Source organism: Archangium sp. (genome assembly GCF_036277355.1).
GTDB lineage: Bacteria > Myxococcota > Myxococcia > Myxococcales > Myxococcaceae > Archangium.
In genome coordinates this window covers 1-57,671 of sequence record NZ_DASUNC010000071.1, presented here as the reverse complement: position 1 = coordinate 57,671, position 57,671 = coordinate 1, and the positions used below count along the sequence as shown (strand labels likewise).

Below are 57,671 nucleotides of genomic sequence, written 5' to 3'. Positions count from 1 at the left end.
GCGGGGGAGCGGCGTACGCGGGAGCCGTCGGCCTACTTGCCGCCTCCCGGTTGTTTCTGGCTCTTGTCGTAGTCAGCGACGAGCTTCCTGACGTTGGGAGCCATCTCGTGATTGGGCGCGAGCCGTAGGAACTCGCGGTAGTACTGCGCGCCTTCGTCCGGGCGGTTGCGCCGGGCCATCACCGTTCCGAGCGCGAGGTAGCACTGGGCATAGGTGGGATCGAGGTTGATGCACTTGCGGAGGACGGACTCGGCCTCGGGCAGCTGCGCCTTGCGCAACAGCATGTAGCCGTCGTCGAAGAGCTGCTTGGCCTGCTGCTCCGTGGTGGGGCCCGGAGGCGTGGGGCGCGGCGGCGTCTTGCCACCCGCGACCTGCGTCTTGCCCGGGGTGCCCCCCTTGGCGGCGGCGATGGCTGCCTCCACCTTCTCCTTCAGGGCGGCGTGCTCCTCGGCGAAGGCGAGCGTGCCCTCGGCGGCCTCCAGGAAGGGCAGGGCCTCCTGGTGGCGGCCCTCGTCGAAGGACTTCTGGGCCTGGTCGAGGTTCTGCTTGGACTCCTGCTCCGCCTTGGCCTGGTCGAGCAGCTCCTGGGCCTCGGTGGGGCGCTGGCCGTTGGCGTCCTGGATGGACTCGAGCGTCTTCACCGCCGCGTCGAAGTCCCGCGCGTCGATGGCGGCCCGGGCGCTCTTGAGCTGCTCGGCGAGCCCGGGGCCGTTCTCGGTGGGCGCCGGGGCCGGGTTCTGCGGCTGCGGGTTGGCCGGCTGCTGCGGCTCGGGCGGACGGGTGTCCACCGCGACGGGCGCGGGCGGGGTGACGGGAGTGGCCGGCTGCTGGCCGAACACGAACCAGGCGCCGCCGCCCACCGCGCCGAGCACCAGCACGCCCGCGAGGGCCAGCACGAGCCCCTTCTTCGAGCCCCGGGCGGTGCCATCGTGCGTCAGCCCGTCGGTGCTCTGGCCGGGGCCGATGAAGCGCAGCTTCACGTGGCCCAGCTCGATGAGGTCACCGTGCGCGAGCGAGGCCTGCGCGTAGCTCTCGCCGTTGACGGCCATGCCGTTGGCCGACTGCATGTCGATGATGCGCCACTCGCCGGAGTCCTCGCGGACGAGCTTGGCGTGCGTGCGCGACAGCGAGCGGTGGTCGATGGCGATGTCGTTGTCGTCGGTGCGGCCGATCCGCATCTCCGTGCGGATGCAGGCGAACTCCTGGCCCTTGAGCTCGGCGCTCACCACCAGCAGGTGCGGGGCCTCGTCGGCCTCCACCGCCGCCACCTTGCGGGGCCGGTTCATCTCCACCTGATCCATGCGGATCACCGCGGTGGAGTGGCGGCGCTGCTCGGCCGGGGACGGCGTGGGAGCGTCGTCGTGCTCCTCCTGCTGCTCCTCTTCCTCGTCCTGGTGGGCGGGAACGTCCAGCTCCGTCTTGGCCTGGGCGGCCTGGAGGGCCTTGGTCTGGGCTTCGTCCAGGGCGGCCTGGAGGGCCGAGGAAGGCATGCGGATGGTGGGCGCACCCACCTGGGAAGGAGGCGGGGCCGGAGGCTGCGCGGCGGCCTCTTTCTGGAGCGCCAGATCGTAGTCGCCGATCTGGATGAGGTCCCCGTCGGCGACCTGGGTCTGTCCCTGGATGCGCTCGCCGTTGATGCGCACCCCGTTATAGCTACCCAGATCTTCCACCAGCACGTGCCCGTTCTGGCGCACCAGGCGTGCGTGGCGGCGAGATACGTTTCGCTCCGTCAGGCGGATCGTATTCCCCTCCTGGCGGCCGATCGTAATTTCGTCGCGCACGAAGGGGACTACGGTCTTTCGCCCCTCGTCGTCTTCGATGATGAGCTTCAGCACGGGTCGGGTCCCCTTACAGCTATAGCAGAATGCCCATGGGTAGCTCAAGGAGGGCATCCTCCCCAAACGACAGGGCTTTTCCCGCAGGAAGGGGCCTGGGTGGGTCGGTTGTCTATCGGACAGATGGCCGCGAGCCGGGATCAGGCCTCCCGCATATAAGGAGGCGGAAGCGGGGGGATGAGGGGCCGGGCACCCGAGGGGCTGGCGGGAGGGGAGCAGGGGATTAGAGTCCGCGCCATGCGGAACAAGCTCGCCCCCCTCCTGTGCGCCGTGGCGGTGGCGCTCCTGCTGGCTCCCCCGGTGATGGCCGAGGACTCCGCGGCGGACATCGCCCGCCGGAGCCGGGAGCGGGGAGCCCTCAACCTGCTGGGCCTGCGCGCGGAGTTGAAGCTCACCACGGTGCTGAAGGACGGCCGGCGCAAGGAGCAGGTGCTCACCTCCACGGCGAAGCGGGTGGGGGGGCGCCTGCACTCGCTCGCGCGCTTCTCGCAGCCGGCGGGGGTGGCGGGCGTGGCGGTGCTCACCGTGGAGGGCGCCCCGGGCGAGCCGGCGGATATCTCCCTGTACCTGCCCAAGCTGAAGCGGGTGCGCAAGGTGGCCAAGGGGCAGCGGGGCCAGTCCTTCATGGAGACGGACTTCAACTACGCGGACCTGGGGGGCTCGGGCGGCGAGCGCGACGAGTCGCTCCGGTTGGTGGGGGAGACGAAGGTGCTGGATCGGCTCGCCCACGTGCTGCGCGGGAAGGCCGGGCCGGACTCCCCCTACGGCGAGGTGAGGCTCTACGTGGACAAGGAGACCGATGTGCCGGTGAAGGCCGAGTACTCGGACCGCGAGGGCAAGCCGCTCAAGGTGTACCGCGCCGTGCGGCTCAAGAAGTTCAAGGACCGGTTCGTCGCCGCGGAGGCGGTGATGGAGAACCTGCAGACGGGCTCGCGCACGACGCTCGAGGTGCTGAAGCTGGAAGAGGTGCAGCTCGGCGACGAGGCCTTCACCGAGCGGGCCCTGGAGCGCGGGTGAGACACGGGTTGCCCTCGCTGCTGGCCCTGGTGCCCGCGCTCGCACTGGCGGCCCCACAGCAAGCCGAGCCGCTGGAGGAGTTCTCCTCGGATGCGCCCGTGTCGCCCACGGTGACGGTGCGGGGGGACGTGCGGCTGCTGGGGGGCGTGGACACCGGCTTCGAGCCCGCCCGGGAGGACGGCCTCGGCGAGCACGTGGTGGATGGGTGGGGGAGGGCGTCGCTCGCCACGGACGTGAAGCTGAGCCCCGCGTTGCGGCTGGTGGTGGAGGGGCGGGCGTTGTGGCGCGGCGGGGCCCAGAAGGGCTTCGAGCGCGAGAAGTCCTCCTTCGAGCCCTTCCTGGGCGAGGCCTTCCTCGACGTGTACACCCGGTGGGTGGACGTGCGGGTGGGGCAGCAGACGCTGGCCTTCGGGGCCAACCCCTTCTTCGCGCCCTCGGACGTGCTCAACCCGCGCGAGCTGCGCCAGAGCTTCGTGCAGCTCGAGCCGGAGGACTTGAAGCTGCCCGTCTTCGCCGCGCGGGCGCTCGCCTCGGTGGGGCCGCTGTCCGTCACCGCTGTGTGGGTGCCCTTCTTCTTCGCGGACCGCTACGACGTGTTCGGCCAGGACGTGGCGCTGCTGCAGCCACCGCTGGGTGTGCCGGTGCCCGTCTCCGTGGATGCCTCCGTGGAGGACGGACTGCAGCCGCGCCTGCTGGAGACGCAGCGGCCGGGCCTGCCGGGCGACGTGGGCCTGCGCGTCACCGGTGACGTGAGCCGGGTGAAGCTGGGGGGCTCGTGGGTATGGGCCAACGAGAAGCAGCCCCAGGTGACGCTCGACCCCGAGCTGGAGACGCTGCTGCGCTCCCGGGAGCGCGGCGAGCCGGTGGATGCGGCGCTGCTGCTCTCCTTGCAGGACCGATTGAGCGCGGGCGAGTCGCTCGCCACCGGCCGGTATGCGCGCCAGCACGTGCTGGCCGCCGAGGCGAGCACGCTGGTGGGGCCCACGCAGCTCGATGTGGACGTGGGCTTCAGTCCCTCGCGGACGTTCTACGGCGACCGGCTGCGGCCACTGCGCAAGCCCGCGGTGTCTTGGGTGGTGGGCGCGTCACAGGCGGAGGAGTCGGACCTCGTCTACTCCGTCACCTATACCGGGCTCGCGGTGCCGAACGTGGGTGCGCAGGAGGTGCTCTTCCTGCTGGAGCCGGGCACGGCGCGTGGACGGGAGCGCACGGCCTTCTTCCACCTGCTGGTGGCGGACGTCGGGTATTCGCTGCTGGAGGGACGGCTGCAGGTGGGGATGCGTGGGGCCTTCGAGCCCATCCAGCGCTCCTTTCTCGTGGCGCCACGGGTGGGCTGGCGCGTGAGCGAGCATGTGCACGTGGGGCTCGCGGCCGAGGTGTACGGGGGTCCGTCCTTCAGTGCATTCGGCTACTTCAACCGCAACGACCAGGTGCTCGCCTCGGTGCGGCTGGCGCTGTAGTGGACCTTACCGTGCGCTCCAGACCCTCACGGTAAGCCCCAATCCAGCGGACCACTCGTCCACCCGGGCGACCCCCGCATCCGCGTGTGCATGCGCCGCGGAGAGCCGCAGCCACACCGGCTGATCATTCACGGCGATGAGGAGCCGCTCCAGGCCCACCTCCTCGCGCGTCCGGAAGCGCATCCCGCCATCGAGGCCCACCGTCCACCCGGCGAGTGCCGTGATGCGCGCCGTCCACCACCCGTCCTCCGTCTCATAACCCGCGTCGAGCAACAGCGTGGTGAACGGAGACAACTCATGCTCCATGCCCGCGCGCGAGCTGCGCAGCATGTGACTCGCCGCCGGCCCCACGCCGAGCCACACCCGCGCCGTGCTCGCACGCACCGGATCCAGCAACAGCGCGGCGCGCCCCGTCTCCAACGTCCAGCCCGGCCCCTCCCAGACGCGCCGCTCGTAGTGCCCCAGCCGCATCGCCAGGGTGAGGTCGAACGGGAAGGGGATGCGCACCGGGCGCGCGGTGGGCACGAGGATGAAGCCCTCCTCCAGGTGGCGGCGGAGGTTGCCCTCGTAGAGCGTGGCCGTCAGTCCCAGGCGCGCGGTGCCGCTCCGGGCCCGGGTGACGAACAGCCGGTGCGTGTTGAGCCAGGGCGTGCCCTTGCTGCGGCTCGTCCGCTCGGTGCGCAACAGGATGCCGGCATGGAGCTCGGGCGTGACCGCGCCCCCCTGCACGGCGGGCCCGGCTCCGAGGAGCAGCCCGTTGCCCGGGTCGAAGCAGATGGGAAAACGGTCCCCGGCCTCGTCCGCGCGTGCACAGTCCTCTCCCTGCCCGGAGGCACTGGCGAGCAGCAGCGCGAGCGTGAGCGCGAGCATCCCGGCCGTTCCTCAGCGAGAGGCCGCCAGGGGCGCGGAGCGGCGGGCGGGCGCCCACAGCGAGAAGCGCAGGCCCGTGTTCGCGGACCACTCCCAGACGGGACGCTCGTCCACGAGGTCCGTGCGCCACTGGCCCCGCCCCTCGAGCACCAGGCTCAAGGGCTGGTCGTTGATGGCCAGGAGGATGAGCTCGTAGCCGGCACGCACCCTCAGCCGCTCCGGGTGGTGCGTCCGTCCCTCCACCTGCTGGTCCAGGAGGAGCTTCTCCACCTCGGCGCCAAAGGTGAGGTGGTGGAAGCCGTTCGGGTCGAGCGTGAGGTTCCCCTCGGCCACGGCGCCGGGGACGAGCGTGAAGAAGCCGTGGGTGCGGTCGTACTCCAGCGAGGGGCCGGCCCGCACGCGCACGTACGAGGCCAGGTCCCTCGAGTGCCACAGGTCCAGCGTCAGGTGCCCGGAGATGAAGGTGTAGAAGACGTGGTCGACGCCACCGCGGCGGAGCAGCTCCAGGCGCAGCACCTCCAGCCATCCGCCCATGTCGAAGGTGAAGTCCCAGCGGCGCGGCTTGCCGAGGAAGGTGGTCACCCGGATGGGCGGCTTGTCTTGCCGGACGTTGGTGTCGTAGCGCAGCAGCGTGGCATCCAGCGACGACTGCTCCCCCAGCACCAGCTCGGTGTCCAGTACGGTGAAGCGGCGCATCATCCGCTCGCCGTCGGGGACCTCGGTGATGATGCCGAAGTCCACCCGGCCCCGGGACAGGGCGCGCGGCTCGCCCGTGCGCCACAGCGGCGCCCACGCGCCTCCCAACCACACGCGCCGGTGCAGGTCGAAGTTGAACTGCATCACCCGGCCGCGCTCGTCGCGGTACCACCCGGGAGGCGCCTCGGCGATGGCGGGCACGAAGGTGTAGCCCTCGGCGAGCCGCTGGAGGAGGCCCGGGGCCAGCTCATGGCAGGGCGCCGTGCGCTCGAGGGGGCGGGCACTCTCCGTACCGTCCGCCTCCAGCTCGTTCGCGGGCGCGGCGAGGCAGCGCCGGGTGGACTCGTCGCACTGCAGCCGGTAGCGGCCCGAGGGCACCTGGGGCGAGGGCCCGATCGAGGCACACGAGATGGCCTTCCCATGGACCAGGGAGGGCAGAGGAGACTCCGGAGGAGCGAACCTCATGGTCTGTCCCGGGGGGGCTGTCTCCGAGGGAGCCTCGGGGCCTCCGGACTGCGAGAGCAGGAGGGCGAGGAGCACGGCCGTCATCATGGGCAGGCCTCCGAGGGGGTGGATTCAAGCCGCATGCCCCCGCCTGGGGACCGGCCTGGCAAGAGGTGGGGCGCGACGGAGTGCACGATATCAGGCTCTGGCGGAGGTCGACCGGGGCGGGAGGGGGGGATATAAGGCCGCGACCCACGCCCGGAGCGTGGGCCCATGCGGACGGAGGCGTCTTTCCCCGTGTCGAGCAACGGAGAGCAGCAGCAGGAGCCGCGGACCTTCACCGAGGCCATCCTCGGCAAGGGCATCCACCAGGAGTCGTGGGCGAAGCGCTGGATGGCGCTGGAGCCGACGCTGCGCGTGGCGTTGGCGACAGCCGCCTTCGCGGCGCTGCTCTTCATCCCCTACCTGGGGGCGGTGGGCCTGTGGGACCCCTGGGAGACGCACTACGGCGAGGTGGGCCGCGAGATGGTCCAGCGCCGGGACTACGTGTACCCCTTCTGGGAGAACGCGTGGTTCTTCTCCAAGCCGCCGCTCACCATGTGGATGCAGGCGCTGGGCATGCAGGTGGTGGGCACGATGCGCACCGAGGGCGCCCTGGGCCTCTACACCGAGTGGGGCATGCGGATGCCCTTCGCCCTGCTGAGCATCGCCGCGGTGTCGCTGCTGTCGCTGGCCGTGGCGCGGGTGGTGAACCGGCGCGCGGGCCTGGCCACCGGCTTCGTGCTGGCCACCATGCCGCTCTACTTCCTGCTCACCCGGCAGACGGTGACGGACACGCCCTTCGTCACCACGCTGGTGTGCGCCATGGCGTGCGCGATGATCGGCCAGCTGGACGACGACATCACGAAGCACCGCGCCGCGTGGTGGTACGCCTTCTACGTCTTCGCGGGCCTGTCCACCCTGGCCAAGGGCCTGCTGGGCGTGGGCCTGCCGGCCGTCATCCTCGTGCTCTACGCCCTCTTCGCCGTCATCCCCTATGACGCGGCGAGCCTCAACGCGCACCTGCGCTGGCTGCTGGAGGCCCCCTTCCGCGCCGAGGTGCGCGAGGGCAAGCGCCCCATGCCGGTGCTGTGGGCGCAGATGTACAAGATGAAGCTGGGCACCGGCATCCTCGTGTTCTGCGCGGTGGCCGTGCCCTGGTACCTCGTGCTGTGCCTCTTCGACGGCGTGGACGACGAGGGCAAGCTCTTCTGGTACCGCTTCTTCATCCACGACCACCTCAACCGCCTGAGCGCGGGCGTGCACACCACCACGCCCGGCGGCACCTTCATCTACTTCATCGAGCAGGGCGGCTTCGGCATGTTCCCCTGGGTGGCGCTGGTGCCCGGTGCCTTCGCGCTGGTGTCGCGGTTGCGGCCGCGCTCGCGCGACAAGGCGGACCAGCTGGCCCTCATGGCCGCGCTGTGGGTGGCCTTCTCCTTCACCCTGCTGGCCTCCTCGGCCACCAAGTTCCACCACTACGTCTTCCCGGTGCTCCCGGGCATGGCCGTCCTCATCGCCCTCTTCGTGGACCGGCTCTGGGAGGAGGGCATCTCCGCCCATGCGATGAGCCTCGTCTTCGGGCTCATCCTCTTCATCCTCGTGGGCCATGACCTGGCCAACAACCCGAAGAACTTCACCGACCTCTTCGTCTACAACTACGACCGGCCCTACCCCAACGAGCTCGTCACCCGGCCCATCGCCATGTTCGTCTCCCGCCCGCTGTGGATGGGCGACCTGCTGACGCTGGTGCTGCTCTCGGTGGGTGCCTGGCTCGCGGTGGGCGCGTTCTCCGACAAGGGCAAGTCCTCGGTGTACGAGCGCGGCGTGGCGCTGCTGTGCCTGGCGCTGGGGCTCGCCTTCCTCGTGCCCATGGCCCTGCGCGGCGCGGTGTCCGCCAGCCCCCTGATGGGCGGGGCCCTGTTCCTCGTGGGCGGCTGGGTGGCCTGGCAGGCGTACCGGGCCGGCGAGGAGTCCCGTACCGGGCTGTGGGTGCTCGCCGCGGCCCTGCTGCTGGGCGGCGCCCTGGGCCTCGTGCGCACCGTCCGCGTGCCGCCCGCGGGCGACTCGCTCCTCAAGTCCCTGTCCGAGCCCGTCAACGTGAAGATGGCCATGGGCTTCGTCTTCACGGTGGCCGGGGGCCTGGCGGTGGTGGCGGCGATGCAGCGCGCGCGGGTGATGCTGTACGGCACCTTCTGGGCGCTCGCGGCCGGCTTCGCCCTCTGGTTCAACTGGGGCCACTGGGTGGACCTGTCCCACCACTGGACGCAGCGCGACCTGTTCTGGCGCTACTACGCCCAGCGCAAGCCGGACGAGCCCATCACCGCCTTCCTGATGAACTGGCGCGGCGAGACGTTCTACTCGCGCAACCAGGTGAAGCAGATCCGCGAGGCGCCCAAGCTCAAGCCCTTCGTGGACCAGCCCGGCCGCGAGTGGGCCCTGGTGGAGCACAACCGCCTCCCCCTGCTCAAGCAGGCCGCGGGCGCCGACAAGACCGTCACCGTCATCGACCGTGACATCAACAACAAGTTCATCCTGGTGACCATCGATTGAGCGGCATCTCCGTCCAGGGACTGGCCAAGCGCTTTGGCTCTCGCACCGCCGTGGAGGGGCTGGACTTCGACGTCCGCCCCGGCGAGGTGTTCGGTCTGCTCGGGCCCAACGGCGCCGGGAAGACGACCACGGTGCGCATGCTCACCGGCCTCCTCCAGCCCTCGGAGGGGGAGGCCCGCGTCTGGGGGCACTCGGTGCGCACGGACGGCGAGGCCCTGCGGCGCGTGGTGGGCCTGCTCACCGAGCAGCCCGGGCTCTATGAGCGGCTGAGCGCGCGCGACAACCTGCGCTTCTTCATGAAGCTGCACGAGCTGGACGAGCGCCAGGTGTGGCCTCGGGCCCAATCGTACCTGGAGCGCTTCGGGCTGGCGGGCCGCGAGAACGACCCCTGCGGCGGCTTCTCCAAGGGCATGCGGCAGAAGCTGGCCATCGTGCGCACGCTGGTGCACGACCCCAAGGTCATCTTCCTGGACGAGCCCACGAGCGGCCTGGACCCCGAGTCGGCGCGCACCGTGCGCGACGCGGTGGCGGAGCTGGCGGCGGAGGGACGCACCATCGTCCTGTGCTCGCACAACCTGGCCGAGGTGGAGCGGTTGTGCACGCGGGTGGCGGTGGTGAAGGGGCGGCTGCTGGCCATGGCCCCGGTGAACGAGCTGCGGCGCACGGGCAGCGCGCTGGAGGTGAAGGTGGAGGGCGAGGCCGAGCGCTACGTCCAGGCCCTGTCCGCGCTGCCCTTCGCGCCCAACGTGCTCGCCGAGGGCGCGCGGCTGCGGGTGATGCTGGCGGACGAGGCGCAGGCCCCGGACGTGGTGGCATGCCTGGTGGGCTCGGGAGCCCGCGTGCACAGCGCGGTGCCGGCCCAGCGTCCGCTCGAGGAGGTCTACCTGGAGCTCATTCGCGAGGGGAAGGTGTGAGCATGGCGTTCCGTTCCCGCCGCGCACTGGCCGTCTTCTGGAAGGACTTCCTGGATCTGCGCAGGAACCCGGTGCTGTTGCTGGGCATGGCGGCGCTGCCCCTGGTGCTGGTCGTGGTTCCGATGATCGTCGTCTGGACGTACGTGCGCGATCCGCACGACGGCAACCTCCGGGTGCTCGCCCTCTACTACGATCCGACGCTGCCCCTGAACGCCAACGCGGGGCGCTTCCTGGTGGAGCGCACGCTGCTGGACTGGTTCGGCATGTTCCTGGTGATGCCGGTGTTCGTCCCCATCCTCATCTCCTCGCAGAGCGTGGCGGGGGAGAAGGAGCGGCGCACCCTGGAGCCGCTGCTGGCCTCGCCGGTGACGGCGATGGAGCTGGTGGCGGGCAAGAGCCTGGCCTCGCTGGTGCCGGCGCTGCTGATCACCTGGACGGCCTTCGCGCTGCTGTGCGTGGGCGTGGACGTGGTGGCGTGGCCGCTGGGCCAGGGGCCGATGCTGCCCAACACCCTGTGGCTCTTCGGCGTCCTCGTGCTGGCGCCGCTCTTCGCCTTCTTCGGCAACGGCGTGGCGGTGCTCATCTCCGCGCGCGTCGCCGAGGCCCGCACCGCCCAGCAGCTCTCCGCGCTCATCGTGCTCCCGCTCGTGGGGCTGGTGGCCGGCCAGGTGGCGGGTTTCTTGAATGCCGGGCTGGTGTACTACGCGGTGCAGGGCGCGGTGGTGCTGCTGCTCGACGTGGCCCTGCTGTGGGCGAGTGTCCGCCTGCTGGACCGGGAGCGGCTGATCAGCCGGTGGGGGTAGCCGGGCGGACGGGGGAATGCCGGGTTGACTGGCCAAGGGTGCGGAACCTCTGGCATGTTCCCTGGACAGGCCGGGGGTGGTGCGATCGGCGGGCATGCAATGGGCCCGGTCGCTATGCGTTTAGCAGGGGTAGGCGGCGTGGCTCCCGGTAGTCGACGCGGTCTCTGGAGGCGACGAAAGCACGATGGGATTCTTCGGTACGATCAAGGACGAGGCGAAGCGGAACTTCATCGCGCGCGCCGACGAGGCGAAGGGCGAGATTGTCTACAAGTATCCGGAGAAGAACATCCGGATGCTCACCCAGCTCACCGTCGATGCGGACGAGGTCGCCCTCTTCGTCAAGGACGGGAAGGTGGAGGGCAAGCTGGGGCCGGGGCGGCACCAGCTGGACACCAGCAACATCCCGTTCCTGTCGCGCTTCGTGGAGGGCTTCACCGGCGGCAACCTGTTCATCGCCGAGGTCTTCTTCGTCTCCACGCGCGAGTTCACGGGCGTGAAGTTCGGAGGCCCCATCGGTGACGTGCGCGACCCGGAGACGGGGCTGGGCATCGGCACCATGGTGTACGGCGACTTCTCCGTCCGGGTGACGGAGCCGGAGAAGCTCGTGGTGGGCCTGGTGGGCATGGGCCGCACCAGCAACGCGGAGTTCCTGGGCTGGTTCAAGAACCAGGTGCTCAAGGTGACGCGGGACCGCATCGCCGAGCTGCTGGTGAAGAAGCGCTGGCCGCTGCTGGACGTGACGAGCGGCGCGTACACCGAGGAGATCGAGACCGAGGTGATCGCCGGCCTGAAGCCGCACGTGGACACGTACGGCATGACCGTGGTGCGGATGGGGAACTTCCACGTCAGCATCAAGGAGGAGGACGAGGCGACGCTGAAGAAGCTGTCGAAGGACGTGGCGTACTCGCGGCTGGCGGGCGGCTTCCAGCAGTACGCGCAGGGCCAGGCGATGCTGGGCGCGGCCGAGGGCATGGCCAAGGGCGGCGACGGCAGCGGCGCTGGCGCGGGGCTGCAGGGCATGGGCATGGGCATGGGCTTCGGCATGGCCCAGATGTTCACGAACCAGCAGCAGCAGAATCAGCAGCAGCACCAGCAGCAGCCGCAGCAGCCGGCTCCCGCGGCGGCACCCGCGGACACGCGCACCCCGGCGCAGCGGCTGAAGGAGCTGAAGGAGCTGAAGGACGCGGGCGTGCTGTCGGATGAGGAGTACAACGCCAAGCGCGCGGAGCTGATGAAGCTGCTGTAGCCGTCCGCCTCGAGGTGCCCCAACTGCCCCCATTTCCCCTCTCCCCCCGGGAGAGGGACGGGGTGAGGGTATCTGGGCTCCCGAGTTGTCCCCCGAGGCCTCCGTCCGTGATTCCGGGCGGGGGCCTTCGTGTTCCTACCGCCGGGTCTTGTGTCCGTGTCCCGGGCGGAGTCCGTCCTTCTTCCTGGGGGCCGAGGCCTTGCCGGGCTTCGAGGCGCGGGCCTGGCGGGACTCGGCCTTGCGGACCTTCGAGGCCTTCGACTTCGAGGCACGGGCCTGAAGGGGCTTCTTCGCCGGGCACGTGGCCGCCGAGGTGGGCGGGGGCGCGGGGGCGGGAGTCACGGGCGTGGCCGGAGGGGGCTCGGCGGCCGGAGCCTGCTCGGGGGCCGCCGGGGTGTTCTCGGGAGTGGCCGGGGCGGTGGGCTCGGGGGCGGTGGGGCCCGCGGGGGCCTCGGACGGAGCGACACTCTCATCCCGGGCATCCAGCTTGATGGGGACGCCCAGGGTGGTGCCCAGCCGCAGCAGCAGCACGTCCGGGGCGATGCCGTTCTCCCCCATGCTGTCGGCCACCTCGCGCGCGGAGAGCGCGTTGCCGTGCGCCCACAGCCCCTGGAGGAACTTCCCGGCATCCGGCTCGTGCCACCAGGACGGGCCGAAGCGCGCCTTGAGCTGGCCCTGCAACTGGCCCGCGAGGAACCACGCGCGGAAGTGGTCCGCCGACTGGAAGAAGTCCTCCTGCTCCACGAGGTAGCGCGCCACGTCGTCCTTCGTCGCGGGCATCTCGTCCACGCGCTCGAGCATGGCCTTGTACAGCTCGCGGGCGTCCACGCCCTCCTCCTGCCGGTGCAGCGCGAGCTGGTACAGCAGCCGGCCCGCGGCGCGGCGGATGAGGAACAGCTTGTGGGCGCTCGTGGCCGCCAGGTACGTGGCCCGGTCCTTCCCCGTCAGCCCCGCGTGCTCCTCCAGCCACACCGGGTCCTCCGTCAGGTCCTCGAAGAGGGCCGCGTACGCCTCGGTGACGGTGGGGTTGCCCAGCTTGGCCAGCTCGAAGCGCGGCTCCTTCGTGTACGCGTAGTGCAGCGTGTGGCCGAACTCGTGCAACAGCCGCGACTGCTCCAGCGCCCCGTCCACGGGCCGCACCGACAGCCGCACGTCCCCGGGCACCTCGATGCCCAGCGACAACGGGCGCGGATTCTTGCGCTTCACGCCCTCGCGCGCGTCGATGCGCACGTTCTTCATGCCGCCCAGGTCGATGCCCATCCCCGACAGCGTGCCGTGCGCGCGCAGCAGCAGCTCGGTCTTGGGGAAGAAGCCATCCACCTCGCGCGGGCGGAACAGCCGCGGCAGGTCCGCCCGGGTGAGGTTCGTGAAGGGCATCCCCAGCTCGCGCTGGGCCAGCCGCTCCATCACGTCCTTGTAGGGCGCCTCGGTGGCCTGCAGCACCTCCTCGGCCAGCAGGGCCAGCCGGCCCAGGTCCGCTTGCCGCAGCTCCCCGCCAAAGGCCTCGTACGAGGGGTAGCCCAGCTCGCGCACCAGCTCCTCCGTGCGCTGCTCGCGCCGCTGGATGAGCGGGTTGAGCCGCTCCAGGGCCGGCGTGGCCGCGGTGTAGAGGGCCTTGCGCCTGGGCGCGCTGCGCTCGTTGGCGAGCAACCGCTCCAGCTCGCTCCAGCGCACCTCGCGGCCGTCCACCTGGAAGGTCAACGACGCCTCCAGGTTGGCGATGGCGTCGTTCACCTCGGCGAGCTGCTGCGACAGGTACTCGCCCGCGAAGTGCGACTGGAGCGCCGTGAGGGCGCGCAGCTCGCGCGGCTCCGTGGTGCGCTGGCGCAGCCGGTCGATCTTCCGGATGTTGTCGAGGCTGAACAGCGTCTCCCTGCCCACGTACGTGGAGGCGACGTCGGCGCGGGCCCCCTCGGACCAGTAGCTCCACACGAGCAGGTCCTGCGCCTTGAGCAGGTCCGCCGCGTCGGAGGCGAGCCGCGCCACCTCGGCGGCGAGCTGCTGCTCCTCGGTGAGAGGGGGAGGCGCCTTGGGCGTGGTGACGCACCCACCGAGGGTGCTGAGGCTGAGGGTCAGGAGGAGTGCGGGAAGCCTTGGGCGCATGGGACGCGCAATGTAACTTCCGCCGCGCTCATGCCCAATCCAGTCCAGTGGCGCTCGGCCGCCGGCCGGCAGGCGCTCTACGGAGCCCTCCGCCGTTTCTTCACCCAGCTCGGCTACCTCGAGGTGGAGACCCCCCTCCTCATCCCCGCCCCGGGGATGGAGCCCCACATCACCGCCTTCGAGGCGCCCTTCGTCCCCGAGACGGACGTGGGCCAGCGCCGCACCCTCTACCTGCACACCAGCCCCGAGTACGCCATGAAGCGCCTGCTCGCCGATGGCGCGGGTCCCATCTTCCAGATTTGCAAGGTATTCAGAAACGGAGAGGTGTCTCGGACCCACAACCCCGAGTTCACCCTGCTGGAGTTCTACCGGCCCCGGGCGGACTACCACGCCATCATGGCGGACCTGGAGGGGGCGCTGGCGGAGGCGGACCAGGCGGTGGGGGGCGATGGCTTCTTCCGCCGCACGCCCTACGAGCGGCTGTCCGTGAGGGACGCGGTGCTCCGGGAGACGGGCGTGGACCTGCGGGCCTGCGCGGATGGGCCCTCGCTGAAGCGGGCGGCGGAGGCGGCGGGGGTTCGCACGGGAGATGCCACCAGCTTCGACGATGTCTTCTTCCACCTGTTCCTGCAGAAGGTGGAGGGGAAGCTGGGGTGGGAGCGGCCGACCTACCTGACGGAGTACCCGGCCTCCATGGCCTCGCTGGCGCGGCTCAAGCCGGGGGACCCGGCGGTGGCCGAGCGTACGGAGCTGTACGCCCGGGGGCTGGAGCTGGCCAACGGCTTCTCCGAGCTGACGGACGCGGTGGAGCAGCGCGCCCGCCTGGTCGAGGAACAGGAGTTCCGGCGCAATGCGGGCCGGGCCGTGTATCCACTGGACGAGCGGTTCCTTGACGCGGTAGGCCACATGCCGCCCTCGGCGGGCATCGCCGTGGGGCTGGACCGTATCCTGATGCTGTTGCTGGGCGTGGAGTCCATCTCGGATGTCCTCCTGTTCCCGGCCCATGAGTTCGTTTGAGAAGTGACATGGCCAACAAGAAGCCGCAGACCCACAGTTTCCAGGCCCATCCCTGGCACGGCATTTCCCCGGGTGACGAGTCTCCCGAGACCGTCACCGCGTACATCGAGATGGTGCCCACCGACACGGTGAAGTACGAGCTCGACAAGGAGACGGGCATCCTGCGGCTGGACCGGCCGCAGCAGTTCTCCAGCCAGTGCCCCACGCTCTACGGCTTCATTCCGCAGACGTACTGCGACGAGCTGGTGGCGAAGCGCTGCGCCGAGCGCACCGGGAACAAGGGCATCAAGGGCGATGGAGACCCGCTCGACATCTGCGTGCTGACGGAGAAGGTGATTCCGAGCGGCGCGCTGCTGGTGCACGCCGTGCCGGTGGGCGGCTTCCGCATGGTCGACGGCAACGAGGCGGACGACAAGATCATCGCCGTGCTGGAGTCGGACCTGGTGTACGGGGCACTGCAGCACGTGGCGCAGCTGCCGACCGCGCTCGTCGAGCGGCTCAAGCACTACTTCCTCACGTACAAGCAGATTCCCAGCCAGGCCAAGCGCGCGGTGGAGATCGTCGAGATGTACGATCGCAGCGAGGCGCACGAGGTCATCATGCGCAGCATGAAGGACTACCAGCGCGTGTACGGCCAGGCCACGCCCGCGCGCAAGCCGCGCGGCCGCAAGGGGTAGCCCCTGGATGCGCTCCTGCCCACGTAGGGGCTTGGCTCCGCCGTATTACCCCGGCAGGACGTTGAACGCCAGAGCGTGAACAGTTCCTGAGATCACTGCTGTTAGGTGTGCTGCGAGTCTAACCGGTCGAGCAACGATGACGGATCAGCAGATCAACAACTACGCGCGTCGGCTGCTCGTCGAACTCTTCGTCCAGCTCGGAGAGAAGCACGCTTGGTTCCACGATGAGGAGTACCGGACCGTAGTGGACTTGGCAAACAAGCTTGAGGCGGAGATCGAGCGGGGCATCGCGCTCCTGGATGCGGGCAAGGAGTTGCCCGCGGACATGTGGCCCCTCGTAAAGCTCAGGGTCGTGGACCGATTCCTGAACGAGAACAGTGGGTTCCAACCCACAGGGGTGCTGGCTCAGGTGACATTGGACGGGAAACGGCGCTTCCAGGTCTACCGGCGTCCGGTGGGCCCACGCCGGTCTTCCGTCGAACGCCAGATCAGCGGGCACCTGCGCGCCTGGGTGAAGCACCACTGGGTCATCCCGGAGACGTTCCTGGACTATAGCGTCGAAATCGTCAGGCCTCCCCAGTTCCTCATCACGAAGCTCGAAGCCCTCCGGGGGCGCCGTGAGCCGTTGCGAGTGGCCATCTACCACTTCGAGGATGGCGTGGAGATCGTCTGGCACGAGCACCTGCTTCCCCATTGGCAGGCCGTTGACCTCAAGGCGCCGGAGACGCGATGGTCCCGGGTGGAGCGCCTGCTGGAGCGTGCCCTCCAGGCGCAGGTCCACGTTCTGGTCCTCCCCGAACTCACCATCACACCGGACCTGCGCCGCCGGATCCAAGGCTGGTTGAAGAAGAACCTCAGCCGCCACTCGCTCCTCCTGGTGCTGCCGGGCAGTTTCCACGAGCCCGACCCCGCCCAGCAGGGCAAGGCCTTCAACAGGACGCAGTTGCTGGACAGCGCCGGTCAGGTCGTGATGGAGCACACCAAGCTCACCCGATTCAGTCAGGGGGGGGCATTCGAGAGCATCCTCACCGGAAGCCGCATCAGGCTCCTGCCGCTACCCATCGGATTGATGGCCACCCCCATCTGCCTGGACTTCTGTCAGTCCGCCCACCCCATTCGCGAACTCTGGAAGGTACTCGGTCCGGAGTGGTTGCTCGTTCCAGCGTACGGCAACCAGTCGAGCGTGAACGCCCATCGCGCTGCGGCGAAGGATCTTCGGACTTCCCACGGAAGCCGGACGGTGCTCGCCAACCAGCATCGCCAGGGGGAGCAGTCGGCTCCTGGATTCATCGGGGATCCGTCCTCGGAGTCCCTGGCCCTGAGTCCCGAGGAGCAGACTGCGGAACAGGCGGACGCCTTTCAGGTAGAGAGCCTGTGGATCTGGTCCGACGAGACGTCGGGGGGAAACAAGAGTGGCCCGGGACTGGTAAACTAGAGTAAACAGGCTTATTGCCAGGAGTTTACTCATGCCGCTCGATCTTGAGGAGTGTGCCCCCGAAGATGTGGCGGTCTACTCCACGTTGCCCGAGTTGCTGGAAGCCGTCGAAGCCATCTCGCGCTGGAGCGACCGGAAGGCGGCGGTGTTGGACTACGTCTATTGCGAGCGGCTGCTGAAGCTGATCCGGACGAACGCACCGAGAGAACAGCTCGAGGAGTTCAACGAGCACCTAGTCCAGGTGGTGCATCCCCTGCGACAGGAGGATCTGGACGGCCTGAGCCTACGCTACTACCAGCGCTGGTCCCTGTTGCGTGAGCTCCTGGAGCGGCGCATCGAGTCGCTGCGCGGTGAGCTGCCTCAGCAGTTGCTGGCGCGGGAGCACGTGTCCTCCATACTGGAGTACCTCTCCCGGGCCCGTGGGCCCGTGAGCCAGCAGGACCTTATGCGGGAGCTGGATCTCCGAAAGGCCAACCTGTCGCGCATCCTGAGCCGACTGGAAGCCCACGAACTCATCGAGAAGCTTCCTGGCAAGGGGGGCAGCAATCTCATCAGTCTGGGATTCCGTGGCCGCGAGCTGGAGCTGGCATCGGCTACCGCCCCGCAGCCCCCAACGCCCACCGTCGAGAAGCCTGGGACGATGGCGCGCTTTTCTTCGCTCATGGCGGACGATGATTCGCCTTCTCCCCCGATGTGACGATGACGACCCACATCTCTACTTTCTATAGCTTCAAGGGTGGCGTTGGACGCTCTCTCTTGCTCGCCAATGTCGGCGTCAGTCTCGCGCGCAGCTCGCAAAAGGTCCTGCTCTGGGACCTCGACATGGAAGCACCGGGAATGCATTACATCTCGGGGTTGCGAGCGCAGAAGTTGCCGGCCCGCGGCTTCCTGGAGTGGCTCGTGGATTGGCAGCAGGCGGGCTCTCTGATTCCGGAGGGACACCTGCTTGAGTCCTTCCTGTCGCTGGCCTATGCCGTCCCCAACATCCCGGGATTGTTTGTCCTGCCTGCGTTCGGAGAACGCGGCAACTTCGCTCGTCTGTACCAACAGATTGACTGGCACGCCTTCACCGCTCGGAATCCAGAGCTCGGTCTGAAGCTGTTTCAACGCCTCCTGGATGCGCTCTCCGCGAAGTTTCAGTACGACCACGTTCTGCTGGACTCGCGCACGGGCATTACGGATCTGGGAGGGCTGCTCACCGCCGTGTTGCCCCATGCGACGGTATTGGTGGGCAACTACTCGGCGCAGAACACGGTGGGCCTGTTGAGTGTCTACCGCGCGCTCCAGAAGGCAGTGGACGACAAGCTTTCCGTGCGCACCCAGGGAGCACTCCAGCGCATCCTCGTCGCATCGCCCGTGCCCCTTGATGAGGATCCGAGCAGCCTCGCCCGCCGCCGTGCTGTCTGGGATGGTCAATTTGAACTGCCGCCCGACGAAACCCGCGTGGAGGTGCCCTTCGTGGCCCGGCTTCTCTTCAGCGAGGAACTACTCGTGGAGACGGAGCCCGACTCTCCCGTGGCGCGCGCCTACAAGCGAGTGGCTCAACAGCTTCTCGACCTGCGCAAGGCGCTTCTCCGGAAGCAGGAGTCTGCCGAGCTCGAGTCCGTGCTCTACCGCGACCTCTCTTCGAATCCTTCCTCGAACCGGCCAGGCCCCAGGCAAAAGGAAGTGCGTGGCCCCTCCTTCGAACAACGGGTCGAGCGGTTGCTACAGCTGTTGGGTTACTCGGTGAGCCGTGGCGAAACAACCGGCCTCATCGCCCAGCGAAAGAGCGGCTTCCAGCAAGAACGCTATCTCGTTGCATGCAAGGAGTCTCGTAGCTCCTTGAGTGCGGCTGCGGTGGCGGACCTCGCGGACTCTTTGCGAGCGGCAATCGAGCAGCTCCCTGGGACAAAGCCCATGTTGGTGGCGTCCGCGTTTTCGGAGGCTGCCCGCGATTACTTCCGGAATTGGCCGGGAGTGGCCTTGACCCTGAGCGAGCTGGAAGGGGAGCTGTTCGACTTCAAGCCCTACCTCACTCGTCTCCGGAGGAATTACGAGGAGAGCACCCTCGCGCGCGCCTATGTGGATTCGCGTTTCGTTCCGAGGTCTCACGAGCCCAAATCCATACCCGTACTGGAACGGGGCAAGGCATGGGCTCGCGGGAAGGGCTCGCGCCTCTGGGTCGTGCTGGGGGAGGCGGGGACAGGGAAGACCAGCTTCGTTCGGAGGCTTGCCTACGAGTTGGCGACTGCCGCCGAGCGTGACGCGGAAACGCCCATTCCTCTCTATATTCCGTTGAGGGAGTTGTCGGGTGCCCTGACACTGGAAATGCTGCTCCAGGAACACATGGCCACGGCTGTGGGCTGGCGCGGAGACCCCGCCGTCCTGCTCCACCTGCTCTCTCTGGGCCGTGTGGTCTTGTTGCTGGATGGTTTGGATGAGATGGGGAACGCGGCGGCCAACCTATCCGCGCTGGAGGATCAATTTCGCAATCTGGTCCGGCCAACGGCGCTCGAACCTGAACGGCGTCGCGGCAATCGGGTTCTGCTGACCGCCAGGACGGGTCTGTTCCGCGAGCCGCGGCCGGTCGGTTCCCGTTCTCCCGAGGTGGGGCAACCCCAGCTGACGTCGCTGGGCCAGGTCGCTCTGGCGTTCGGGGCGGAGGTTGACGAACTGGCGGGGTGGAATCAGGAGCAGCTCCTCCGGTTCCTCACGCGCTCCTTTGGTGATGAGCGGGCGGAGCAGTGGCGCATGCTCCTGAGCAGGTTGGAGGAAAAGGCGGAGCTGGTGATGTCCCGCCCGTTACTCGTGGAGATGCTGCTATATGCGGCTCCTGACCTTTCCGCCCAGAAGGGACCCTTGAGTCTGGGTTCCCTCTTCCAGCATTTCACCGACCGCTGGTTCAAGACAGAGTCCCTGCGGAGTCCCGATGCGGCAATGGTCCAGCCCCAGATCTTCGAGCACATCGCCCGAGAGCTGAGAGGACGTCCGCAGGGCAGGTTGCACTTGCGCCAGCTCGTCAGTCTGGTGAGAGAGTCGGATGAGCGGCTTTCTCTCGCGGAGTCCGAGCGCTTGAGCGCGGAGCTACGGAGTTCCCCATTCCTCACGCGAACGGAGCCCGCTGGTACCTACCAGTTCTCATTCAAGAGCTTCGAGGAGTTCTTCTTTGCCCGGTACCTGCTTCGTGCGGCACGGGGACGGACCCTGACGAGCGCGCTGGATACACCTCCACTGACGGCGGAGTGTGTCTCCTTTTTGGTCGACCTCAGCGCGATTGAGGGTGGACGGGACGAACTCCAGATGGCTCTGAGGGCAGTGCTCGATTCCCCTTATCGTTCGCGGGTCAGTGAAAATGCCCTCAGACTTGCCTATGAATGGTCCTGCAATACGGCAGGGCAGGCGGGTTCTCGGAGTCAGGAGGAGATGTCTCGAATTGTTCCTCCTGGGGTCCGGTTGCAGGGCGCGGACCTTCGCAATGCCCGGCTGGCCTTTGCTTGGCTCGAGGGTGCTCATCTCGAAGGGGCGCAACTGGATGGAGCTGATCTCACGGGCGCCAACTTCCGGCGGGTCGTTGGGACAGGGCTCAAGGCTCGCGGTAGTGTACTGGATGGGGCGGACTTCGCAGGCGCGGACCTGGAGGCGGCGGACTTCTCCGGGAGCAGTGCCGTTCAGCGGCCTCCTTTGTTTGAAAAGGCCATGCTCCGCGATGTACGTCTGCGAGGAACCGCATGGCAGATGCCCGATTTGCACGAGGCTTTTCTCAAGAGCACCGATCTGGGTCTTGCGCGGTGGAGTGCTCCGCGGATGGTGGAACAAGGACCCCAAGACGCTTCCCTGGTTCCGGTACTTCAAGGGAAAATCCGTTCCATCGCCATTTCACCTGATGGCTCGCTCCTCGTGATCAACTCCGGCCGAAACCCCTGTGTCGTGGATGCTACTTCTGGTCGTCCCTTGACGACGCTGGAGGGTAACGAGTCAGCGGTGAACTGGGTAGCCATTTCCCCTGACGGAGAGAGGGTCGCGGGGGGCTGTGCCGATGGCAAGGTGATCCTTTGGGAACTCGCATCTGGGAAACTGCTCCGGAGCACTCAGGCTCATGAGGATGAGATTATCGAGGTGATGTTCTCACCGGATGGCAGAATGCTTGCCACAGCTTCCGATGACGGTACCGCTCGCTTGTGGGACGCGCACGCCGACACACTGCTGAGAACCTTGGATGGTCATGGGAAGGCGGTGATGACAGTCGCATTCTCCCCTGACGGATTGCTGCTTGCTACTGGATCGGAAGATGCGGTGATCATCATCTGGGAAATTACACAGGGCACGCTTATTCGCACCCTGAGAGGGCATAGAAGTTCGGTCATCTGGTTGGCATTTAATCCGCGATCTTCGCAGCAACTGGCGAGCGGCTCCGAGGATGGGACGCTGCGCATCTGGAATGTGAGTGATGGAATCGAAACCACTCACTTCGACACTAATCAGGGCGCTGTCAACAGTATGGCGTTCAATGGTACGTACCTGGCTGCTGTCACGGCTCGGGACCGGTTGTTGGTTTGGAACAGCGAAACGAGCACTGTGGTGCGCAATATTGCCCTTCAATCGCAAGAGGGAGTTGTGACCTTTTTGCCAGGGAGTGTCTCGGGCATTGTCTTTGCGGCGAGCGGAACACTTTCCATCGAGCACCTCGATGGTTCCGGAGTGGGGGCGTTGAGAGTCTCCATTCCCTGGGTACTTGATACCGTGTTCATGCCGGATGGAAATGCGGTCATCGGGTGTGAGGATGGAACGATCTGGATCTGGGATACACGGACTGGAGAGTGTCGGCTCTCCGTTCAAACTGGCCATGACGATATGATCGGGCTGGCGGTATCCCCAGATGGAAAGCGGTTGGTGACCGCTGCGATTTATGGCGCTGTTCAGATGTGGAGCCTTGAGACAGGCGAGATGCTGGGTGTCATCTCGAATTTGGAGCGCCTCCTGTTCCTGTCATTCTCTCCAGATGGAAAGTACCTCGCAGGAGTAGGGCAGTATGCATTGGTCTGGGACTTGACCTCACCCCGGCCGCAAGTGGCTTTTGCATTGGAAGGACATGAAGGACTGGTTTTAGGAGGAGTTTTCTCCCCGGACGGGAAGTGGCTGGCCACTTTTGACGATGAGTCTGTGCGACTGTGGGATGGCAAAACCGGAGCGGCGGTACGACCCATGAAGGGTTTTTCGCACGAGCCGAGTTGTGTCTCCTTCTCTCCAGATGGAAGGTGGCTGGCGAGCGCAGGAGATAATGGTGAGATCCGTGTCTGGGACCTTCAGTCGCGCGGGTTGACCCATATGTTGAAGAGCCCCGATGAGACCATTTTCGACATATCGTTTTCCCCGGATGGAAGCCGGCTCCTGACAGGCTCAAGTGTCGGGTCGATTTGTGTCTGGGACCTCCGGGCGGGCGCTCTCCTCAAGCGACTAGATGCGCATCGAGAGGAGTTGGATCACGTGGCGTTCTCTCGGGACGGCCATCGCGCGATGACGACTTCATGGGACGGTGCTACACGGCTCTGGGATACGGAGACGTGGAACTCCCTGGCGGAACTTGTTCGTTTGCCGCAGGGCTGGGCCACGCTTGCTGGCCCGTATGCCGTTGTCTCGAACGGTGCGGACACGGACAGGGTTTCCGTACAGTCTGGAAATCGGTTTGCCCCTCTCACGCTGCTGCGGGACGTGTGTGTTCGGCCGGAAAAGGTTCGAGCTGCGTTGGCGGGACAGCCTCTCGAGCCGCTGCGCTTGGACCTCTCCCTTGCGGAGAGCACGCGAACGGGGCGGAACTGAGGGGTGATCCCTCAAGGCCGGACTGCTCAGCGCACCTCGAGCAGCCGCACGCGTTTGTAGAGCCGGCGGTCGAGCGGCATCCGAATGTCCGTGAGCTTCATCTCCGCGTCGAACTCGATGCTGAGGGTGGGCACCGGCGGGCTGATGGAGATGATGAGCTCGATCTGCCACAGGCTCACCAGTTGCGTGCGGCCCTGGAGGGCCTCGGGTGGCGGAACGGGGAGGCTCGCGGCGGCGGCACGGATGTCGGCCACCGCCTCCCGGTCTATCTGCATGTCATTGCTGGGCGTGATGAGTTCCACGCTGAGCAGCCGTCCCTCCGTGTCCTGCACCACGCGCACCGTGGCGCGGCGGGTGGCTCGGAACTGCTCCTTCATCTGCCGGCGCAGCGTGCGGCGCGCTTCGAGCGATGGATCTCCCCCAGGCGGTAGCCGGTCGTAGGCCTCCGGCGTGTCGGCGTCGAGCGCCGAGCCCGTGTTCGCGTAGGCCGCGGCCCTGTCCGACCAGACTCGCATCCACTCCGCGGAGTTGCCGCGCGTCTGGTCGAGGAATCCCTTGAGGCCCTTGGCGCTGACGGCGCGCTCGGCATCCCAGTTCTTCAGCAGCGATTTGCCCAGCTCGGAGAAGTAGGGGTGCACGAGCCCCCGGTCCACCTTCCCCCGGCGCACGCCCTCCATCACCATGTCGGCCACCTTCTCCTCCGGCGTGGCGGGAACGGGCACGCCCGCATCCGGTACGTCGACCCCTCGGTCCTGACTCCACGACAGCGAGGGCGAGGGCAGCAGCCGTGAGGCACCCAGGCGTGGACCCTCGGCTCGCGGCGCGTCCGCGCGAGGAATGTCACTCCCGGTAGGTGTCTCGGTGACGGTGGGAGGAGGCTCGGCCGGGGTGGGCGCAGGCTCGGCGGGTGGTTTCGGGGCTTGCGCGACGGCCGGTGGTGGACGGCGGGGCGGCCTCGGTGGTGGAGGGCTCGGTGGGGCGGGCTTCGGAGGCTCCGGAGGCGGGGCCACCTCCACCTCGACGAACTGGAGCGTCGCCGGAGCGGGCGGCAGGGGACGCGGCTCCGCGAGCGGGGAACGCCGGACCTCCATCCACAGCCACACCCCGGCGTGCAGGCCGAGGCTGAGGAGGAGCGCGAGCAACAGTCTGCGGCGGGAGTCCGGCATTCCTGGGCCGATTCAACCACCGCCGACCCCCATTTGGTTAGAGTGTGCGCCTTGGAGGCAACACCATGGGGCGCTCGCTGCTCGCGACGGACGGCTACAAGTTCAGCATGGCGGAGGCTGGCTGGCCGCTTCGCCGGGAGACTTTCTACTACTCGCACCGCAAGGGCGGACAGCAGGTGGTGCCGTTGGATCTCGAGTCCTATGTGCGCAACCTGCTCCCGGAGCCGACCGAGAGCGACTACTCCTACCTCGCCCGCAACAGCTACGAGATGGGTGCCGGTTTCAAGGCCGCCATCCAGCGCAAGGACAAGCTGGTCATCCGCGCCCTGCCCAAGGGGGCTCGCTTCTACTCGCGCGAGCCCGTGTTCACCGTGACGGGGACCTCGGCGCTGGTGTCGTGGCTGGAGCCGCTGCTCCTGCAACTCAACTTCCGCATCCAGATCGCCACCCAGGCGCTGGCCGACCGCGAGGCGCTGGCGAAGGCGCTCGCCGTCCTGTCGTGCGAGGAGGAGAAGCGCATCGCCCTGGAGACGTTGGACGCGGTGGGCGTGAAGCCGGTGCCCATCACCGTGGACTCCGAGGGCTATCACGCGCGCGTGGTGGCGGTGGTGCGCGAGCTGGTGCACGCGGTGCAGGACCCGAGCCGCATCTTCGAGGTGGGCCTGCGCGCGGCCACGTGCATGGAGCAGCATGAGATCGCCCTGCGCGCCTGCAAGGAGGCCGGGGTGATGCGCACCAGCAACGTGTATCTGGCGCGGAAGCTCGGGATGATTCCGGTGGGCACCATGGGCCACGAGCATGTGCAGCGCTACGGCTCGGACGAGGCTGCCTTCCGCGCCATCCGCGAGCGGCGCCCGGAGCGCTCCAGCTACCTGCTGGACACCTACGACACGGTGACCTCGGGCCTGCCCACGGCCTTCCGCCTCGTCCACGAGGATCCCAACGCGGGGGACTCCATCCGCTTCGACTCGGGTGACAAGAAGAAGCAGTACGTGTTCGCGGTGTCCCGGGCCAAGGAGGAGGGCATCAAGCCGGTGTTCATCCTCGAGGACGGGCTGGACGCGCAGGCCACGCGCGAGTTCGAGGAGCTGCGCACCCAGTATGGCTGGGAGTCCTCGAAGCAGTTCTACGGTTACGGCGGCTTCATCGTGGCGCGCACCATGGCGTGCCCGTACACGCGCGACCGGGTGGCGGCGGTGTACAAGCTGTCGCGCACGGGCCACGTGCCCACGATGAAGTTCGGCAACGAGCTGGCCGAGGGCAAGCAGAGCATCCCGGGTGTTCCGGTGGTGTTCCGGCGCCGGAGTGGCTCGGGGCCCATCGGCCTCATCGGACAGGAGGGCGAGCCCGTGCCCGAGGGCTACGAGCTGCTCTCCGGTGCCACGTCCGAGACCGCCGCCTCCATCCCCGCGCCCGGCGAGGGGGAGCAGCGCGTCGCGTACACGGCGGCCACGCAGAAGCTCGTGGAGGAGCTGCGCCACCGTCACTTCCCGCAGGGCCCCGCGCACCATTCTTGAGCTTCCCTGGAGAACGTCATGCCGTTGCCCCTTCCCGAGTTCCATGACGACAAGCGCGTGGGCTCGCTGTACCTGGAGCGTGCCGCCCTGGTGACCGACGAGGCCCGCCGCTACGCGCTCGCCCACCAGGTGAAGCCCGCGCGCGAGGACCGGCTGCGCATCGCCGCCTTCGGCATCGACGTGCAGGTGGCCTTCTGCCAGCCCGAGGCGAGCCTCTTCGTCCCGGGCGCGGTGGAGGACTCGCAGCGCACGCTGCGCTGGCTGTACGCGAACCTGGACCGCATCACCGGGCTGGTGTTCTCCCTGGACACCCACCGTGTCTTCCAGGTGTTCCACCCCGCGTGGTGGCAGGACGCCGAGGGCCGCAATCCCCCGCCGATGACGGTGATTACCTCGGCGGACATCCGCTCGGGGAAGTGGCGGCCCACGCGTTACTCGGAGGAGAGCCTCGCCTACTGCGAGCGCCTGGAGGCCACGGGCAAGTACGTGCTGACGGTGTGGCCGTACCACGCGCTGCTCGGCGGACTGAGCCACGCGCTGCTGCCCGCGATGATGGAGGCGAGCCTCTTCCACTCGGTGGCGCGCGACACGCAGACGCGCTTCGAGGTGAAGGGCGAGGAGCCGCTCACGGAGAACTACTCGGTGCTGTCTCCCGAGGTGACGGAGCTGCCCGGGCGCAAGGTGGGCGAGTTCAACCAGGACCTCTTCGACCACCTGCTGACCTACGACCGCGTGTACGTCTTCGGGCAGGCCAGGTCGCACTGCGTGCTGTCGACGCTGATGGACCTGCGGAAGCACATCGAGGCCACGGACCGCTCGAAGATGGGGCGCATCCACATCCTCGAGGACGCGATGAGCCCCGTGCCCGCGCCTCCGCTGGATCCCCTGCCTCCCGGGCTGGACTTCCCGCGCGTGGCCAACGAGGCGATGCGGGCCTTCCGCGAGGCCGGCATGAAGATTGTCCGGACCACCGACCTGCTGGACGTGTAAGGGGCGCTCCGAATGGGCCACGCTTCCATCGAGAACAAGACGCCGCTCGTGCTGGAGCCGCTGTTCCTCGCAGATGAGGAGATGCGCCCGCTGCTGACGTTGGTGGTGAAGGCCACCTACGTCATCGGCCGGGACGGGCTGACGCTGGCCGAGCAGCAGGTGCCGGTGAACGTGGCCGGCGAGTACTGGGGCGTGCCGGAAGAGTCCAGCTACCGCTACGAGCCCGAGTGCGCCTTCATCAAGCCGGCCACGGACGTGGTGTTGGTGGGCCATGCGCACGCGCCTGCACGGGGTACGACGGAGGTGCTGGCCGGGTTTCAAGTAGGGCCGGTGCGCAGGATGGTGCGGGTGGTGGGGGAGCGGGTGTGGTTCAAGAGCATGGGCAGCATCTCCATGACGAAGCCCCAACCTTTCGAGCGCATGCCCCTGCGCTACGAGCGGGCCTTCGGTGGATGGGACAAGACGGACCCGGACACGGCGAAGCACGGCTTCGAGCCGCGCAACCCGGTGGGAGTGGGCTTCCGCACCAGCGCCCAGCACTTCGAGGAGGGGCTGCGGCTGCCGAACCTGGAAGCCCCCGAGCAACCGTTGCAGCGCTTTGGCCAAGTGATTGCGCCCGCGGGTTTCGGCTTCGTGTCTCCGCATTGGCAGCCACGCGCTTCCCTCGCCGGTACCTACGACGAGGCCTGGAACCAGAAGCGCAAGCCGCTGCTACCGAAGGATTTCAACCGGCGCTACTTCAATGCCGCGTCACCGGGCTCGGTTGCTCCTGGCTTCCTGCAAGGCGGAGAGCCCGTCACGCTCGTCGATGTCTCCTCAATGGGTCGGCTCTCGTTCGCACTGCCGCGTGTGGTGCCGAAGGCCATCGTGGAACTCACGGGAAATGAGGATGTCCATCCGGCGTTGAACCTGGACACTGTCATCCTGGATATGGACGAGCACCGCGCTTTCCTGCTGTGGCGGGGAAGTGTCTCCCTACGGGATGGACCCCATGACGTGCGGAGCGTTGTGCTGACGGCGGAGGGGAGCCTTCCGTGAGCACGGAACTTGGCGAAGGTGCTACACTGGAGGACACTCCGTAGGTGATTGATGGGGGCGTTATGGCGAACACGGTTGGTGTGAACAAGATGTCCGTGGTGACGAAAGACAGTAAGGGCATCACGGTGGTCTTCCCAGATGTATGCAAGACGCCGAGTCCAGGAGGTCCCGTACCCATTCCTTATCCCAACATCGCGAAGTCCTCGGACACCGCCAAAGGTAGCAAGACTGTGCTGGTCGACGGCAATCCCGTTTGTTTGAAGGACTCCTGCTTCAGTACCAGTACTGGTGATGAAGCAGGTAATGCTGGTGGCGGCGTTGCTTCTAGCAAGACCAAAGGCAAAGCCGAGTTTGTCAACTACTCTGTCGATGTGAAGTTCGAGGGTAAGAATGTTGCGCGGGCGCTCGACCCGATGCTTCACAACGATAAGAATACTCCACCTTCGCCGCTCATTCAGGGACCAGTCGTCGCCATTGGGACGCCACCAGGGAAGCCGGTTTGTTTGAACTGTGAGAAAGAGTTTTAACCGGCAAAATAGCACAGTGGCCATTCCTGCTTGATGGGCTTGGTGCCTTCGTAAATGGGTTGTTGTTTTCGCGTGGGGTTGTGCGCCAAACCGTACTCAAGCCCAGGTCGGGGAACCTCATGAGATGGGACATTATCGAAGAGCACTTGGATGAGGCTGCGTTCCTCTGGGGACGGCGGGAGTCGAGTTGGTCCGCATCCGATTATGCTCTACCTGAGGTGGCTGAACTTGAGGCACGTCTTTGTGCCCATGTGGATGCGTTGGTGCTGGCGGGGACTCCAGCAGCACAGCGCGTGCTACGAAATGCCTTGTTGGATGAGGAGGCGCAGCGTGTCGCAGTGGCTGCGCTCGCGCTCTTGGGTCAGGGATCCAGTGGGCTATCCATGGTACTGGAGCATCTCCGGAAGGGAGGGCCTGCCCAACGGCTTGGAGTCGCCAGTGCCTTGTTTGCCTGCGAGGATAGTGGCTTGGTGCTACAGCTGTTGCCATGTCTGGGGGATGACGAGCCAGAACTGCGGGTACTCGTGCTTGGGTTGCTCGGACACTGGCGTACCTCCCCAGGCCCTGTTCTCCAGCAGTTCCTCGTTTCCAGTGAGCCGCAGGTACAGGCTGCTGCCTTCCAACTGGCGGCACAGGTACCGGCACCTATAGCCCTTGAGACCCTCAAGCATGGGCTGGCTTCCCGTGTTCCTGGTGTACGGAATGCCGCCATCCAAACGGGATTGGTCCTCGGTTACAAAGAGGCATGGGCTGCCTGTCTGGCTGTGGTTGGGGCTCGTGCTCCGGCCTCGCAGCTTCCCATGCTGCTGGTAGCCATGGGGGGCGGTGTCAAGGAGCAGGAGCTGCTTCTCGATGCGCTGTCCATACCCGCTTTGCGGCGCGATGCCCTGTGGGCGTTGGGGTTCAGCGGACGGGTACAGGCTGCGGACGCTTGTCTAACGATGATGCGTAACGAGGATTCTCTCCTCGCACGTCTGGCGGGTGAGGCCTTCAGCTCCATAACCGGGCTGGAACTCAAGAATGGATATGTCGCCAGGGAGTCACCTGAGGAGGAATCGCTGCCCCCGCTGGAGGAGGAAGATCTCGACGCCAATCTCACGCCTGTACCAGAGCAGGCGCTGCCTTTGCCCTCTCCCGATGCAGTGGAGCAGTGGTGGGCACATGCTCGTGGATCGTTCGAACTGAAGGGGCGTTACCTAAGAGGCCGGCCTTTCTCTTGGCGCATGTTGCTGGAGCAACTTGAGCATGGCCCCATGCGCAGGCGTCCGGTGCATGCCCTCGAACTGCTCATCCGGAGTCGGGGTGAGCATCGGATATCGCTCGGAGCTTTCGCTGAACTGCAGCAGCGCGAGTTGTCACGTGCACATAGACCAGAAGAGGTGATGTGCCCGTCTTTCGAACGCCTGCCCATGAGGCAGTGGACTCCTGCGCCAGCAAGTGTGCTGGGTGCTCATGTGGCCACCCGTGTGTCCTCCGCGCAGGGCAGGCGCTCGGTCTCGCTAGGCGCACGGGCGCTAGTTGTTCGCGGGCTGGGCATGGTCTCGCCGCTTGGTGAGGACGTGGTCATGAGTTGTGCGGCTAGCAGGGCGGGCATTCCGTGCATCGCAGCGCTCGATGCCCTTGATGTATGGGATCCGGACGGCGAGCGGATGCAGCCGGCCGCTGGTTGCTACATTCCGGGGCTCGCCGAGGGGTTCACGGGATTCGGGCGCCTAGCACGTTTGGGCGCTGCGGGTTTGAAGGATTTGCTGGGTCGCACCCAGGTACCCGACTGGAGGCGGACAGGCCTGTTCCTGGTCCTGCCCGATGGTCAGCACTTGTTGGACCACGAGGAGGCGCTGCGGAGGGATGCAGAGATCGAGGGCGTGGAACCGGAGTCGTTGCCCGGAGAACTTGTCAGCACGCTGCGGCGAAGCTGCGGGCAGAGTCTGCTGTTGACCCTGGCCAAGCATGTCGAACCCTCTCTCTCCCAAGCTCACCTGCGGCTCTTCTGGCAGGGCCGGGCTGGCTTCGCCTTGGCTTTGGAGGAGGCCAACGATGCGCTGGAGTGTGGCAAACTGGATCGTTGCATCATTGGAGGGATTGATAGCTTGGTGGATAGACCCGTGTTGGAGGCGCTCAAGCACCTCAATCGCTTGAAAGCGCCCAGCCAGCCGGTCGGAGTTGTCCCGGGCGAGTGTGCAGCTTTCGTGCTCGTGGACAAGGGTCGTGCGTCAGCCACGCGCGATGGGAATGTGCTCTGCATCATCGACGGGCTGAGTTTTTCCAGGGGAGAGGGAGAGCGGGGCGCCAGTTCGGTGTCCGAAGCCGGATGTGCGCTAGGGCAGACCCTCGCCTTAACGCTTGGGGGTGGCTCGGCGGAGGGGATTCAGGTGGCGCTCCTCTCTGGCTGTATCAATGGTGATGAGCGGACGGCCTACACGTGGGGCCACGCGCTCCCATGGCTGCGTGCCCGCGGCTTGTTGGACGCTCCATTCGAGTGGCACCCGGCGCTTTCCTTTGGAGAGATTGGAGCGGCGACTGGTCCGGCAGCCCTCTGCCTGGTTGCGCATGCTTTCGGACGGGGTGTTGCGCCTCACGGCAACGGCTTGGTTTGGCTGCTGGACGAATCTGGTGCACGGGGTTCGTTCCTGCTGCGACCGCCGGGAGGGTGAATGATTCAGGCCTTGTAATCCCTTGTGAGATACGTTGCCACGGGAGGATGTGATGTCTGATGAAGAACATCTCGATATCGAGAAACTACGACCCCGCAGAGGCTGGTTCCGGAAGGTAGAGGAGGGCATGCCGGAGCCCAAAAAATACGCTAAGTCTTGCAAGGCAGGGAAGGATGGCTATCTGGGGCCGCACTCTGGCGCACACCATTTGTTGCCTCAGACTTCGTTCTTCATGTCCATCGAGGGACATCCGAATAGAGAATATATCGAAAATGTGATGGAAGTTATTCCGTATCACATCAATCGCCAGTCGAACATGCTCGGGTTGCCCACCTTCTCTGTTTACGATTTGCACTACCAGAAGCAGCACACACTGGATGAGAATCAGCATTCCTCAGGTGTGGCCAAAGGCTATGTAGCCACTTTCAATAGCTACAAGGAGGAATGGCGCAAGCGCTGGCTACAGAAACTGACCTCTGGTTTGGCGAATATGAGCCCCGAACATCTGGCAATCCACTTGCCTGTGTCCTTCGGACACATCGAATACAACTATATGGTGGCTGATGAGTTGAGGCGTAGAGTCTGGCGGGTGCTGGATAGCGAGAAAGACAAGCACAAAATAAAGAAGGAGAGTTTCGACGCTATCCAGAGTGCTCTGACGGAACTCGAAAGCAAATTTCGCAAGCATCTGAAGGACAGAGCGACCAGTCTCCAGCAGTGGGACAAGCGCAACGACTCCGCCGAAACCGACTGGTACGAACCCTATACCATGGCAGACACCAACGATCCGCTGAGGGGCTGAGAAGTCAAGAGGATGAAAATGGGATATATGATTGGAATGCCCAAAGTAGGGCGAGGCGCGTGCCGCGTAGGGGTGCTGCTGGGGGTCGAGCGGACTTATGAATTGCTCGACGGGATATCTCGCGTGAACGGCTTCCCATTGGATGCACGCTTGCGTATGAGCGATGAGTTCCCCAGCGACATCAAGACAGAGGACTTTATCAAGAACATGGACGGTCTGCTGGTTGTTTCAGCACGGGCTCGAGAGATCTTGGAGGGGCAGTCGCTGAAGAATAACGAGTTCCTGCCCGTGAGCATCATCAACCACAAGGATAGGAAGGAGAAGGGACCGTTCTTCATACTTCATCAAGTTTTGCTCCAGGACTGTGTTGATTCAGGAAAGACCGTGGCGAAGGAGAACCCCATCAACCCTGAGCTTTTCATAAGTGTCAGCAAACTGGGTCTGGACGAGCAGCGGATTGATCCTGAGGTGGGTCTCTTTCGCATGAGGCGCATCCCAGACTACCCCGTCTTCAGGGACGACTTGGTAGGCAAGATCAAGGCCGCAGGTCTGACAGGGCTCAAGTTCATCCAGCCAGATGCTTTCTCGGATTGAGCCGAAAGGAGTGCTCGTGTCCCTAGAGGAATTGAAAGGAAGCATCGTGTTGTACTTGGACGGGCTTGCCAGGACTGCCGCACAGCAGCGCCAAGCCTCAGCCATCGGCAAGGTCTACTATGACTTGGCAAGGCATCACCGTGCCTTTGGCATCTGCGTCTTGCTGACAGACGTAAATGTGGATGGTTTCTTCCACGGGCTCATTCAGTCTGCGCTTACCTGGAAGTTCTTTTTGGAACGCTGCCAGTTGGAAGGGGTTAGTGACTCGTCTTACCGCCGCGTAAGCCTGAGCGCCCCCTTTCTCGATGCAGTAGCGGCTGGCCAGTGGAAACTAGCCAAGCAGATTGCAGCGCTTTCTGCCGATGCTTGGCGCCAAGGGGAGGAGTACGAGGACGACTTCGCGTATGCGCGCTTCCTGCACAGGTTGCTCGATTTTGAACAGGCTGAGCGAGCTGTGGCCCAGCATTTGTTGGATCAGTTCGAGCGTGCGCTTGAGGGCGGTTCAGATGTCCGCTTGGAGCTGGCCCGGGCTTTGTTGGACAAAAACCAGGATGCCTTTGAGTCCGCATTCGAAGGCTTGTTGGATGACCATGAGCACAAAATGAAGAGGATTGCGGATCCGCAGCGGGACTCGGTGCTGGCGCGTGAGTACACCTTCGAGCCAAATCGCCATATCATGGTCGAGGGACTGGCGATCCTGCAAGTGGCCGAGGTGCTGGGGCTGAAGTTGGAGTCCGAATACAAGTTCTGTCCGGGTTTCGTGCGGCGCACGCAGTACGCGCCGTTCGCCCCCCTGACCTTCCCGGGTGCAAAGCTAGAGGACTAAATGGCAACACTTGCTCCAATAAGGGCCGCGTCATACCTGCTCGCAATCCAATGTGCTCTTGTCTGTTGAGCTGTATCGAGCTACTCATAATGCGCTGGGGGGCCGATGAGGTGGGACTTGGAGGACAGACTCGTCCTTGCTCTTAATGACGACCCGCTTGCCGTCAACGTGGGTCGTTGAATCCGTTGCTATCGGGGCTGGAGCGCAGCGCGCTCTTCGTCTTGTTGTCGGGCAGCGAGGTGGGAACCGGATTCTGGCAGTTGTAGACGCTACGGGTGACGATGGGCCCGGTCGGGGTTGCCCTTGAGTGGTTCCACCGCCATCTCATGCCCGATTCGAGGGCATCACCGTGGCGCGGATGCGCTGACGAGCCGACCCCTTGCATCCCAGCGCACTACGCGCGACATGATGCTGTTGAAGAATCGTGCCGTCCCATTTCCGAGCTGGACCGTCAGCAGCGCCTCCTGATTCAGCTGGGTCTTCTCGTCTACGCCTCTCGTCGGGTGGTGGCGCCGGGAGGACGTCGAGTCGTGCTGGGGGAGGGTCTCCTTGGCGTCAACACCCACGACGGCTAGTTCTCTCACGGCATGGGGACCTACCTAGAATTCGAACTCAGCCTTGTTGGGCTGGAGCTCAGCGGTTGCAATCACGTGAGTCCCCCCATCCCGGGTATGCGGCAATCACTCCGGGTGTAATGCAGGGAACGTCCTGGGAGAGAATCCGAGGCTCAAGAATGTTCAAGCCGCTGCTCAGAGGCTGAACTCGGCGAAGGGCCGCCGGCACGCGGGCCCCACCGCGATCCACATCGTGCGGCGCGCCGGTGCCATCACCACCGTGGCCGCCGTCTCGCGCGGCATGGCCCCGGGGGCGGGCTGCGTGTCGTGCAGGCAGATGCGGCCCTCGGGCGTGCCGTGGTCCGTGAGCATCTGCTTCACCGTCTCGGGCGTGTGTTGGCCGTGTCCGGCGGCCACGAGCTTAGCGATGCGCTCCCGGCGCCCGAAGGTGCAGGGGACGTAGCGGTGGGTGACGTCCCGCTCCCGGAAGCGCTCGGACTGGTAGTGGTTGGCGTGGACGAGCACTCCTCGCTCCGGCCGCAGCAGGACGTGATCGTCGTACGTGCTCTCGATTCCCACCACGTGCCCCTGCGCGTCCGCCAGGTGGTAGTAGCCGAAGCCCCTCGCCGCCGTGACGAGCACCTCCAGCGCCGCGGACAGGCTCGGCTGGCGCATTGCCTTGGGGACGTACACGGACAGCGGCACCAGCGAGGCACAGGGCCGCGGCTCCACCAGCGTGAGGTTGGCGCAGTTGCCCACCCCGTCACTGTTGAGGTGGTAGTACGGCGAGCCGTCCAGGCACAGTGAGAGCTGCTCTCGTCCGTCCGCGTGGCGGATGCGGAGCAGGTCCATCCGCGCTCCCGGGTTCCAGTCGATTGTCTGTCCGAGCAGCGCCTGGCCATCCTTCGTGGCCTCGCCGGTGAGGGCCATGGACGTGCACATGCCGCCGATCTGCGCGTAATTGATCGCCAGTTCCAGCATGCAGTGCAGTGCGAAGGTCTCTCCGTAGGGGAGGCCAGTGCCCTCGGCCTGTCCCCGGATGAGCTCGAGCGCCTCCGGGTCGAAGGCGCGTACGTTGGTCTCCAGCTTCAGCGCCGTGCGCACCACGTCCTCCCGCGAGGCCGCGAGGGGGCTCATGGACAGGGTGAGGAAGAGGTTGTCCGCCGAGGCGCGCAGGCTCTCGCGGCATGCCTCTCCCCACTGTTGGCCTATCTGTCGCGGCGTCCCACGGCACTCGATGACCCGAAGCGTCTGCGTCGTCATGGGGCGCAAGGTACGCCGTGGGGCCGGGCCTCGCTTGAACGGATGCGACACGTGTTGCCTCGCTCGAAGACCCTCACCCCAGCCCTCTCCCAGAGGGAGAGGGAGTCCGGAAGTCGCTCGGCGTCCGGCCCGTCAGCTCCCGGAAGTCCCTCGTCATGTGCGCGTGGTCGGCGTAGCCGATCCGGTACGCCACCTCGGACAGCGAGCGGGTGGGGTGCTCACGCAGCTCGGACAGGGCCTCCTGGAGCCGCACGATGCGCGTGTATGTCCTCGGTGAGAAGCCCACGCGCTCCTTGAAGGCCCTCTGCAACGTGCGCGTGCTCAGGTGGAGCGCGTCCGCCAGGGCGCCCGGGCGCAGCGGCTCCGGCCGGGCGAGCAGGTGGCGCAGTGCCCGGTCGAAGCTGTCTCCGGGCGGGTAGGGCGTCCGGCTCAACAGCGGAGTGAGCGCCTCGCGCATCCGCTCCGGTGAGCCCGCGGCCAGCAGCCGTTCTCCGAGCGCGTCCACGGAGAGGCCCGCCACCTCGCGCAGCTCCACGGACTCGTTGACCAGCTCCGAGGGACTGGCATCCACGAGCCCGGGCATCGCCCCCGGGCGAAAGTGCACCACCAGGTAGCCATGGCCCGCGCGCGAGCGGACGTGGATGCTGCGCGTCAGTGGCCCGTAGAGCACGGCCCGGCAACGCTCGTCCGACAGCTCGAGGAGCAGGTCCACGTTGGCGTCGGGCACCACCTCGTGCACGTGGGTGACGGAGGCCTCCGGCGGCACCCACATCAGGAACTCCACCCGCTCCTCCAGCGAGGCGGGGGCGGGCATCCAATGCGTCCACGGAGACGGCGGCGTCGTGGCGGGCATAGCCGGAATATAGTCCCGGGCCCGGCCCATGACCTCCCTGGACAAGAAGACCCGAGGACGCACCTCACACGGGCGCCTGCGCGCACTCGACGAGTACCTGGTCCACCACGAGCGCGAGCTGCTCCTCCGGACCGAGGGCCCCTGGGCCCGGGCCGCCTTCGTGGACGTCGGTTTCGGCGAGCACCCGTGGACCACCCTCGAGAGCGCCGAGGTCTTCCGCGAGCTCCACCCGGGGCTTCCCGTCGTGGGCGTGGAGCTGGAGGACTCCCGCGTGGAGGCCGCCCAGGTCCATGCCGATGCGCTCACCGGCTTCCGGCAGGGTGGCTTCGAGCTGCCCCTGCACCCGGGAGAGAGCGTCCGCCTCATCCGCGCCATGAACCTGTTGCGCGGCTACCGCCCCGAGGATGTGCCCGGCATCCACCAGACGTTGGGTGGGGCGCTGCTCGAAGGAGGGCTGCTCGTCGAGGGCAGCACGGACACACCCGGGGCCGTGCTGGTGGCGCACCTGCTGCGGCGCATCCCCGAGGGGCTCGCGCGCGAGGCCCTGCTGTTCCACACCGACTTCAGCCGCGGCTTCGCGCCCGTGCTCTTCCGCGATTGGATGCCCCGGGACTTCCGCCGCCGGGTGAAGCCCGGAGAGCCCATCCACACCTTCTTCGCCGACTGGACGGCCGCGTGGCAGGACGCGCGCGAGGCGGGCCACACCGCGCCCCCCGACGCCTTCCGGCACTCCGTCCTCCGGCTGGTTTCTCGGGTTCAGGGAATTGTCACGGACGCATGGCTGCTCGAGCGCGGTTATCTGCTCTGGAAGCCACCGGGCGGCGTCTTCCCATGACTCCGAGCAGGGCCCATCGTCTCCGGCGCGAATGCCGGTAGAATTCCTGGTTGTCCGGCGAGGAAGTCCCTCTTAAATGCCCCCCACCGTGGCCTCGAATCGCTCCGTCCTCTGGTTGCTGCTCGCAGTCCTCTCCCTTTCCTCCGTGCGCGCGTGGGCCCAGGCCTATGACGGCGCACGCCGGGAGGAGGTGGACGCCGGTGTCCATACTCCGGTGCTGACGAAGGCACCCGAGCTCATTCAAACCGTGGAAGCCGTCTACCCCGCCGAGGCCGCCGCGGCCGGGAAGACGGCCGCCGTGGAGATGCTCGTCACCATCGACGAGAAGGGCCAGGTGTCCGACGCGCAGGTGGTGACGCCCGTGGGCGATGGCTTCGACGAGGCGGCGCTCGCGGCGGTGCGGCAGTTCCAGTTCTCACCGGCCGAGGTAGACGGAGCGCCGGCCCCCATTCAAATCCAGTACGTCTACAACTTCGTCCTCCAGCCGCCGAAGGTGGACGAGTCCGCTCCGCCGCCACCCCCGCCCGAGGCCACCCTCACCGGACAGCTCCTGGCGCGTGGCAGCCGCTCGCGCGTGGGCGGTGCCACCGTGCGCTGTGGAGACGACCCCGAGGCCCCCGAGGCGCTCTCGGACGAGGACGGCCGCTTCACCCTCAAGGTGACGCCCGGCACCTGTGACGTGCGCGTGGTGGCCAATGACTTCCACCTCTTCACCACCAAGGAGGAGCTCGCCCCCAACGAGACGACGGAGGTCATCTTCTACCTGATGCCCAAGGCCCCGGGTTACGAGACGGTGGTGCGCGGCGCGCGCGAGAAGAAGGAAGTGGTGCGCCGCACCCTCGAGCGTCAGGAGTTGCAGAAGGTGCCGGGCTCCTTCGGCGACCCCATCCGCGTGCTGCAGAACCTGCCCGGCGTGGCGCGGGCGCCCTTCATCTCCGGCCAGCTCATCGTGCGCGGCGCGGCGCCGGACCAGACGCTCACCTTCTTCGACGGCGTGGAGGTGCCGCTCCTCTACCACCTGGGCGGTGGACCCTCGGTGCTCAACGCCGAGTTCATCGACCGCGTGGACTTCTACCCGGGTGGCTTCGGGGCCCGCTACGGCCGGGCCGTGGGCGGCGCGGTGGACGTGGCCACGCGCAAGGGCTCCACCGATACGCTGCATGGCTCGGCGAAGGTGGACCTGCTGGACTCGGGCTTCTTCCTCGAGGCCCCCGTCACCGAGGGCATCTCCGTGGCCGGTGCCGCGCGCCGCTCGTACGTGGACGTGCTCCTGCCGGCGGTCCTCCCCGAGGATCCCCAGGGGGGCACCCTGCTCGTGCTGCCGCGTTACTGGGACTACCAGGTGCGCGTGGACTTCGGCGCGAAGCGGGGCAGCGAGCCCGGGACTGGCGGACGCCACTCCGGGTACATCATGGCCTTCGGCTCGGATGACCTGCTCAACGTGGTGGCCTCGGGCGGCGGACGCAACCGCGATATCACCGTGGACGCGCGCACGCTCTTCCACCGCATCAAGGGTGACTGGACGTACCGCAACGGCCGCTTCACCTCCGTCTTCACCCCCTACGCCGGCTACGACCTGGCCAGCTTCGGCTTCGGCGAGACGAAGCTGGATGCGAACGTCTGGTCGCTCGGCGCGCGCCAGGACCTGGCCCTGGAGGTGCTGCCCTGGCTCACCGCGCGCGGTGGCGCGGACGTGAAGTTCGAGCACCTGGTGGGCGAGGGGAAGGTTCCGTTCATCGGCGGCATCCAGTACCCGTCCTTCCCCGGCGCCGAGCCCAAGGTGGAGCTGCAGGACATCCGGCGCGTGGCCAACACCTTCGACGGCGCGCTCTACGCCGAGGTGGATCTGAAGGCCGGGCCCGTGACGGTGACGCCCGGTCTGCGCGCCTCGTATGCCCGCATCTACGGGCAGGATCGCTTCGCCTATGACCCTCGGCTCTGGGTGCGCGTGCAGCCCACGGAGAAGACGGCCTTCAAGGGCAGCCTCGGCCTCTACAGCCAGCCGCCGGAGGCCTTCAACCTGGAGCCGGCGCCGCTGGGCAACCCGGCCCTCACCCACGAGCGCTCCTTCCAGACGAGCGCGGGCGTGGAGCAGCAGCTCACCGACGCCATCAGCGTGGACGTCACCGGCTACTTCAACCGGCGCTATGACCTGGTCGTCTCCCCGGGCGATACGGTGCGCAACGAGGACGGCACGCTCACGCGCTACCAGTACTCCAACCGCGGCCTGGGGCGCGCCTACGGCATGGAGATCATGGTGCGGCACGCGGTGACGCGCGACTTCTTCGGCTGGCTGGCCTACACCCTCAACCGCTCCGAGCAGCGGCGCGTGGGCAGCAATGACTACCGCCTGACCACGTTCGATCAGACGCACATCCTCACCGCGGTGGCCAGCTACCGGTTGCCCCATGGCTTCGAACTGGGCGCGCGCATGCGCTACGTCACCGGCCGGCCCACCACGCCGCTGCAGCACACGTTCGACCGCTACGACGTGGACCGCAACAACTTCACCGGCACCTTCGGCCCGTCCAACTCCACCCGCTTCCAGCCCTTCCACCAGTTGGATCTCCGGCTGGACAAGAACTGGATCTTCCAGAGCTGGACGCTCAACGCCTACATCGACGTGCAGAACGTCTACAACGCCTCCAACGTGGAGGCGACCTTCTACGACTACCGCTACCGCGACCAGTTCGAGGTGCCCGGCATCCCGATCCTCCCGGTCGTCGGCGTCAAGGGGAGCTTCTGAGCCATGCGCCACCTGTCCGCCCTGCTGGGCCTGCTCCTGTGCGCCGCCTGTGTGGGGCCCGAGGACACTCCGTCGAACGTGAAGGACCTGCGCGTGCTCGCGATGCGGTTGGATCCGCCCGAGCTGCTCGCCGACACGTGCTCCACCGATCCCGCCGTGCTCGCCGACACGCTGGTGCGCCCGGTGCGGCTCACCGCGCTCATCCCGGACCCGGCCGGCGAGGGCCGCGAGCTGGACTACACCCTGTGGGCCTGCGCCTCGCAGGACGATGACACCTGCCGCGAGGACCGCGTGGAGCTGGCGCGCGGGGTGACGAAGGGCGGCGAGCTGGTGGTGGACCTGTTCCCGGGGCCGGGCACGTCTCGGCTGGGGGACGGCACCTTCCTGGTGCAGCGGGTGCTCGAGAAGGACCTCTACAACGGCCTGGGCGGCGTGCGGATGCCGCTGGTGCTGTGGGTGCGCGGCGGGAGCGAGCAGGTCTACGCGCAGAAGCTGATGGTGTACGGCTGCCGCTTCTTCCCGGAGATGCAGCCCAACGTGCAGCCGGAGCTGCCGGACCTGTTGCTGGAGGGCGAGCCGTGGGTTGCGGGCGTGCCGCGCGAGCTGTCCGGCCCGGGGCCCTTCGAGATGAACGTGCCGGATCTCACCGGCCGGGAGGAGGCGTACGTGGTGCCCTCCTTCGAGCTGAAGCCGTTGAACCTCCAGGAGGCGTGGGAGGTGGCGTGGCACACCACGCTGGGGAGCTTCTCGCCCAACCAGACGGGCGGGGCGGACTTCGGTGGCGGCGTGGCGCGGCACCGGGTGGAGTGGACGCCTGCGCGCAACGCGCAGGCCCAGGAGGTGCGCTTCTGGATGGTGGCGCGTGACGGGCGCGGCGGCATGTCCTGGGTGGAGCGCACGGTGAAGTACACGCCGTGAGCCGTGGTTCGTTCTACCGCCGCCGGGCGGCCCACCCCGTACCGGCGTGGCGCAGGGCCTCGGCATGGGAGGCTCCGGGCGGGGCGAGCGCGGACACCTCGACCACCTCGTCGAAGGGCCCACCGTCCGTGCCGGGCGCGACGGCTCCCGCGAACATCACAGTGTATTTGCCGAGTGCCCGTGCCTCCCTCGCCAGCGAGCCGGGACCCTTTCCGAGCGCCGTCTGCCGGTCGAAGCGGCCCTCTCCCGTGAGCACGGCCTGCGCGGCGGCGAGCCGCTCGGACAACCGGAGCGTCCGCGCCACCAGCTCGTACCCGGAGACGATCTTCCCTCCGGCCAGGGCCAGCAGCCCGTAACCGAAACCTCCCGCCGCCCCCGCGCCCGGCGTGCCAGCGAGTCCGGGGGCGACGACCTCGGCGAGCCGGGCCAGGGCCGACTCCAGCTCGGCGACCGCGGCCTCGTCCGCGCCCTTCTGCGGGCCGAAGAGGTGCGAGGCTCCGTCTGGCCCGAGCAGCGGCGCGGTGACATCCGTGGCCACCAGCAGCTCCACCGCCGCGAGCCGCGGGTGACGTCCGCTCGTGTCCACCCGGGCGAGCCGCTTCAACGCGGCCCCACCCGGAGGCAGGGGCGCCCCCTGTGCATCAAGGAACCGGAACCCGAGCGCCGTGAGTGCCCCCGTGCCCCCATCATTGGTGGCGCTGCCTCCGAGCCCGAGGATGAGCCGCTCACAACCCCGCTCCAGCGCCGCGCGCATCAGCTCGCCGGTGCCTTCGGTGGAGGCACGCCGGGGGTCTCGCTCACCGGGCGCGAGCAGGGACAGCCCGGAGGCCGCGGCCATCTCGATGACCGCCGTGCGCCCCGAGTCCAGCAGCCCATAGGTGGCTCGCACGGGAGCGCCGAGCGGCCCCGGGACGGTGCTCGTCACCCGTTCGCCACCCAGGCCCGCGAGCAGCGCGTCCACCGTGCCCGGCCCGCCGTCCGCGAGCGGCGCCACGTCCAGCTCCACGCCGGGCGCGCCCTGGCGCAATCCCTCGGCCAGGGCGGTGGCGGCCTCGGCGGCCGTGAGGGTTCCCTTGAACTCCTGCGGCGCGACGAGCCAGCGGGTCACGGCGTGGGTTCCGCCATGCGCTCCCCGGACTCGGCACTGCGCCACGGCATGGGGCTCATGATTCCTCCTCGCGGATGGCCTCCGCGTGCCACTCGAGAATGGGACGGGGTCCGGTCAACGATGGCAGCAGGCGCTGCGAGACGCGCTCCAGCCGCACCAGCAGGGCGGTCACCGTGTCCGCTGGCTGACGGGCGGGGCCCCGGATGCGCTCGCAGAAGAAGGTGCGGCAGCCGAACGGGCGCTCCGCGTACACGGTGCAGCGCTTGCCCGCGGCGTCCAGGTAGGGACAGCCGCCGTCCTCCCTCGGGGGCGGCAGCGGATGGTGGCGGGCCAGCATCAGCCACTCGGGGTACCACAGCCAGGGCTGCCGCTTCGTCGTGGAGAGCTGGCAGCACTCGCCGCTCGCCGGGCACGAGAAGGGCGCGTACGCCGCATCCGCTTGCCGGTAGATGGCGCGCAGCTCCTGCAGGGCCCGCGCCTCCTCGCGCGAGCCCGTGGCCGTGGGGGCCTCGTCCGTGTCGTCTTCCCAGTCGGTGTGTCGCATGACCTCGCGACGGGGATCATCCCACCGGGAGGGGCCGGCTCACAACACGCGCAGGACGAAGCACTTCAGGTAGCGCGTCTCGCGCAGGCTGAGCAGCACCGGGTGGTCCTTGCCCGCCCCGCGCTTCTCGATGATCTGCACCCGCCGCTTCGCGTCCGCCGCCGCCGAGGCGAGCATGTCCTCGAAGCCCTGCTCGTCGATGTGGTACGTGCAGCTGGCGGAGATGAGGTAGCCGCCCGGCCGCAGCAGCTGCATGGCGCGCAGGTTGATCTCCTTGTACCCGCGCAGGGCGCCCTCGATGGCGTCCTTGTTCTTCGCGAAGGAGGGCGGGTCCAGGACGATGGTGTCGAAGCGCCGGCCCTCGTCCACGGCGTCGCGGAGGAAGTCGAAGGCGTTGGCCACCACCACGTCCACGTTGGGCAGCTTGTTGGCGGCGGCGTTCTCGCGCAGCTGGGCGGCGGCCTGCTCGGAGATCTCCACGGCGGTGACCTTCTCGGCCCGGGTGGCGAGCTGGAGCGCGAAGCCCCCCACGTACGAGAAGCAGTCGAGCGCCTCGCCGAAGGCGTACTGCGAGGCCATGACGTGGTTCTCGCGCTGGTCCAGGAACGAGCCCGTCTTCTGGCCCTCGAGCAGGTCCGCGCGCACGCGCACCAGGCCCTCGTCATAGGGCACGGGCCCGGGCTGGGTGCCGTACAGCACGCCCTTCTCCTGGGGCAGGCCCTCCAGCGCGCGCACGCCCACGTCCGAGCGGTTGACGATGGCGCGCGGCTTGAACAGCTCCACGAGCAGGTCGGTGAGGAGCTGCTTGCGCTGCTCGGTGCCGGCGATGAGGAACTGCACGCTCAGATAGTCGCCGTAGCGGTCCACCACGAGGCCGGGGATCAAGTCGGCCTCACCGTGTATCACGCGGTAGGTGTTCTCCCCGGGCAGGGCGCGACGGCGCATCGCGTCAGCCTGGGCCAGGCGCTGGCGGAAGAAGTCGGTGTCCACCGGCACGTCCTCGTAGGAGAGCCAGCGCAGCGAAATCTTGGAGTGCTTCGAATAGAAGGCCTTGCCGAGGAACCAGCCGCGGGCGTCGACGACGCGCACCACCTCACCGCCCTGGAGGGCGGGGTCGCCGTTGAGGTCGGCGCGGTAGATCCACGGGTGGCCGGCCTGCCAGCGCTCGACCCCCCGGCGGACGAGCGAGACCTGGGGGAGACCGTCCTGGCCGATGTCCGGAGTGGTCCGGTCCTGGGCGGGCTTCTCCGGGCGCTGCGGGGGACGCTTGTTGCGGCCGGGGGGGCCACCGGGGCGGCGATCGTGACGGGGTCCTGGGGTTGGCTTGGGCATGGCTGGTGCGGCGTATACTCCAAACAGCGTGAGATACGACCTGCTCCTTCAATCCATGGTCCCGGGGACGCCTTTCGACAGCGCCCGGGTGGAGGCCCTCCTGGAAGCCCGGGGGGCGAAGGCCCGGCCGAGCGGTGGGCGGACCTGGCTGCTAGAACACGGCTCGGTGGAGGTGCACCCGCTGCGCGAGGGGGGCCAGTGGGTGGCCACCGAGGTGCGCATCCCGCTGGAGCACCGGACCGAGCTCATCCGCGAGGTGGTCTCCAAGGGGGCGGAGCTGGCGCGGGAGGCCGAGGTCCGGCTCTTCGATCCGCAGCTGGGACGCGAGCTCGGCGCCCACGACGAGGGCCTGGTGGCGGACCAGTACGAGCGGACGGCGCGCTACGCGGGGGAGATGCTGGGGTTGGCCTCGGCCATGCCCATCGACACGTCCACGGACGAGGGCTTCCAGCCGACGACGAAGTTCGTGCTCGGGGCGTTGGCCTTCTTCACGCTGCTGTACCTGGTGGTCAGCTGGATGAATGAGCAGCTCGGCGGCTGAAAAAGGCTGGATTTCGCGGCGGCGCTGACGCATGGCTGCGGCATGTTCCGCTCCTGGTCCGTCCGCATCTCGTTGTTGGCGGTGTTGCTGCTCGTCCTCGGGCCGTTGCTGGCCCTGGTGGGGCTCGTGCCTGGGATGAAGGCGCTGCTGCTGTTCGCGAGCGCGGCGCCGGTGGGCCTGGTGGGCATCGTGGCGGGGATCGTCTCCGCGGTGAGGGGGAGGGTGGCACCGGGGATGACGGCGGTGGCGCTCGGGACGCTGGCGCTGGTGTCGGTGCTGACGCCGGCCTTCGCGGGGGGAGGCAAGCCGCCCATCAACGACATCAGCACGGACCTCCAGGACGTGCCCGTCTTCACGCACGCGGGGACGCTGCCGGAGAACGCGGGGAGGAACCTGGAGTACCCCGAGGACTTCAAGGGCGTGGTGCGGGCGTATTACCCGGACCTGAAGTCGCTGAAGCAGGCCGAGCCGCCGGACGTGGTGTTCGCGCGAGCGGTGGAGCTGGCGCGGGCGCAGCCGGGGTGGACGGTGACGCACGTGGACGCCCAGGGACGCACGCTGGAGGGCTTCGCCGAGACGCGGCTGTTCCGTTTCCGGGACGACTTCGTGGTGCGGGTGCGGCCGGAGGAGGGAGGGGGCTCGCGGGTGGACATGCGCTCGAAGTCGAGGGTGGGGCGGGGCGACCTGGGAGCCAACGCCGCGCGCATCCATGCGTTCCTCCAGGCGCTGGCGGCCTCCGGGCGTTAGGCTGGGCAGGTGTTCAAGTACCTTCTCCTGGCGTTCACGGTCGTTCCCTTCATCGAGCTGTACCTGCTGCTGGCCATTGGCCGCGAGGTGGGCTTCTGGCCCACGGTAGGCGGGGTGCTGCTCACGGGGGTGGTGGGGGCCTGGCTGGCCAAGAAGGAGGGCTTGCGTGTGCTCCGCCGCTGGCAGGAGTCGCTCGCGCAGGGCCGCATGCCGGAGGAGGGCCTGGTCGGCGGAGTGCTGGTGCTGGTGGGTGGGGTGCTGCTGGTGTCGCCGGGGGTGCTCACCGACGTGGTGGGGCTCTTCCTGCTGTTCCCGCCGACGCGCCGGCTCGTGGCCGCGGTGGTACGCCGGAGACTCGAGCGCCGCATGGCGGAAGGCACGCTGCGCGTCACGACCTTCCAGTCGGAATCCTTCCCGGGAGCAAATCCCTTCGAGCCTCGAGTCTCACAGCCCCGGATCGACCGGAGACCGGGAGCTGAAACGGACGCGGAGTTCACCGAGGAGTGAATTTCCCCTCAGAGGACGCGCTGGTACTCGCGGACCCAGAACTTCATGACGCCCTCGCAGATGTCCTCGAGCCGCTGGCACTCGAGCTCGCGGGGCTTGTCCATCTCGAGATTCGCATCCAGCAGCAGCTCCTTCCGAGCGTTCCACAGCTGGAGCCGGACATGGGTGGCATCCGTGCGGGTGGCGCTGGCGTACAGCCGCAGGCGCTTGCCGCGGTGCTCGAAATCCAGCAGGAGCGGCTCCGGCTTGGAGGGCGAGAGGGAGTAGACGCCGGTGACCGCGGGAAGCTGGAGCAACAGCTGCACGGGGGGTTGGTGCTCGAGGGGAGCCTCCAGCGCGAGCGAGTGCTGGCCGGTGATGCGCACGGCCAGGAAGTCCAGGGTCTGGGGGTGCTGCTCGGAGACGGGGGTGACGGTGAGCAGCTTCCGCGAGCCCTCGATGCGAGCGATGACGGCCTCCCGGGTGCGGATGTCGCCGGAGCAGCGCTTCTCGCCGGCGCAGTCGACGGAGATGCGCCAGTCGGCGCGGGCATCGGGACAGTCCTTGGGGACCTCGAGCTGGGCCTGGGCCTTGGGAGGGAGGATGAGGCTCTGGGTGCTCGGGGAGCGGCAGACGAAGTCCACGTCCACGGCGAGCGCGGTCACCTGGACGGGAGGGGTCGCTGAGAGCAGCAGGGCGAGCACGGAGAGGGCGGCGAGCATGGCTCCGATCTATCCCACCCGGGGAGGCGCCACCATGCGCCAGCAGCGGTGGATCTCCTGGCGCTGGAAGTCCTCGGGGATGGAGCCGGGGGTGAGCTCCTCCACTCCCTCGTAGCCGCGGACGGCGGAGTCCTTCAGCTCGAAGCCCAGGAAGTTGGTGGAGAAGTAGAGGACGCCGCCGGGGTTGAGCAGCTCGCGGATGCCCTCCAGCAGGCGCACGTGGTCGCGCTGCACGTTGAACGAGCCCTGCATCTTCTTCGAGGTGGAGAATGAGGGCGGATCACACACCACCAGATCGAAGGTCTGCTCGGGGTCCTGGCGCTGGTCCTGCACCCAGGCCATGGCATCGGCGCGCAGCAGGGTGTGGCGCGGAGCCGACAGCCCGTTGAGCGCGAGGTTCTCCTCGGCCCAGTCCAGGTAGGTGTTGGACAAATCCACACTCAGGGTGCGCGAGGCTCCGCCCGCGGCGGCGTACACGGTGAAGGCGCCGGTGTAGCAGAAGAGGTTGAGGAAGCTCTTCCCCTTGGCCTCGTCGCGCACGCGGGCGCGCGTGAGCCGGTGGTCCATGAAGAGGCCGGTGTCGAGGTAGTCGCCGAGGTTCACCCAGAACTTCAGCCCCTGCTCCTCCACCACGAGGCGCTCGGTGCCCTCGCCGACCCGGCCGTACTGCGAGCGGCCCCAGGGCTGGGGCAGGTGCGTCTTCACGTGGACGCGCTCGGGGGGCACCTCGAGCACCGCCGTCACGGCGGCGAGCACCTCGGCCCGCTGCTCCTCCAGGCTCTTGAGGGCCCGGCGGCGGGGGTACTCCACCAGGTGCACATGGTCCGCGTAGAGGTCCACCGCGTAGGTGTACTCGGGGACGTCCCGGTCGTACACGCGGAAGGCGGTGAGCCCGCGGGCCTTGGCCCACTTGCGGAAGTGCTTCACGTTCTTGCGCAGGCGGTTCTCGAACATCCCCACCGCCGTTCCGCTGCCCTGCGTCATGACTGCCTGTCCTCTCCGGTACGACCGCGGCCCTCTCTTCTCCGAGTCCCCGCCGGGGAGCAAGTCTTCCGGACGGGCGGACGGGCCCGGGCCGACATTCCCGGGGGGAAGGGGAGTGTGATAGGCCCCCGGCCATGCGCTTCGACACCCTCGCGATTCATGCCGGCCAGGAGCCGGATCCCACGACGGGCGCCATCATGACGCCGGTCTACCTGACCTCCACCTACGTCCAGGCGGGCCCCGGGGAGCACAAGGGCTTCGAGTACAGCCGGACCCAGAACCCCACCCGCAACGCGCTCCAGGACTGTCTGGCGGCGCTCGAGGGGGCGAAGCATGGCCTCGCGTTCGCCTCGGGTCTGGCGGGCTCGGACATGTTGATGCACATGCTGGAGTCCGGGGACCACGTGGTGGTGTCCGACGACGTGTACGGCGGCACCTTCCGCATCTTCGACAAGGTCTTCCGCCGCCACGGGCTGAGCTTCTCGTGGGTGGACCTGTCCAACCCGGACAACTTCGAGAAGGCCATCACCCCGAAGACGAAGATGGTGTGGGTGGAGTCGCCCACCAACCCGATGCTCAAGCTGATCGATCTGGCGCGCATCGCGGAGACGGCGAAGAAGCGGAACATCCTGTCGGTGTGCGACAACACGTTCATGACGCCGTACTTCCAGCGTCCGATGGACCTGGGGTTCGACGTGGTGACGCACTCGACGACGAAGTACATCAACGGCCACAGCGACGTGGTGGGTGGCTTCGTGTGCACCAGCAACGACGAGCTGGCGCAGAAGATGTACTTCCTGCAGAACGCGGTGGGCGGCGTGCCGGGCCCGATGGACTGCTTCCTGGTGCTGCGCGGCGTGAAGACGCTGGGCGTGCGCATGGAGCGCCACGCGCAGAACGCGCTGAAGGTGGCGCAGTTCCTGGCCACGCACCCGAAGGTGCAGAAGGTGACCTACCCGGGCCTGGAGAGCCATCCCCAGCACGCGCTGGCGCGCAAGCAGATGAAGGGCTTCGGCGGGATGATGACCTTCGACATCAAGGGCGGGCTGGAGGCGGCGCGCAAGTTCCTCAAGACGGTGAAGATCTTCGCGTGCGCCGAGTCGCTCGGTGGCGTGGAGTCGCTCATCGAGCACCCGGCGATCATGACGCACGCGTCGGTGCCCAAGGAGACGCGCGAGCTGCTGGGCATCTCGGACGGGCTCATCCGGCTGTCGGTGGGCATCGAGGACGCGCAGGACCTGGTGGATGACCTGAAGCAGGCGCTCGACGTGGCCTGAGCCGGGTTCGAATCCGGGAGCCCTTTGTGTTCCAAGCGTGGAGGTTCCTTCCGAAGTGACCTCTGTAGTACGAAGGGGTCCCCTTCCAAATACCGAACCTTCCCGCCTGACCGCGAGCCGCTGAGTGGCCGGTCCAGGAACGTCTTCATGCACCCCGCTCGAAACCGGACGCCCCTCTTCTCCGCCCTCGCCCTCGTGTCTTTCCTGGGGGGCGCGGCCTGCGACAAGCCATCCGAAGCGCCTCCTCCGTCCGCCGCGCCTCCGGCCGTGGAGGTGGGCACTGTCACGGTGCAACCCTCGAGCATTCCGGTGCTCGATGAATTGCCGGGGCGAATCGCTCCGACGCGGAGCGCCGAGGTGCGTCCGCGCGTGTCCGGCATCATCGTCGAGCGCGTCTTCCGGCAGGGAGGCAGCGTGAAGGCGGGGGATGTGCTCTTCAAGCTCGACGCATCCATGTACGAGGTCGAGCGTGCCAGCGCGAAGGCCGTGTTGGCGAAGGCCGAGGTGACGGCCGCGGAGGCGCTCCAGCAGGCGGAGCGGGGCGAGAAGCTGCTGGCCAACGGTGTCGTCACCCAGGAGCAGCACGAGACGCTCCAGGCGGCCCTCCGGCGTGCCGAGGCCGATGTGGCGGCGGCCAAGGCGGCGGTGCGCCGCGCGGAGCTCCACCTGGAGTACTCGACGATCCGCGCGCCCATCGCGGGACGGATCGGCCGGGCGCTGGTGACGGAAGGCGCGCTCGTGAGCGCGGGAGATCCCACGGCGCTCGCGCTCATCCAGCAGTTGGATCCGGTCTACGTGGACTTCACCCAGCCGGCGATGGAGCTGCGCCGCCTGCGCCAGGCCGTCAAGGACGGGCGCATCCAGGGCAGCACGCCCGAGCAGGCGAACGTCCAGCTGGTCCTCGACGATGGCTCCCTCTATGAGAAGCCGGGGCGGCTGCTCTTCTCGGACGTGGCGGTGGACCCTGGCAGCGGCCAGGTGACGCTGCGCGGTGAGTTCCCCAATCCGGAGGGCGAGCTCCTTCCTGGCATGTACGTGCGGGGACGCGTCGAGCAGGGCACCCAGGGCGAGGCGCTCGTGGTGCCCCAGCAGGCCATCCAGCGCGACACCTCGGGCAAGTCCCAGGTCTTCGTGGTCGCGGGCAACGGCACCGCCGAGGTGCGTCCGGTGCGCGTCTCGCGCGTCTACCAGGAGCAGGCGGTGGTCCAGGAAGGCCTGAAGGCGGGAGATCAGGTCATCGTCGAGGGCTTCCAGAAGTTCGGCGCGGGCTCGCCGGTCAAGCCCGTGGCCTGGAGCGTGCCTGGCGCCGGCCTCCACCCCACCCAGCCTCGATAGGGCCCACCGCCATGCCTCGTTTCTTCATCGACAGGCCCATCTTCGCCTGGGTCATCGCGCTGTTCATCATCATGGCGGGCGTGCTCGCCATCCCCAACCTGCCGGTGTCGCAGTACCCCACCGTGGCGCCGCCGCAGCTCACCATCTCCACCTACTATCCGGGTGCGTCGCCCGAGGACCTCTACCAGAGCGTCACGCGCATCATCGAGGAGGAGCTCAACGGCACGAAGTCGTTGCTCTACTTCGAGTCGACCAGTGAGGCGACGGGCGCGGTCACCATCACCGCGACCTTCGAGCCGGGGACGGATCCCGCCCTGGCCGCCGTGGAGCTCCAGAACCGGGTCAAACGGGTCGAGCCCCGGTTGCCGCTCGTCGTGACGCAGCAGGGCCTGCAGATCGAGGAAGCGGGCAGTGGCTTCCTCATGCTGGTGACGTTGCGCTCCACGGACGGCGCCATCGACGAGCTCGGCCTGGGGGATTACGTCTCGCGCAACGTGGTCAATGAGTTGCGGCGCATCCCGGGCGTGGGCCGGGCGCAGCCCTTCTCCTTCGAGCGCGCCATGCGCATCTGGGTGGATCCCCTCCGGCTGCGGGGCGTGGGCCTCACCACCCAGGACGTGATGAACGCCATTCGCGCGCAGAACGCCCAGGTCGCGGCGGGCTCGCTCGGCGCTCCCCCCGGACCGGCGACCCAGAAGGTCGCGGCGACCGTGCTGGTGAGGGGCCAGTTGACCTCGCCGGAGGAGTTCGGCGCCATCGTGCTTCGCGCGAACACGGATGGCTCCTCCGTGCGCCTGCGGGACGTGGCCCGTGTGGAGCTGGGCGGGCAGAGCTATACCCTCTCCTCCCGGCTCAATGGCCAGCCGAGCGCGGCCATCGGCATCCAGTTGTCTCCCACGGGCAATGCCCTCGAGACCTCGACGGCGATCCGCGCGAAGATGGAGGAGCTGTCCCGGTTCTTCCCACCGGGCATCGCCTACGACATTCCCTATGACACGGCCCCGTTCGTGGGCGTGTCCATCCAGAAGGTCCTCCAGACGCTCGCCGAGGCGGTGCTGCTGGTCTTCCTGGTGATGTTCCTGTTCCTCCAGAACATCCGCTACACGCTCATTCCCACGCTCGTCGTTCCCATCGCCCTGCTCGGCACCTGCGCGGTGCTGTTCGCCATGGGCTTCTCCATCAACGTGCTCACCATGTTCGCCATGGTGCTCGCGATCGGCATCCTCGTGGATGACGCCATCGTGGTGATCGAGAACGTGGAGCGCATCATGAGCGAGGAGGGCCTGTCTCCGCGCGAGGCCACGCAGAAGGCCATGAAGCAGATCACCGGCGCCGTCATCGGCATCACGCTGGTGCTCAGCGCCGTCTTCGTGCCCATGGGCTTCTTCCCCGGCTCCGTCGGCGTCATCTACAAGCAGTTCTCGCTGACCATGGTGGTGTCCATCCTGTTCTCGGCGCTGCTCGCCCTGTCGCTGACGCCGGCGCTCTGCGCGAGCTTCCTGAAGCCCGTCACCCGGGGGCACGTGCACGCGAGCACGGGGTTCTTCGGCTGGTTCAACCGCGGCTTCGAGCGCACGTCCCAGGCCTACCGTGGGTTCGTGGGCCGCACCCTGCATCGCGCCGGCCGGTTCATGGTCGTCTACGCCGCGGTGTTCGCGGCCCTCGGCTGGCTGTTCGTCCAGCTCCCCTCGTCCTTCATTCCGAGCGAGGACAAGGGCTTCATCATCCTCGGGGTGCAGGGGCCCGCGGAGGCCACGGTCAACCGGACGCTGGACGCGGTGGTCCAGATGGAGAAGACGCTGCTGGCGGAGCCGGGCGTGGAGCGGGTCGTGGCCATCCTGGGATTCAGCTTCTACGGCCAGGGACAGAACGCGGCCTTGAGCTTCGCGACGCTGAAGCCCTGGTCGGAGCGAGGAGCGAAGGACAGCGCCGGTGCCATCGCCGCGCGGGTGAACGGGGCGCTCTCGGCGGTGCGGGATGCCTTCATCTTCGCGTTCGCGCCTCCCCCCATCGAGGGACTGGGAACCACGGGGGGCTTCGCCTTCCGGCTGGAAGACCGGGCGGGTCTGGGGCATGAGGCGCTCACCGCCGCGAGGAATCAACTGGTGGCGGCCGCCGCCCAGAGCCCCATCCTCTCCGGCGTGGCGTTCGAGGGGCTGGAGAGCTCGCCGCAGGTGGAGCTGCGCATCGATCGCGAGAAGGCCAGTGCGCTCGGAATCACGTTCGCGGAGATCAACGAGACCCTGTCCACCAACCTGGGCTCGGCCTACTCCAATGACTTTCCCAACGCGGGCCGGATGCAGCGGGTGATCATCCAGGCGGAGGGGAGCCGGCGCATGCAGACGGAGGATCTCCTCGCGCTCGACGTGCGCAACCGCGAGGGGAGCCTGGTGCCACTCTCCGCCTTCGCCACGGTGGACTGGCGGATGGGGCCCTCGCAGGTCATCGGCTACAACGGCTACCCCTCGGCCCGCATCGGCGGCAACGCGGCGCCCGGCCGTTCGAGCGGTGAAGCCCTCCAGGAGATGGAGCGCCTGGCGAGCCAGCTCCCGCGCGGGTTCGGTTACGACTGGACGGGGCAATCCCTGCAGGAGATCCAGTCGGGCTCGCAGGCGCCGTTCCTGATCGCCCTGTCCATGTTGTTCGTGTTCCTGTGCCTGGCCGCCCTCTACGAGAGCTGGTCCATTCCCCTGGCCGTGTTGCTCGTCGTTCCCCTGGGAGTGCTCGGGTCGGTGCTGGCCGTCATGCTCCGGGGCATGGACAACGATGTGTATTTCAAGGTGGGACTCATCACGATCATCGGCCTGTCGGCGAAGAACGCCATCCTGATCATCGAGTTCGCCAAGGAGCTGCGGGAGCAGGGCAGGCCGCTGCTGGACGCGGCGATCGAGGCCGCGCAGCTGCGCTTCCGTCCCATCCTCATGACGTCGCTGGCCTTCACGCTGGGCGTGGTTCCGCTCGCCATCGCGACCGGGCCCGGCGCCGCCAGCCAGCGAGCCATTGGCACGGGAGTGCTCGGGGGAATGCTGTCCGCCACGGTGCTCGCGGTGATCTTCGTGCCGGTCTTCTACGTCTTCATCATGAAGCTGCTCAGCCCGAGGCCCGTGGCCACCGGAGAGGTGCGTCTCCCCGAAGCCACGAATTGAACGGGGGCGCATCACTTCGCCCAATGTCCCCTCTCCCCCCGGGAGAGGGACGGGGTGAGGGTATCGGAAGTACCCGGGTTCGAATCCCGGCCGAGGGCCTCGCGCTTCGTGTCATCCCCGGCCCAAATCCCCCTGGCGTTCGCCAGGGAGGTTGGCTCGCCGCCCGGCCAGGATCAGCAGTCCAGCGCCGAGCATGAGGGCCACGTCCGCCACGTTGAAGATGCCCGTGCGCAGGGAGCCGATGCCGAGGTTCATGAAGTCCACGACGCGTCCGTCGTTCACCAGACGGTCGAACCAGTTGCTCAGTCCACCTCCGACGATCAGGGCGAGCGCCGCGGACTGGAGCGGTCCGAGCCGGCGGCTCATCACGAGGTAGACCAGCGTACCGAGGAGGAGCACGCCCACCGTCGCGATGAACAGCCAGAATCGCAGGGAGTGAGAAAGATTGCCGCCGAGGCTCAGGAAGGCGCCGGGATTCTCGGCGAAGGTGAGCCGCAGGAGCCCGCCCAGGAAGCTCCGGGTGGATTCGTCTCGGAGCTGCGAGATGGCCAGTTGCTTGGTGGCCTGATCGCAGCCCACCGTCCCCGCGAGGACCAGCGACACGAGCGTGAGTCGATACCGACGAGCCGATGGATTCATCCCCCGAGGATGCCAGACGCGCCCCCTCCCATCCAGGCGGTGGGCTCGAGTCATCGAACTGCTCACAGTTCCGCCGCTGGGGGGATGGGGTTGAATGGCATGCGGAGGGCCTGGCGGCGTTCGAGCTTCCTCCCTGGGCGGGCCTCCCCATCACAACTCCGTGCAACTCCTTCCACCTCCCACAGGGGGGGTCATGCTGCAGAAAGGAGAGGAGGCACGGCGATGAGCAAGGATGGCTCCTGGCCGGACGGGCATGGAAGCCCTCCCACGAGCGGAGATGGGTCCCTTCTCGAGGAAGCCGGGTGCACGGACTCATTCCTCGTGGAGCTGCTCGCGCCCGCGCCGCCGCCACCGCTGATGCCGGTTCCCGGGGACAGGCTGGGAGGCCTGGATGGCCGCCGGTACGTCATCCTCACGTGGATGGGGGGAGGGGGGATGGGCCAGGTGTTCCGCGCCCGGGACGAGCTGCTACACCGGGAGGTGGCGCTCAAGTTCCTCCTGGCCGGGGCGGGGGTCGAGCAGGAGGTGCTGCGGGAGGCTCGCGCGGTCGCCCGGCTGGACCACGAGAACATCATCCGGATCTTCGATGTCACCGAATGGGCCAGAGGCCCCGGGGAGCCACGCCGCCCCTTCCTGGTGATGGAGTGCCTGGAGGGCGAATCACTCGCCACGCTGCTGAGGCGGGGGCCCGTGGACGTCGGGCGCGCGCTGGAGCTCCTGGACGGCATCACCGCGGGCCTGGCGCACGCGCATGAGCGCCACCTCATCCACCGTGACCTCAAGCCCCGGAATGTCTTCCTCACCCGGCAGGGGGTGGTGAAGCTGCTGGACTTCGGGCTGTCGCACCTCGCGCCGGCCAGCCTCGAGCGCGGGCCAGGGTTGGACATCTCTGGAACGCCCGCCTACATGGCACCGGAGCAGTGGCGGGGCGAGCCCCAGGATGCGCGCACCGATGTGTGGGCGGCCGGGGTGGTGCTCCACGAGCTGCTCACCGGCAGGCTGCCCTTCCCGGGCACCACCGTGGCCGAGCTGCGGGCCTGGGTGCCCTCCCCGGAGCCCGTTCCTCCGGTGCGCGCGCGCCGGCCGGAGGTGCCTCGAGAGGTGGAGGCGCTGGGTGAGCTGGAAGCGGCCTTCCAGGAGACCTGCGCGGAAACCATCGAGCAGCACGGAGGCACCATGGCCCTGTCCATGGGCGGCTCGGTGCTGGCGTGGTTCGGCTGTCCTCGGGCCCGAGAGGACGACTCGGAGCGTGCGGTGCGCGTGGGGCTCCAGCTCACCCGGACGTTGCGCGACACCCTCCCGCGCAAGCTGCCGCAGCTGTCCCTCTCCGGGCTGTCCGTGAGGGCGGGCATCCACACCGGCCAGATGGCGGTGGGCCTGCGTTCGCCGGAATCGCGGGCAGGTGGGCCGGTGGTTCAGGGCGACGCCCCGAAGGTGGCCGTGTGTCTCGCCAGACAGGCCCGGGCCGGTGAAGTGGTCATCGGCGACACGGTCTACAAGCGGGTGCGCACCGCCTTCGAGACCGAGCCGCTCGGGTCCCGTACCTTCGAGGGGTTGTCGGGGAGCGTCCACATGCACGTCCACCGCGTGGGCCGCGAGAGGAAGGTGGGCTCGCGCTTCGAGCGGACGCGCGTGGCCGGGCGTCTCTCGCCGCTGGTGGGACGGGAGCGGGCGCTGGGGCGGTTGCTGGACTACTGGGCGCGGGCCCGGCGCGGGCAGGGGGCCTTCTTCCTGCTGAGCGGCGAGGCGGGCATCGGCAAGTCCCGCCTCATCCAGGAGCTGTGCGAGCGGGTGTCCCGGGAGCCGGTCCGCCTGCTGCGGGTGCAGTGCTGGTTCCGCGCCAGCATCCGCGTCCTCCACCCCATGGTCGAGCTGCTCCAGGAGGTGGCTCACTTCAGCCCGGAGGAGTCTCCGTCCCGGCGCCTGGAGACACTGCGGGCCCGGCTACGGGGCGAGGGCCTGAGGGAGCTGCGGTCCATGGGCGAGCGCTTCTTCGAGGCGGAGCTGCTCCGCCTGCGGGGAGAGCTGCTGCGAGCGCAGGGGAAGCACCGTCAGGCGAGGATTTCCCTCATGCGCGCCATCGTCGTCGCCGCGAAGCAGGGGGCGGGCCTCTTCGAGTTGCGCGCGGTGATGAGTCTGGGCCGCCTGCTGGGGGAGCTGGGACAACCGGAAGACGGGCCTGCCCTTGCGTGCCTGGGCGCGGAGGCCCTTCGTGTGTGACGCGGGCTTTCTGCCGGGGGCAAGCTCTAGTCAGTCCCCCAGCGGCCCGGTCCGAGGCCTCTCAGGCCGGGCCCGAGGGGGTGACGGAATGCGCGGGCGTCTGCGCCCAGTGCTCCTCGGCGGTCCGCTCGCGGCCGGGGACCGGCTCCACCAACGAGATGGCCACTCCCATCCGTTCCATGTCCCGGAGCATCCGCTCCGGCTCGGCCACGTGCGCTTGCAGCCAGAGCCCCGGCCGGCGGGCGGTGCCGTCCAGGTATTGCAGCAGGCACGCCACCACGGGAATGGCCGTGAGCTCGTAGGCATCGGCATGGGAGAGCGTGAGCTCGAGGTGCCGCGCCGTGCCCCGTACGAGGCCGTCCGCCTCCAACTTGAGCAGCGTGCCATAGGGGGGCCTGGAGAAGCGGCACAGCCCCCAATGCATCAGCCTGGCCATGGGGCGGAGCGCACGCCGCGGCCACACGCGCATCGCCAGCCATGCCAGCGGGAAGACCACCCAGTCCACGAACCAGTTCAAGCCGCCGACGTAGAAACCGACCCGCCGCAGGCCCGGGTACAGCTCGGGCAGCGAGCGCATCTCCTCCAGGAACATGGGCACGCAGTACTGGCGGCCGAATACCGGGCCGAAGTCCATGGTGCGCGGCGTCCACATGGCCGTCCAGCGTGCCGGCCGCCAGGTGCCCTTCTGGAACTCCAGTATCTGGGAACCCGCCAGCCCCACGAGCTCCTCGATGGCGGTCGCGCCGATATCCAGCCGGGCCCATTCGACCCGGATGACGCTGCCCACCTCCGCCCGCGTGAGGTGCTCGAAGCGCGAGCCGGCGTAGCGCACGAGGACGGCGGGCAGGCCGGGATGGAAGCCGCCATCGGTGATGAAGCAGCGGCCCGCCCGGCGGATGTCTTCCTCCAGGGCGCTCAAGGCGCCGAGCTTGGCCGTCGAGACCTGCACGTCCAGGTAGTCCGTCCCCGTGTCGAGCGCGGCCCGGGCCACCTGCCCGGCGTATGCCGGCGTGCTGGAGGCCACGACGGCCAGACGGCAGCCCTCCATGGCCTGACGCAGGCTGGAGGGATCCGCCGCATCGGCTCTCACGGCGGAGACGCGCTCGCTTCCATGCTTGGAAGCAAGCGCCCGGGCCATGGCCTCGGCCCTGGCCAGGTCGCGGCCGGCGAGCACCACATGGCAATCCGTCTCCTTCAGCAGCAGCCGCGCGATGGACTGGCCCGTGTTGCCATAGCCCCCCAGGATGAGAAGGGTGTCTGTCTTCATGATGGCCTCCCCGCCACTCCCTACGATTGGAGACTCCGCGGGTGTCTGGCAATGGGAAGGCCGAACGGGATGGGCATGCGATGGAAGGGCTGGCCGGATCTCCTCCACGCCAGGCAACCCAGGAAGCAGTACCCCGGCCGGAGCCACCGCTCCCCGGCACCCAGGGGCTCGCGGGTCTTGTGGGCGCGGGCCTCGGCGTTGTGCTCCATCCGATCGAGCGCGGAGGCCAGCGGTTCCACCGCTGGCGGGGATGGGGTTGAATGGCATGCGTGGCCCCCGCACGCCCCAGCCAGAAGGAGGATGAGGAGGACCTGGCGGCGTTCGAGCTTCCGTTCTTCCAGCGCCTCGCCGTGCAGCTGTGGGCGATGGTGCTCGGGCTCATCACCCGGCTGACGGACGCGGTGTTGCTGGTGGGGCGTCCCGCGCTGGTGCGGCCCTATGTGGGCCTGTGGCTTTCCGAGCGGTTGCGCTCGCCCTACCGGGCCCGGCGTTCCTTCGAGGTGGTGCTCGCGCTGCGGGCCACGGGCCAGCGCATGCGCGAGCTCATCTACGGGGAGACGCCCCTCATGTCGGCCCTCTGGGTGTTCCGGCGCGCGGGCGTGGGCCCGGGCAGCCGACTGGTGGACCTGGGGGCGGGGAGGGGGAGGGTGCTGCTCGCGGCGCGGTGGCTCGGGGCGGAGGCGAGGGGCGTGGAGTTGCTGGCCGAGCATGTGACGCGCATGGCGCACTGGCTGGCGCCCGCCGGCATCACGCTGGAGCAGGGGGACGCGGCCCAGGCGGACGTGTCGGAGGCCACCCACGTCTTCACCAACTGGCTGGCGCTCACCCCGGAGACGAAGGCCCGGCTGGTGGCGCGCTTGCGCACCTGTGCGCCCGGCACGCGCGTGCTCACGGTGCTGCACCCCATCGAGGCGGAGGACTTCGTGCGCCTGTCGAGCCACCGGGTCCTCTTCACCTGGGGCCTCGAGCGCGTGTGGATTCACGAGTACCGGCCCTAGTGGACTGTCCGACAAGTTTTTCAACATAGTCAGGACAGGTGCCGGTCCACCCACGAGTGCATCTTGGCGCGAGTCCAGGACCAGGTGAAGGGGTGGGCGTAGAGGCGGTTGTACTCGGGCCAGCTGGCGTCGAG

Annotated in this window: 44 protein-coding genes; 30 read left to right on the top strand and 14 right to left on the bottom strand. The window is 67.8% G+C overall.

Annotation, left to right across the window (positions count from 1 at the left end; translation table 11 throughout):
* Nucleotides 1-32: 32 nt before the first annotated feature.
* Entirely contained in the window at nucleotides 33-1,835 is a 1,803-nt protein-coding gene (locus VFZ09_RS18880; protein ID WP_329728995.1) for an FHA domain-containing protein, read from the bottom strand.
* Between the two features lie 237 nt (nucleotides 1,836-2,072).
* Between VFZ09_RS18880 and VFZ09_RS18875 the strand changes: the two genes are divergently transcribed.
* A complete protein-coding gene (locus VFZ09_RS18875; protein WP_329728994.1) occupies nucleotides 2,073-2,852 on the top strand; it encodes an outer membrane lipoprotein-sorting protein in 780 nt (259 codons plus the stop codon).
* Entirely contained in the window at nucleotides 2,849-4,312 is a 1,464-nt protein-coding gene (locus tag VFZ09_RS18870; RefSeq protein ID WP_329728993.1) for a hypothetical protein, read from the top strand. Before VFZ09_RS18875 ends, VFZ09_RS18870 begins: the two co-directional genes overlap by 4 nt.
* A gap of 6 nt (nucleotides 4,313-4,318) precedes the next feature.
* Here the strand turns inward: VFZ09_RS18870 and VFZ09_RS18865 are convergent, their stop codons facing one another.
* Both VFZ09_RS18865 and VFZ09_RS18860 read right to left on the bottom strand, forming a co-directional pair.
* On the bottom strand, nucleotides 4,319-5,182 hold the full coding sequence (locus tag VFZ09_RS18865) for a hypothetical protein (RefSeq protein ID WP_329728992.1): 864 nt from the start codon (nucleotides 5,180-5,182) through the stop codon (nucleotides 4,319-4,321).
* A 12-nt stretch (nucleotides 5,183-5,194) separates the two neighbouring features.
* A complete protein-coding gene (locus VFZ09_RS18860) occupies nucleotides 5,195-6,430 on the bottom strand; it encodes a hypothetical protein (RefSeq protein ID WP_329728991.1) in 1,236 nt (411 codons plus the stop codon).
* Between the two features lie 189 nt (nucleotides 6,431-6,619).
* Between VFZ09_RS18860 and VFZ09_RS18855 the strand changes: the two genes are divergently transcribed.
* The 4 genes from VFZ09_RS18855 to VFZ09_RS18840 all read left to right on the top strand — a co-directional run bounded on the left by VFZ09_RS18855 (nucleotide 6,620) and on the right by VFZ09_RS18840 (nucleotide 11,877).
* On the top strand, nucleotides 6,620-8,914 hold the full coding sequence (locus tag VFZ09_RS18855) for a glycosyltransferase family 39 protein (protein ID WP_329728990.1): 2,295 nt from the start codon (nucleotides 6,620-6,622) through the stop codon (nucleotides 8,912-8,914).
* Nucleotides 8,911-9,828, top strand: coding sequence for an ABC transporter ATP-binding protein (locus VFZ09_RS18850; RefSeq protein WP_329728989.1), 918 nt, complete (start codon nucleotides 8,911-8,913; stop codon nucleotides 9,826-9,828). Before VFZ09_RS18855 ends, VFZ09_RS18850 begins: the two co-directional genes overlap by 4 nt.
* Before the next feature lie 2 nt (nucleotides 9,829-9,830).
* A complete protein-coding gene (locus tag VFZ09_RS18845; RefSeq protein ID WP_329728988.1) occupies nucleotides 9,831-10,631 on the top strand; it encodes an ABC transporter permease subunit in 801 nt (266 codons plus the stop codon).
* Nucleotides 10,632-10,815: 184 nt separating this feature from the next.
* A complete protein-coding gene (locus VFZ09_RS18840; RefSeq protein WP_329728987.1) occupies nucleotides 10,816-11,877 on the top strand; it encodes an SPFH domain-containing protein in 1,062 nt (353 codons plus the stop codon).
* A gap of 135 nt (nucleotides 11,878-12,012) precedes the next feature.
* Here VFZ09_RS18840 and VFZ09_RS18835 read toward each other — a convergent pair whose 3' ends face one another.
* Nucleotides 12,013-13,980 carry a chromosome segregation protein SMC gene (locus VFZ09_RS18835; protein ID WP_329728986.1) on the bottom strand — a complete coding sequence of 656 codons (1,968 nt, stop codon included), beginning with the start codon at nucleotides 13,978-13,980 and terminating at the stop codon, nucleotides 12,013-12,015.
* Nucleotides 13,981-14,010: 30 nt separating this feature from the next.
* On the opposite strand from VFZ09_RS18835, the gene epmA reads away from it, so the two are divergent.
* The 5 genes from epmA to VFZ09_RS18810 all read left to right on the top strand — a co-directional run bounded on the left by epmA (nucleotide 14,011) and on the right by VFZ09_RS18810 (nucleotide 22,908).
* Complete coding sequence (epmA, locus tag VFZ09_RS18830; RefSeq protein WP_329728985.1) at nucleotides 14,011-14,997, top strand: EF-P lysine aminoacylase EpmA; 987 nt, start codon at nucleotides 14,011-14,013, stop codon at nucleotides 14,995-14,997.
* Nucleotides 14,998-15,005: 8 nt separating this feature from the next.
* Nucleotides 15,006-15,674, top strand: coding sequence for an inorganic pyrophosphatase (locus VFZ09_RS18825; RefSeq protein ID WP_329728984.1), 669 nt, complete (start codon nucleotides 15,006-15,008; stop codon nucleotides 15,672-15,674).
* A 136-nt stretch (nucleotides 15,675-15,810) separates the two neighbouring features.
* The gene (locus tag VFZ09_RS18820; protein WP_329728983.1) at nucleotides 15,811-17,109 is read left to right on the top strand and encodes a hypothetical protein; all 1,299 of its coding nucleotides are present in this window, start codon (nucleotides 15,811-15,813) and stop codon (nucleotides 17,107-17,109) included.
* 31 nt (nucleotides 17,110-17,140) lie between these two features.
* A complete protein-coding gene (locus VFZ09_RS18815) occupies nucleotides 17,141-17,806 on the top strand; it encodes a helix-turn-helix transcriptional regulator (RefSeq protein ID WP_329728982.1) in 666 nt (221 codons plus the stop codon).
* A gap of 2 nt (nucleotides 17,807-17,808) precedes the next feature.
* On the top strand, nucleotides 17,809-22,908 hold the full coding sequence (locus VFZ09_RS18810) for a KGGVGR-motif variant AAA ATPase (protein WP_329728981.1): 5,100 nt from the start codon (nucleotides 17,809-17,811) through the stop codon (nucleotides 22,906-22,908).
* Between the two features lie 26 nt (nucleotides 22,909-22,934).
* Here VFZ09_RS18810 and VFZ09_RS18805 read toward each other — a convergent pair whose 3' ends face one another.
* Entirely contained in the window at nucleotides 22,935-24,074 is a 1,140-nt protein-coding gene (locus tag VFZ09_RS18805; protein ID WP_329728980.1) for a TonB C-terminal domain-containing protein, read from the bottom strand.
* Between the two features lie 65 nt (nucleotides 24,075-24,139).
* On the opposite strand from VFZ09_RS18805, the gene VFZ09_RS18800 reads away from it, so the two are divergent.
* The 8 genes from VFZ09_RS18800 to VFZ09_RS18765 all read left to right on the top strand — a co-directional run bounded on the left by VFZ09_RS18800 (nucleotide 24,140) and on the right by VFZ09_RS18765 (nucleotide 33,022).
* On the top strand, nucleotides 24,140-25,591 hold the full coding sequence (locus VFZ09_RS18800) for a nicotinate phosphoribosyltransferase (RefSeq protein ID WP_329728979.1): 1,452 nt from the start codon (nucleotides 24,140-24,142) through the stop codon (nucleotides 25,589-25,591).
* A gap of 18 nt (nucleotides 25,592-25,609) precedes the next feature.
* On the top strand, nucleotides 25,610-26,581 hold the full coding sequence (locus VFZ09_RS18795; RefSeq protein ID WP_329728978.1) for a nicotinamidase: 972 nt from the start codon (nucleotides 25,610-25,612) through the stop codon (nucleotides 26,579-26,581).
* Nucleotides 26,582-26,593: 12 nt separating this feature from the next.
* Nucleotides 26,594-27,619: a DUF2169 domain-containing protein gene (locus tag VFZ09_RS18790; RefSeq protein ID WP_329728977.1), complete on the top strand. Its 1,026-nt coding sequence runs from the start codon at nucleotides 26,594-26,596 to the stop codon at nucleotides 27,617-27,619.
* A gap of 62 nt (nucleotides 27,620-27,681) precedes the next feature.
* On the top strand, nucleotides 27,682-28,146 hold the full coding sequence (locus VFZ09_RS18785; RefSeq protein ID WP_329729010.1) for a DUF4150 domain-containing protein: 465 nt from the start codon (nucleotides 27,682-27,684) through the stop codon (nucleotides 28,144-28,146).
* Between the two features lie 119 nt (nucleotides 28,147-28,265).
* Nucleotides 28,266-30,800, top strand: coding sequence for a TIGR02270 family protein (locus tag VFZ09_RS18780; protein ID WP_329728976.1), 2,535 nt, complete (start codon nucleotides 28,266-28,268; stop codon nucleotides 30,798-30,800).
* Nucleotides 30,801-30,852: 52 nt separating this feature from the next.
* On the top strand, nucleotides 30,853-31,602 hold the full coding sequence (locus VFZ09_RS18775) for a hypothetical protein (protein WP_329728975.1): 750 nt from the start codon (nucleotides 30,853-30,855) through the stop codon (nucleotides 31,600-31,602).
* Between the two features lie 156 nt (nucleotides 31,603-31,758).
* Complete coding sequence (locus VFZ09_RS18770) at nucleotides 31,759-32,196, top strand: imm11 family protein (RefSeq protein ID WP_329728974.1); 438 nt, start codon at nucleotides 31,759-31,761, stop codon at nucleotides 32,194-32,196.
* A 16-nt stretch (nucleotides 32,197-32,212) separates the two neighbouring features.
* On the top strand, nucleotides 32,213-33,022 hold the full coding sequence (locus VFZ09_RS18765; protein WP_329728973.1) for an Imm49 family immunity protein: 810 nt from the start codon (nucleotides 32,213-32,215) through the stop codon (nucleotides 33,020-33,022).
* Nucleotides 33,023-33,771: 749 nt separating this feature from the next.
* On the opposite strand, the gene VFZ09_RS18760 is transcribed toward VFZ09_RS18765, so the two are convergent.
* Complete coding sequence (locus VFZ09_RS18760) at nucleotides 33,772-34,839, bottom strand: C45 family peptidase (protein ID WP_329728972.1); 1,068 nt, start codon at nucleotides 34,837-34,839, stop codon at nucleotides 33,772-33,774.
* Nucleotides 34,840-34,912: 73 nt separating this feature from the next.
* The gene (locus tag VFZ09_RS18755) at nucleotides 34,913-35,653 is read right to left on the bottom strand and encodes a helix-turn-helix domain-containing protein (RefSeq protein ID WP_329728971.1); all 741 of its coding nucleotides are present in this window, start codon (nucleotides 35,651-35,653) and stop codon (nucleotides 34,913-34,915) included.
* Nucleotides 35,654-35,720: 67 nt separating this feature from the next.
* On the opposite strand from VFZ09_RS18755, the gene VFZ09_RS18750 reads away from it, so the two are divergent.
* From VFZ09_RS18750 to VFZ09_RS18740, 3 genes are all read left to right on the top strand, one after another.
* Nucleotides 35,721-36,527 (top strand): methylase, encoded by an 807-nt coding sequence (locus VFZ09_RS18750; RefSeq protein WP_329728970.1) that lies wholly within the window; start codon nucleotides 35,721-35,723, stop codon nucleotides 36,525-36,527.
* Nucleotides 36,528-36,603: 76 nt separating this feature from the next.
* Nucleotides 36,604-39,273, top strand: coding sequence for a TonB family protein (locus VFZ09_RS18745; RefSeq protein ID WP_329728969.1), 2,670 nt, complete (start codon nucleotides 36,604-36,606; stop codon nucleotides 39,271-39,273).
* 3 nt (nucleotides 39,274-39,276) lie between these two features.
* Nucleotides 39,277-40,191 (top strand): hypothetical protein, encoded by a 915-nt coding sequence (locus tag VFZ09_RS18740; RefSeq protein ID WP_329728968.1) that lies wholly within the window; start codon nucleotides 39,277-39,279, stop codon nucleotides 40,189-40,191.
* Nucleotides 40,192-40,204: 13 nt separating this feature from the next.
* On the opposite strand, the gene VFZ09_RS18735 is transcribed toward VFZ09_RS18740, so the two are convergent.
* Genes VFZ09_RS18735 through VFZ09_RS18725 form a run of 3 tightly spaced genes read right to left on the bottom strand, consistent with a single transcriptional unit; the run spans nucleotide 40,205 to nucleotide 43,175 of the window.
* Nucleotides 40,205-41,299 carry a glycerate kinase gene (locus tag VFZ09_RS18735; RefSeq protein WP_329728967.1) on the bottom strand — a complete coding sequence of 365 codons (1,095 nt, stop codon included), beginning with the start codon at nucleotides 41,297-41,299 and terminating at the stop codon, nucleotides 40,205-40,207.
* 55 nt (nucleotides 41,300-41,354) lie between these two features.
* Nucleotides 41,355-41,843 carry a YkgJ family cysteine cluster protein gene (locus VFZ09_RS18730; protein ID WP_329728966.1) on the bottom strand — a complete coding sequence of 163 codons (489 nt, stop codon included), beginning with the start codon at nucleotides 41,841-41,843 and terminating at the stop codon, nucleotides 41,355-41,357.
* Nucleotides 41,844-41,882: 39 nt separating this feature from the next.
* The gene (locus VFZ09_RS18725) at nucleotides 41,883-43,175 is read right to left on the bottom strand and encodes a class I SAM-dependent rRNA methyltransferase (RefSeq protein WP_329728965.1); all 1,293 of its coding nucleotides are present in this window, start codon (nucleotides 43,173-43,175) and stop codon (nucleotides 41,883-41,885) included.
* Between the two features lie 28 nt (nucleotides 43,176-43,203).
* Here VFZ09_RS18725 and VFZ09_RS18720 point away from each other — a divergent pair, with 28 nt between their 5' ends.
* From VFZ09_RS18720 to VFZ09_RS18710, 3 genes are read left to right on the top strand one after another with little or no spacing between them, the layout of a single operon-like run.
* Complete coding sequence (locus tag VFZ09_RS18720) at nucleotides 43,204-43,716, top strand: hypothetical protein (protein WP_329728964.1); 513 nt, start codon at nucleotides 43,204-43,206, stop codon at nucleotides 43,714-43,716.
* Nucleotides 43,717-43,758: 42 nt separating this feature from the next.
* Nucleotides 43,759-44,463 (top strand): DUF1499 domain-containing protein, encoded by a 705-nt coding sequence (locus tag VFZ09_RS18715; protein WP_329728963.1) that lies wholly within the window; start codon nucleotides 43,759-43,761, stop codon nucleotides 44,461-44,463.
* 9 nt (nucleotides 44,464-44,472) lie between these two features.
* Entirely contained in the window at nucleotides 44,473-44,970 is a 498-nt protein-coding gene (locus tag VFZ09_RS18710) for an FxsA family protein (protein WP_329728962.1), read from the top strand.
* A gap of 8 nt (nucleotides 44,971-44,978) precedes the next feature.
* Here the strand turns inward: VFZ09_RS18710 and VFZ09_RS18705 are convergent, their stop codons facing one another.
* Nucleotides 44,979-45,671, bottom strand: coding sequence for a hypothetical protein (locus VFZ09_RS18705; protein ID WP_329728961.1), 693 nt, complete (start codon nucleotides 45,669-45,671; stop codon nucleotides 44,979-44,981).
* Between the two features lie 9 nt (nucleotides 45,672-45,680).
* Nucleotides 45,681-46,655, bottom strand: a complete 975-nt coding sequence (locus tag VFZ09_RS18700; protein WP_329728960.1) for a class I SAM-dependent methyltransferase — start codon at nucleotides 46,653-46,655, stop codon at nucleotides 45,681-45,683.
* A 134-nt stretch (nucleotides 46,656-46,789) separates the two neighbouring features.
* Between VFZ09_RS18700 and VFZ09_RS18695 the strand changes: the two genes are divergently transcribed.
* The 3 genes from VFZ09_RS18695 to VFZ09_RS18685 all read left to right on the top strand — a co-directional run bounded on the left by VFZ09_RS18695 (nucleotide 46,790) and on the right by VFZ09_RS18685 (nucleotide 52,413).
* Nucleotides 46,790-47,932: a cystathionine gamma-synthase gene (locus VFZ09_RS18695; RefSeq protein ID WP_329728959.1), complete on the top strand. Its 1,143-nt coding sequence runs from the start codon at nucleotides 46,790-46,792 to the stop codon at nucleotides 47,930-47,932.
* Between the two features lie 147 nt (nucleotides 47,933-48,079).
* Nucleotides 48,080-49,267, top strand: a complete 1,188-nt coding sequence (locus tag VFZ09_RS18690; RefSeq protein ID WP_329728958.1) for an efflux RND transporter periplasmic adaptor subunit — start codon at nucleotides 48,080-48,082, stop codon at nucleotides 49,265-49,267.
* Nucleotides 49,268-49,278: 11 nt separating this feature from the next.
* Nucleotides 49,279-52,413, top strand: coding sequence for an efflux RND transporter permease subunit (locus tag VFZ09_RS18685; RefSeq protein ID WP_329728957.1), 3,135 nt, complete (start codon nucleotides 49,279-49,281; stop codon nucleotides 52,411-52,413).
* 111 nt (nucleotides 52,414-52,524) lie between these two features.
* Here VFZ09_RS18685 and lspA read toward each other — a convergent pair whose 3' ends face one another.
* Nucleotides 52,525-53,016, bottom strand: a complete 492-nt coding sequence (gene lspA, locus VFZ09_RS18680) for a signal peptidase II (protein WP_329728956.1) — start codon at nucleotides 53,014-53,016, stop codon at nucleotides 52,525-52,527.
* A gap of 258 nt (nucleotides 53,017-53,274) precedes the next feature.
* Here lspA and VFZ09_RS18675 point away from each other — a divergent pair, with 258 nt between their 5' ends.
* On the top strand, nucleotides 53,275-55,272 hold the full coding sequence (locus VFZ09_RS18675) for a serine/threonine-protein kinase (protein WP_329728955.1): 1,998 nt from the start codon (nucleotides 53,275-53,277) through the stop codon (nucleotides 55,270-55,272).
* Nucleotides 55,273-55,333: 61 nt separating this feature from the next.
* On the opposite strand, the gene VFZ09_RS18670 is transcribed toward VFZ09_RS18675, so the two are convergent.
* Complete coding sequence (locus VFZ09_RS18670; RefSeq protein ID WP_329728954.1) at nucleotides 55,334-56,539, bottom strand: saccharopine dehydrogenase family protein; 1,206 nt, start codon at nucleotides 56,537-56,539, stop codon at nucleotides 55,334-55,336.
* A 269-nt stretch (nucleotides 56,540-56,808) separates the two neighbouring features.
* Here VFZ09_RS18670 and VFZ09_RS18665 point away from each other — a divergent pair, with 269 nt between their 5' ends.
* The gene (locus VFZ09_RS18665) at nucleotides 56,809-57,537 is read left to right on the top strand and encodes a class I SAM-dependent methyltransferase (protein WP_414640717.1); all 729 of its coding nucleotides are present in this window, start codon (nucleotides 56,809-56,811) and stop codon (nucleotides 57,535-57,537) included.
* Nucleotides 57,538-57,671 lie beyond the last annotated feature (134 nt).

Coding starts and splice junctions, on each gene's coding strand:
- VFZ09_RS18860 (WP_329728991.1), bottom strand. CDS start 6,430: ATGATGACGGCCGTGCTCCTCGCCCTCCTGCTCTCGCAGTCCGGAGGC.
- VFZ09_RS18670 (WP_329728954.1), bottom strand. CDS start 56,539: ATGAAGACAGACACCCTTCTCATCCTGGGGGGCTATGGCAACACGGGC.
- VFZ09_RS18755 (WP_329728971.1), bottom strand. CDS start 35,653: ATGCCCGCCCCCGCCTCGCTGGAGGAGCGGGTGGAGTTCCTGATGTGG.
- VFZ09_RS18820 (WP_329728983.1), top strand. CDS start 15,811: ATGACGGATCAGCAGATCAACAACTACGCGCGTCGGCTGCTCGTCGAA.
- VFZ09_RS18865 (WP_329728992.1), bottom strand. CDS start 5,182: ATGCTCGCGCTCACGCTCGCGCTGCTGCTCGCCAGTGCCTCCGGGCAG.
- VFZ09_RS18675 (WP_329728955.1), top strand. CDS start 53,275: ATGAGCAAGGATGGCTCCTGGCCGGACGGGCATGGAAGCCCTCCCACG.
- VFZ09_RS18780 (WP_329728976.1), top strand. CDS start 28,266: ATGAGATGGGACATTATCGAAGAGCACTTGGATGAGGCTGCGTTCCTC.
- VFZ09_RS18695 (WP_329728959.1), top strand. CDS start 46,790: ATGCGCTTCGACACCCTCGCGATTCATGCCGGCCAGGAGCCGGATCCC.
- VFZ09_RS18700 (WP_329728960.1), bottom strand. CDS start 46,655: ATGACGCAGGGCAGCGGAACGGCGGTGGGGATGTTCGAGAACCGCCTG.
- VFZ09_RS18875 (WP_329728994.1), top strand. CDS start 2,073: ATGCGGAACAAGCTCGCCCCCCTCCTGTGCGCCGTGGCGGTGGCGCTC.
- VFZ09_RS18800 (WP_329728979.1), top strand. CDS start 24,140: ATGGGGCGCTCGCTGCTCGCGACGGACGGCTACAAGTTCAGCATGGCG.
- VFZ09_RS18840 (WP_329728987.1), top strand. CDS start 10,816: ATGGGATTCTTCGGTACGATCAAGGACGAGGCGAAGCGGAACTTCATC.
- VFZ09_RS18725 (WP_329728965.1), bottom strand. CDS start 43,175: ATGCCCAAGCCAACCCCAGGACCCCGTCACGATCGCCGCCCCGGTGGC.
- VFZ09_RS18730 (WP_329728966.1), bottom strand. CDS start 41,843: ATGCGACACACCGACTGGGAAGACGACACGGACGAGGCCCCCACGGCC.
- VFZ09_RS18845 (WP_329728988.1), top strand. CDS start 9,831: ATGGCGTTCCGTTCCCGCCGCGCACTGGCCGTCTTCTGGAAGGACTTC.
- VFZ09_RS18795 (WP_329728978.1), top strand. CDS start 25,610: ATGCCGTTGCCCCTTCCCGAGTTCCATGACGACAAGCGCGTGGGCTCG.
- VFZ09_RS18815 (WP_329728982.1), top strand. CDS start 17,141: ATGCCGCTCGATCTTGAGGAGTGTGCCCCCGAAGATGTGGCGGTCTAC.
- VFZ09_RS18775 (WP_329728975.1), top strand. CDS start 30,853: ATGTCTGATGAAGAACATCTCGATATCGAGAAACTACGACCCCGCAGA.
- VFZ09_RS18790 (WP_329728977.1), top strand. CDS start 26,594: ATGGGCCACGCTTCCATCGAGAACAAGACGCCGCTCGTGCTGGAGCCG.
- VFZ09_RS18770 (WP_329728974.1), top strand. CDS start 31,759: ATGAGCGATGAGTTCCCCAGCGACATCAAGACAGAGGACTTTATCAAG.
- VFZ09_RS18690 (WP_329728958.1), top strand. CDS start 48,080: ATGCACCCCGCTCGAAACCGGACGCCCCTCTTCTCCGCCCTCGCCCTC.
- VFZ09_RS18785 (WP_329729010.1), top strand. CDS start 27,682: ATGGCGAACACGGTTGGTGTGAACAAGATGTCCGTGGTGACGAAAGAC.
- VFZ09_RS18705 (WP_329728961.1), bottom strand. CDS start 45,671: ATGCTCGCCGCCCTCTCCGTGCTCGCCCTGCTGCTCTCAGCGACCCCT.
- VFZ09_RS18810 (WP_329728981.1), top strand. CDS start 17,809: ATGACGACCCACATCTCTACTTTCTATAGCTTCAAGGGTGGCGTTGGA.
- VFZ09_RS18750 (WP_329728970.1), top strand. CDS start 35,721: ATGACCTCCCTGGACAAGAAGACCCGAGGACGCACCTCACACGGGCGC.
- VFZ09_RS18685 (WP_329728957.1), top strand. CDS start 49,279: ATGCCTCGTTTCTTCATCGACAGGCCCATCTTCGCCTGGGTCATCGCG.
- epmA (WP_329728985.1), top strand. CDS start 14,011: ATGCCCAATCCAGTCCAGTGGCGCTCGGCCGCCGGCCGGCAGGCGCTC.
- VFZ09_RS18760 (WP_329728972.1), bottom strand. CDS start 34,839: ATGACGACGCAGACGCTTCGGGTCATCGAGTGCCGTGGGACGCCGCGA.
- VFZ09_RS18825 (WP_329728984.1), top strand. CDS start 15,006: ATGGCCAACAAGAAGCCGCAGACCCACAGTTTCCAGGCCCATCCCTGG.
- VFZ09_RS18835 (WP_329728986.1), bottom strand. CDS start 13,980: ATGCGCCCAAGGCTTCCCGCACTCCTCCTGACCCTCAGCCTCAGCACC.
- VFZ09_RS18745 (WP_329728969.1), top strand. CDS start 36,604: ATGCCCCCCACCGTGGCCTCGAATCGCTCCGTCCTCTGGTTGCTGCTC.
- VFZ09_RS18740 (WP_329728968.1), top strand. CDS start 39,277: ATGCGCCACCTGTCCGCCCTGCTGGGCCTGCTCCTGTGCGCCGCCTGT.
- VFZ09_RS18715 (WP_329728963.1), top strand. CDS start 43,759: ATGTTCCGCTCCTGGTCCGTCCGCATCTCGTTGTTGGCGGTGTTGCTG.
- VFZ09_RS18805 (WP_329728980.1), bottom strand. CDS start 24,074: ATGCCGGACTCCCGCCGCAGACTGTTGCTCGCGCTCCTCCTCAGCCTC.